The organism is Variovorax sp. GW821-FHT09D05 (assembly GCF_059416325.1).
This window is the reverse complement of the sequence record NZ_JBWKOZ010000001.1, coordinates 113,928-170,904: the sequence shown is the minus strand read 5'-3', so window position 1 is coordinate 170,904 and position 56,977 is coordinate 113,928. Positions and strand designations below refer to the sequence as shown.

45 protein-coding genes and 2 pseudogenes (2 of these 47 only partly in view) are annotated in these 56,977 nt (G+C 67.2%); 19 read left to right on the top strand and 28 right to left on the bottom strand.

Annotated features, from left to right (window positions below):
* The 7 genes from AC07O3_RS00735 to glgB form a co-directional block, all read right to left on the bottom strand.
* Positions 1–1,543, bottom strand: partial view of a malto-oligosyltrehalose synthase gene (locus AC07O3_RS00735; RefSeq protein ID WP_495338339.1) — the start only. Its footprint begins 3,617 nt before the window's first position; 1,543 of the gene's 5,160 nt are visible here — the first part of the coding sequence; the start codon lies at positions 1,541–1,543; the stop codon falls past the left edge of the window.
* Entirely contained in the window at positions 1,533–3,371 is a 1,839-nt protein-coding gene (gene treZ, locus AC07O3_RS00730; protein ID WP_495338338.1) for a malto-oligosyltrehalose trehalohydrolase, read from the bottom strand. The genes AC07O3_RS00735 and treZ overlap by 11 nt, the downstream gene beginning before the upstream one ends.
* A gap of 61 nt (positions 3,372–3,432) precedes the next feature.
* Entirely contained in the window at positions 3,433–5,595 is a 2,163-nt protein-coding gene (glgX, locus tag AC07O3_RS00725; RefSeq protein WP_093176597.1) for a glycogen debranching protein GlgX, read from the bottom strand.
* 20 nt (positions 5,596–5,615) lie between these two features.
* A complete protein-coding gene (locus tag AC07O3_RS00720; protein ID WP_495338337.1) occupies positions 5,616–6,365 on the bottom strand; it encodes a mechanosensitive ion channel family protein in 750 nt (249 codons plus the stop codon).
* A 36-nt stretch (positions 6,366–6,401) separates the two neighbouring features.
* The gene (treS, locus tag AC07O3_RS00715; RefSeq protein WP_495338336.1) at positions 6,402–9,734 is read right to left on the bottom strand and encodes a maltose alpha-D-glucosyltransferase; all 3,333 of its coding nucleotides are present in this window, start codon (positions 9,732–9,734) and stop codon (positions 6,402–6,404) included.
* 12 nt (positions 9,735–9,746) lie between these two features.
* Complete coding sequence (locus tag AC07O3_RS00710) at positions 9,747–11,813, bottom strand: alpha-1,4-glucan--maltose-1-phosphate maltosyltransferase (RefSeq protein ID WP_495338335.1); 2,067 nt, start codon at positions 11,811–11,813, stop codon at positions 9,747–9,749.
* A complete protein-coding gene (gene glgB / locus AC07O3_RS00705) occupies positions 11,813–13,702 on the bottom strand; it encodes a 1,4-alpha-glucan branching protein GlgB (protein ID WP_495338334.1) in 1,890 nt (629 codons plus the stop codon). The genes AC07O3_RS00710 and glgB overlap by 1 nt, the downstream gene beginning before the upstream one ends.
* 202 nt (positions 13,703–13,904) lie before the next feature.
* On the opposite strand from glgB, the gene AC07O3_RS00700 reads away from it, so the two are divergent.
* Positions 13,905–15,089 carry an amylo-alpha-1,6-glucosidase gene (locus tag AC07O3_RS00700; RefSeq protein WP_495338333.1) on the top strand — a complete coding sequence of 395 codons (1,185 nt, stop codon included), beginning with the start codon at positions 13,905–13,907 and terminating at the stop codon, positions 15,087–15,089.
* 18 nt (positions 15,090–15,107) lie between these two features.
* On the opposite strand, the gene AC07O3_RS00695 is transcribed toward AC07O3_RS00700, so the two are convergent.
* From AC07O3_RS00695 to AC07O3_RS00680, 4 genes and pseudogenes are all read right to left on the bottom strand, one after another.
* Positions 15,108–18,509, bottom strand: coding sequence for an efflux transporter outer membrane subunit (locus tag AC07O3_RS00695; protein ID WP_495338332.1), 3,402 nt, complete (start codon positions 18,507–18,509; stop codon positions 15,108–15,110).
* Positions 18,497–19,789, bottom strand: a complete 1,293-nt coding sequence (locus AC07O3_RS00690; RefSeq protein ID WP_495338331.1) for a hypothetical protein — start codon at positions 19,787–19,789, stop codon at positions 18,497–18,499. The genes AC07O3_RS00695 and AC07O3_RS00690 overlap by 13 nt, the downstream gene beginning before the upstream one ends.
* Before the next feature lie 76 nt (positions 19,790–19,865).
* Positions 19,866–21,164: an HlyD family secretion protein gene (locus AC07O3_RS00685; RefSeq protein WP_093176586.1), complete on the bottom strand. Its 1,299-nt coding sequence runs from the start codon at positions 21,162–21,164 to the stop codon at positions 19,866–19,868.
* Between the two features lie 540 nt (positions 21,165–21,704).
* Positions 21,705–22,367, bottom strand: a pseudogene (locus tag AC07O3_RS00680) (SDR family NAD(P)-dependent oxidoreductase); the annotation flags it as partial.
* Here AC07O3_RS00680 and AC07O3_RS00675 point away from each other — a divergent pair.
* A pseudogene (locus AC07O3_RS00675) lies at positions 22,356–22,673 on the top strand (helix-turn-helix transcriptional regulator); the annotation flags it as partial. The pseudogenes AC07O3_RS00680 and AC07O3_RS00675 overlap by 12 nt on opposite strands.
* Here the strand turns inward: AC07O3_RS00675 and AC07O3_RS00670 are convergent.
* On the bottom strand, positions 22,655–23,455 hold the full coding sequence (locus AC07O3_RS00670) for a helix-turn-helix transcriptional regulator (protein ID WP_495338330.1): 801 nt from the start codon (positions 23,453–23,455) through the stop codon (positions 22,655–22,657). The pseudogene AC07O3_RS00675 and the gene AC07O3_RS00670 overlap by 19 nt on opposite strands.
* On the bottom strand, positions 23,452–24,246 hold the full coding sequence (locus tag AC07O3_RS00665; protein ID WP_495338329.1) for an acetoacetate decarboxylase family protein: 795 nt from the start codon (positions 24,244–24,246) through the stop codon (positions 23,452–23,454). The genes AC07O3_RS00670 and AC07O3_RS00665 overlap by 4 nt, the downstream gene beginning before the upstream one ends.
* A gap of 205 nt (positions 24,247–24,451) precedes the next feature.
* Between AC07O3_RS00665 and AC07O3_RS00660 the strand changes: the two genes are divergently transcribed.
* Entirely contained in the window at positions 24,452–24,835 is a 384-nt protein-coding gene (locus AC07O3_RS00660) for a response regulator (RefSeq protein WP_093052451.1), read from the top strand.
* Positions 24,836–24,880: 45 nt separating this feature from the next.
* Positions 24,881–26,593: a hypothetical protein gene (locus tag AC07O3_RS00655; RefSeq protein ID WP_495338328.1), complete on the top strand. Its 1,713-nt coding sequence runs from the start codon at positions 24,881–24,883 to the stop codon at positions 26,591–26,593.
* A 15-nt stretch (positions 26,594–26,608) separates the two neighbouring features.
* Here AC07O3_RS00655 and AC07O3_RS00650 read toward each other — a convergent pair whose 3' ends face one another.
* Together AC07O3_RS00650 and AC07O3_RS00645 are read right to left on the bottom strand one after the other, a co-directional pair.
* Positions 26,609–27,919, bottom strand: a complete 1,311-nt coding sequence (locus tag AC07O3_RS00650) for an MFS transporter (RefSeq protein WP_440534130.1) — start codon at positions 27,917–27,919, stop codon at positions 26,609–26,611.
* Positions 27,916–28,671: an aldolase gene (locus AC07O3_RS00645; RefSeq protein WP_256330797.1), complete on the bottom strand. Its 756-nt coding sequence runs from the start codon at positions 28,669–28,671 to the stop codon at positions 27,916–27,918. The genes AC07O3_RS00650 and AC07O3_RS00645 overlap by 4 nt, the downstream gene beginning before the upstream one ends.
* Before the next feature lie 202 nt (positions 28,672–28,873).
* On the opposite strand from AC07O3_RS00645, the gene AC07O3_RS00640 reads away from it, so the two are divergent.
* The 4 genes from AC07O3_RS00640 to AC07O3_RS00625 all read left to right on the top strand — a co-directional run bounded on the left by AC07O3_RS00640 (position 28,874) and on the right by AC07O3_RS00625 (position 33,205).
* Complete coding sequence (locus tag AC07O3_RS00640; protein ID WP_093176575.1) at positions 28,874–29,872, top strand: AraC family transcriptional regulator; 999 nt, start codon at positions 28,874–28,876, stop codon at positions 29,870–29,872.
* A 63-nt stretch (positions 29,873–29,935) separates the two neighbouring features.
* Entirely contained in the window at positions 29,936–30,412 is a 477-nt protein-coding gene (locus AC07O3_RS00635; protein ID WP_093080409.1) for a MarR family winged helix-turn-helix transcriptional regulator, read from the top strand.
* Between the two features lie 288 nt (positions 30,413–30,700).
* Positions 30,701–31,528: an alpha/beta fold hydrolase gene (locus AC07O3_RS00630; protein ID WP_093052466.1), complete on the top strand. Its 828-nt coding sequence runs from the start codon at positions 30,701–30,703 to the stop codon at positions 31,526–31,528.
* 117 nt (positions 31,529–31,645) lie between these two features.
* Positions 31,646–33,205, top strand: a complete 1,560-nt coding sequence (locus AC07O3_RS00625) for a cation:proton antiporter (protein ID WP_495338327.1) — start codon at positions 31,646–31,648, stop codon at positions 33,203–33,205.
* A gap of 10 nt (positions 33,206–33,215) precedes the next feature.
* Here the strand turns inward: AC07O3_RS00625 and ilvB are convergent, their stop codons facing one another.
* Positions 33,216–34,997, bottom strand: coding sequence for a biosynthetic-type acetolactate synthase large subunit (gene ilvB, locus AC07O3_RS00620; protein ID WP_495338326.1), 1,782 nt, complete (start codon positions 34,995–34,997; stop codon positions 33,216–33,218).
* 65 nt (positions 34,998–35,062) lie between these two features.
* Between ilvB and AC07O3_RS00615 the strand changes: the two genes are divergently transcribed.
* Positions 35,063–35,557, top strand: a complete 495-nt coding sequence (locus AC07O3_RS00615; RefSeq protein WP_177142350.1) for an Lrp/AsnC family transcriptional regulator — start codon at positions 35,063–35,065, stop codon at positions 35,555–35,557.
* A 21-nt stretch (positions 35,558–35,578) separates the two neighbouring features.
* Here the strand turns inward: AC07O3_RS00615 and AC07O3_RS00610 are convergent, their stop codons facing one another.
* The gene (locus AC07O3_RS00610) at positions 35,579–36,577 is read right to left on the bottom strand and encodes an OmpA family protein (RefSeq protein ID WP_495338325.1); all 999 of its coding nucleotides are present in this window, start codon (positions 36,575–36,577) and stop codon (positions 35,579–35,581) included.
* 269 nt (positions 36,578–36,846) lie between these two features.
* Between AC07O3_RS00610 and AC07O3_RS00605 the strand changes: the two genes are divergently transcribed.
* Positions 36,847–38,826 (top strand): sensor histidine kinase, encoded by a 1,980-nt coding sequence (locus AC07O3_RS00605; protein WP_495338324.1) that lies wholly within the window; start codon positions 36,847–36,849, stop codon positions 38,824–38,826.
* A gap of 22 nt (positions 38,827–38,848) precedes the next feature.
* Here AC07O3_RS00605 and AC07O3_RS00600 read toward each other — a convergent pair whose 3' ends face one another.
* Positions 38,849–39,742, bottom strand: coding sequence for a LysR family transcriptional regulator (locus AC07O3_RS00600; protein WP_495338323.1), 894 nt, complete (start codon positions 39,740–39,742; stop codon positions 38,849–38,851).
* Positions 39,743–39,832: 90 nt separating this feature from the next.
* Here AC07O3_RS00600 and AC07O3_RS00595 point away from each other — a divergent pair, with 90 nt between their 5' ends.
* Positions 39,833–40,609, top strand: a complete 777-nt coding sequence (locus tag AC07O3_RS00595; RefSeq protein WP_495338322.1) for an NAD(P)H-dependent oxidoreductase — start codon at positions 39,833–39,835, stop codon at positions 40,607–40,609.
* On the opposite strand, the gene AC07O3_RS00590 is transcribed toward AC07O3_RS00595, so the two are convergent.
* The 4 genes from AC07O3_RS00590 to AC07O3_RS00575 all read right to left on the bottom strand — a co-directional run bounded on the left by AC07O3_RS00590 (position 40,606) and on the right by AC07O3_RS00575 (position 45,522).
* Positions 40,606–42,690 carry an alpha/beta hydrolase domain-containing protein gene (locus tag AC07O3_RS00590; protein WP_495338321.1) on the bottom strand — a complete coding sequence of 695 codons (2,085 nt, stop codon included), beginning with the start codon at positions 42,688–42,690 and terminating at the stop codon, positions 40,606–40,608. The genes AC07O3_RS00595 and AC07O3_RS00590 overlap by 4 nt on opposite strands.
* Positions 42,691–42,754: 64 nt before the next feature.
* Complete coding sequence (locus AC07O3_RS00585; protein ID WP_495338320.1) at positions 42,755–43,720, bottom strand: Bug family tripartite tricarboxylate transporter substrate binding protein; 966 nt, start codon at positions 43,718–43,720, stop codon at positions 42,755–42,757.
* Between the two features lie 48 nt (positions 43,721–43,768).
* Positions 43,769–44,134 carry an AtuA-related protein gene (locus AC07O3_RS00580; protein ID WP_495338319.1) on the bottom strand — a complete coding sequence of 122 codons (366 nt, stop codon included), beginning with the start codon at positions 44,132–44,134 and terminating at the stop codon, positions 43,769–43,771.
* Entirely contained in the window at positions 44,131–45,522 is a 1,392-nt protein-coding gene (locus AC07O3_RS00575; RefSeq protein WP_495338318.1) for an acyclic terpene utilization AtuA family protein, read from the bottom strand. Before AC07O3_RS00575 ends, AC07O3_RS00580 begins: the two co-directional genes overlap by 4 nt.
* An 88-nt stretch (positions 45,523–45,610) precedes the next feature.
* Here AC07O3_RS00575 and AC07O3_RS00570 point away from each other — a divergent pair, with 88 nt between their 5' ends.
* The 4 genes from AC07O3_RS00570 (at position 45,611) to AC07O3_RS00555 (ending at position 49,719) form a co-directional block, all read left to right on the top strand.
* On the top strand, positions 45,611–46,528 hold the full coding sequence (locus AC07O3_RS00570) for a LysR family transcriptional regulator (protein ID WP_495338317.1): 918 nt from the start codon (positions 45,611–45,613) through the stop codon (positions 46,526–46,528).
* Between the two features lie 141 nt (positions 46,529–46,669).
* Complete coding sequence (locus tag AC07O3_RS00565) at positions 46,670–47,647, top strand: Bug family tripartite tricarboxylate transporter substrate binding protein (protein ID WP_495338316.1); 978 nt, start codon at positions 46,670–46,672, stop codon at positions 47,645–47,647.
* Positions 47,648–47,664: 17 nt separating this feature from the next.
* The gene (locus AC07O3_RS00560) at positions 47,665–48,540 is read left to right on the top strand and encodes an amidohydrolase family protein (RefSeq protein WP_495338315.1); all 876 of its coding nucleotides are present in this window, start codon (positions 47,665–47,667) and stop codon (positions 48,538–48,540) included.
* 123 nt (positions 48,541–48,663) lie between these two features.
* Positions 48,664–49,719 carry a porin gene (locus tag AC07O3_RS00555; RefSeq protein WP_495338314.1) on the top strand — a complete coding sequence of 352 codons (1,056 nt, stop codon included), beginning with the start codon at positions 48,664–48,666 and terminating at the stop codon, positions 49,717–49,719.
* Here the strand turns inward: AC07O3_RS00555 and AC07O3_RS00550 are convergent.
* A complete protein-coding gene (locus AC07O3_RS00550) occupies positions 49,707–50,642 on the bottom strand; it encodes a LysR substrate-binding domain-containing protein (RefSeq protein WP_093052508.1) in 936 nt (311 codons plus the stop codon). The two genes, AC07O3_RS00555 and AC07O3_RS00550, sit on opposite strands and share 13 nt — an antisense overlap.
* A gap of 116 nt (positions 50,643–50,758) precedes the next feature.
* On the opposite strand from AC07O3_RS00550, the gene AC07O3_RS00545 reads away from it, so the two are divergent.
* Positions 50,759–51,907, top strand: a complete 1,149-nt coding sequence (locus AC07O3_RS00545; protein WP_495338313.1) for an aromatic ring-hydroxylating oxygenase subunit alpha — start codon at positions 50,759–50,761, stop codon at positions 51,905–51,907.
* A 4-nt stretch (positions 51,908–51,911) separates the two neighbouring features.
* Here AC07O3_RS00545 and AC07O3_RS00540 read toward each other — a convergent pair whose 3' ends face one another.
* Genes AC07O3_RS00540 through AC07O3_RS00530 form a run of 3 tightly spaced genes read right to left on the bottom strand, consistent with a single transcriptional unit; the run spans position 51,912 to position 54,032 of the window.
* On the bottom strand, positions 51,912–52,568 hold the full coding sequence (locus AC07O3_RS00540) for an FABP family protein (RefSeq protein ID WP_495338312.1): 657 nt from the start codon (positions 52,566–52,568) through the stop codon (positions 51,912–51,914).
* A gap of 53 nt (positions 52,569–52,621) precedes the next feature.
* On the bottom strand, positions 52,622–53,590 hold the full coding sequence (locus AC07O3_RS00535; protein ID WP_495338311.1) for a Bug family tripartite tricarboxylate transporter substrate binding protein: 969 nt from the start codon (positions 53,588–53,590) through the stop codon (positions 52,622–52,624).
* A gap of 40 nt (positions 53,591–53,630) precedes the next feature.
* Entirely contained in the window at positions 53,631–54,032 is a 402-nt protein-coding gene (locus tag AC07O3_RS00530; RefSeq protein WP_256328894.1) for a winged helix-turn-helix transcriptional regulator, read from the bottom strand.
* A gap of 91 nt (positions 54,033–54,123) precedes the next feature.
* Here AC07O3_RS00530 and AC07O3_RS00525 point away from each other — a divergent pair, with 91 nt between their 5' ends.
* Together AC07O3_RS00525 and AC07O3_RS00520 are read left to right on the top strand one after the other, a co-directional pair.
* Complete coding sequence (locus AC07O3_RS00525) at positions 54,124–54,441, top strand: DMT family transporter (protein WP_097199444.1); 318 nt, start codon at positions 54,124–54,126, stop codon at positions 54,439–54,441.
* A gap of 242 nt (positions 54,442–54,683) precedes the next feature.
* On the top strand, positions 54,684–55,073 hold the full coding sequence (locus AC07O3_RS00520) for a DUF427 domain-containing protein (protein WP_093052527.1): 390 nt from the start codon (positions 54,684–54,686) through the stop codon (positions 55,071–55,073).
* Positions 55,074–55,160: 87 nt separating this feature from the next.
* Here the strand turns inward: AC07O3_RS00520 and AC07O3_RS00515 are convergent, their stop codons facing one another.
* Positions 55,161–55,541, bottom strand: a complete 381-nt coding sequence (locus AC07O3_RS00515; protein ID WP_426392524.1) for a helicase SNF2 — start codon at positions 55,539–55,541, stop codon at positions 55,161–55,163.
* Positions 55,542–55,766: 225 nt separating this feature from the next.
* The gene (locus AC07O3_RS00510) at positions 55,767–56,240 is read right to left on the bottom strand and encodes a cupredoxin domain-containing protein (RefSeq protein WP_495338310.1); all 474 of its coding nucleotides are present in this window, start codon (positions 56,238–56,240) and stop codon (positions 55,767–55,769) included.
* Positions 56,241–56,399: 159 nt separating this feature from the next.
* On the opposite strand from AC07O3_RS00510, the gene AC07O3_RS00505 reads away from it, so the two are divergent.
* Positions 56,400–56,977, top strand: partial view of a hypothetical protein gene (locus AC07O3_RS00505; RefSeq protein ID WP_495338309.1) — the 5' portion only. It continues 301 nt past the right edge of the window; 578 of the gene's 879 nt are visible here — the first part of the coding sequence; the start codon lies at positions 56,400–56,402; the stop codon falls past the right edge of the window.

The window sequence follows — 56,977 nt, the reverse complement described above, 5'->3', positions numbered from 1 at the left end:
CCTCGCGCGCACCGCGGCCCTGCGGAATCCAGAACAGGCGCATGAGGCCCATCACGTGGTCGATGCGCAGCGCACCGGCGCCGCGCATGCCCGCGCGCAGCGTTTCGATGAAGAAGCGATAGCCATCGGTGCGCAGGCGGTCAGGGCGCAGCGGCGGCAGGCCCCAGCCTTGCCCGGCGGGGTTGAACTCGTCCGGGGGCGCGCCAACGCTGGCGCCTTCCGCAAACACCTGCTGCGCGCCCCAGGTGTCGGAGCCGGCGCGGTCGACCGACACCGCCAGGTCCACGTACAGGCCCACACCCATGCCGAGCGCATCGCAGCGCGCGGCCGCCCGTGCCAGTTGCCGGGTGGCCAGCCACTGGAGGTACTGGTGGAACTGCACGCGCTGCGCGTGCGCCACGGCGAATGCGGTCACCTCGGCGGAATCCGGATTCCTGTAGGCGACCGGCCATGCATGCCAGTCCCACGCGCCGCCTTCTGTTGCAAGAAAGTGCGCCTGCAGTGCTTCGAAAAGAGCGTGCTGCCGCAACGCTTCGCCGCGCTCCGCGACGAAGGCCAGAAACTCCCTGCCCGCCTCGTCGGGCGCACCCTCCGGAGGCAGGTGCCGCGCGCAGAAGTGGCCGAAGAGCATTTCGAGCACTTCGAACTTCGCCGCGGCCACTCCCGCGTAATCCACCAGCTGCGTTGCACGCAGCGCGGCGAGCCGCGCCTGGAAGTCGGGCGAATGCACCCGCTCGCGGGCCGGGTCGCAGTCTGCAAAGCCATCCACCGCTTCCACGTCGATGTAGAGCACGTTGAGCTGCTGGCGCGACGACGGGCTGTACGGGCTCGCATTCGACGGCGTGCTCGCGAACAGCGCGTGTAGTGGGTTCAGGCCGATGATGTCCGCGCCCTGCGCCGCCATGCGCACGGCGAGTGCTTCCAGATCGCTGAAGTCGCCGATGCCCCAGTTCCGTGGCGAGCGCAAGCTGTAGAGCTGCACTGCCGTGCCCCAGACGCGACCGCCATCGCGCACTGCGGGCGGCCGGTAGCAGCGGCCGGGCGTTGCAAGAACCAGCGTCTCGCCACGCAGGCCCTCGACGCGCAACCGGTGATAGCCGGCTTCGAGCGCCAGCGGCATCTGCAGAACGCGCTCGCACAGGCAAATGCCGTCGATGTCGATACGGCCGGTCTCGGGCAACGCCTCGGCATCGGCCTCGCCTTGCAGTTCACGCCCCTGCTCGTCACCGAGCTGCCAGCGCAGCCGCCGCACGGACGCCGGCAGCCGCAACGTCACCGACCACGCAGCGCTGCCGGCCTGCACGACTCGCACCGGCGGCAGCGCCTGCGCCCAGCGCGAGCGGTGTGCGGCCTCCAATGCGCGCCCCGCGTCGGCCGCGCCATCGAGCCGCACGCCGAACTCGGCCAGCAGCGCGATCAGGCTTTCAGCGGAAGCCTCGCGCCGCGCGCCGAAGGCATCGAAATAACCGGTGGCGATGCCGAAGTGCGCGCACAGCCGCTCGAGATCGCCCGTCACAGGGCCGTGGCCTGCTTCATCCGCCATGCAGCGCTTCCAGCGTCACGCGCACTGCGCCGCGCGCCAGGTGCAACGCGCCTTCGCGGTCGGTCGTCGCCCCGTCGCTGTAGACCACCTCGCCGGGCGGCGCCGTAGCGCCCTCCACAGGCTGCGCGCCGAAATGAGCGAGCAGATGCAAGCGCGCCGACGCCATGTCCCACTGCACCTGGAGCATGTCGTTCTCGCACCGGTAGACACCCGCGCCCGCCATGCCGGCGAGCCGCGGCACGATCAGGCGATGACGCAGGTCCAGCAGCTGCTGCACCTCGCTGAGCCTCGAAAAATGCGCGCGCGTCCCGCGCTCGCGCCAGCGCAGCTTCGAAGCCAGGAAGGTCGCCTCGTCATTCGGGTCCGGAATGCGCGCGCGAGCTGCTTCGTCCGCGAACATCGCGAACCCGCCGAACTCCGCGCGCCGCCCTTCGGACACCGCCGCTGCAAGCTCCGGCCCGAAGTCGCAAAAATACTGGAAAGGCGTGGAGGCCGCGAACTCGTCGCCCATGAACAGCATCGGCACGTGCGGCGACAGCAGCAGGCAGGCCAGCGCCGCGCGCACCAGCACCGGATCGCCGAGCGCGTGAATGCGCTCGCCGAAGGCGCGGTTGCCGACCTGGTCGTGCGTCTGCAGGAAGGACACGAACGCCTGCGGCGGCAAGCGCGTGCTCGGCTCGCCGCGCCGCTCGCCATGCCTGAAAGCCGACGGCTGCCCCTGGTAGATGAAGCCCTCGGCCAGCGCGCAAGCGAAGCGGCACACCGGGTCGTCGGCATAGTCGGCGTAGTAGCCATCGCGCTCGCCGGTGGCCAGCACGTGCACCGCGTGGTGCAGGTCGTCGTTCCACTGCGCCGTGCCGGCCACGGGCATGCCGCGGCCGTCGCGCATCAGCATCGAGGCCTGGTTGGCGTCGTTCTCCAGCACCAGGTGAACATGGCGCTCGCGGGCTGGCCCGGCATCGAGCGCCTCGCGGATCTCGTTCACGATGTGCGGCCGCGTCTCGTCGTGAATGGCATGAATCGCATCCATGCGCAGGCCGTCGAAGCGGAACTCCTCCACCCAGTAGAGCGCGTTGTGAATGAAAAAGTCGCGCACCGTGCGCGAGCCGGGCCCGTCGAAGTTGATCGCAGCGCCCCACGGCGTCTGGTGTCCGGGGTTGAAGAACTCGGGGCAGTACGCATGCAGGTAGTTGCCTTCCGGCCCGAAGTGGTTGTAGACCACGTCGATCAGCACCATCAGCCCCAGCGAATGCGCCGTGTCGACCAGCGCCTTGAGTTCGTCGGGCGCGCCGTACGAGGCGTCGGGCGCAAACGGCAGCACGCCGTCGTAGCCCCAGTTGCGCTGCCCCGGAAAGTCTGCGAGCGGCATGAGTTCGATGGCGGTGATGCCGAGCTCGGCAAGTTCGCCCAGCCGTTCGCGCGCGGCGCTGAAGCTCCCCTCTTCGGTGAAGGTGCCGACGTGCAGCTCGTAGACCACCGCCTCTTCCCACGGGCGGCCGCGCCATGCGCCGTCGGTCCACTCGAAGCGCTGCGGGTCGATGACCACGCTCGGGCCGTGCACGTCCTCGGGGTTGAAGCGCGACGCCGGGTCGGGCACGCGCGTGCCGTCGGGCAGCCGGTAGCGGTAGCTGTCGCCATGCCCCACCCCGGGCACGGCCAGGCGATGCCAGCCCTTGCCGTCGCGCGTCATCGGCTGCGACGAGGTTTCGCCAGCCACCGCGTGGTGTTCGAGCATGACGATTTCCGCCGACGGAGCCCAGAGCGCGAAGTCCGCGCCATCGGCATGCACCGTGGCGCCGAACGGCATGCGATGTGTATGAGCGCTCATTGGCGAACCTCCGTGCTTCGCACTGCGGTGCGAGCTTGCTTGGGGCGGCCCGGCGCTGCGCTCATGGCCGCACATCCGGCCGGCTCAGCACAACGAGCGAGCGGCATTGCAGGGGATAGCTGGGCTGCGCCCATGCCGGGGCGAGCGCGGCTGCGTCCTCGGTGGCGAGCGGCGGTGTGCTGCTGGCCGTATCGACCAGCAAACGCCACGCGCCGTGCGGCATCGGCGGCAGCGTGAAGGCGATCTCGTCGTGGTGCGCATTGAGCAGCACGAGAAAGTCGTCGTCGTGCTGCACCTCGCCGCGCGGCCCGCGGTCGGCAATGCCGCCACCGGGGATGTACATCGCAATGCAGCGTGCGTTGGCGTCGTTCCAGTCTTCCGGCCGCATCTCCTGCCCGTCGGGCTTGAGCCAGTGAACGTCGGTCACGGTCTCGCCTTCTGCGGGCCTGCCGGCGAAGAAGGTGCGGCGCCGGAACGAAGGATGCGCACGGCGCAGCGCCACCATGCGCTCGACGAAAGTCGCGAGCGCCAGCCGCTCGGGCGTGGAGGTCCAGTCGATCCAGCCGAGCTCGTTGTCCTGGCAGTAGACGTTGTTGTTGCCCTGCTGCGTGTGGCCGCGCTCGTCGCCCGCAAGCAGCATCGGAACGCCCTGCGACAGCAGCAGCGTGGCCAGCAGGTTGCGCTTCTGGCGTTCGCGCAGCGCCACCACTTCGGGGTCGTCGGTGGGGCCCTCGACACCGCAGTTCCATGAGACGTTGTGGCTGTTGCCGTCGCGGTTGTCCTCGCCGTTGGCTTCGTTGTGCTTGTCGTTGTAGGAGACCAGGTCGTGCAGCGTGAAGCCGTCGTGCGCGGTGATGAAGTTGATGCTGGCGCTGGGCCGCTTGCCCGACCAGCCGTACAGGTCCTCGGAACCGGTGACGCGCTTGGCCACTTCGCCAATGAGCCCGCCGTCGCCTTTCCAGAAGCCGCGCAGGCCGTCGCGGTACTGGTCGTTCCACTCGGCCCAGCCCAGCGGAAAGTTGCCGACCTGATAGCCGCCGTGGCCCAGGTCCCAGGGCTCGGCGATGAGCTTCACGCGGTTGAGCGTCGGGTCCTGGCGGATCGCATCGAAGAAGCCGCCGAGGTTCTCGACCTTGCCGGCCTCGCGTGCCAGCGCTGAGGCCAGGTCGAAGCGGAAGCCGTCGACATGCATCTCCTCGGCCCAGTAGCGCAGCGAGTCCATCACCAGCTGCAGCGCGTGCGGATGCTCCAGGTTCACGGTGTTGCCGCAGCCCGTGAAGTCGTCGTAGTAGCGGCGGTTCTCGGCGTTGGCGATGTAGTACGAGGCGTTGTCCACGCCGCGCATCGACAGCGTGGGCCCGAGCTGGTTGCCTTCGCAGGTGTGGTTGTAGACCACGTCGAGGATCACCTCGATGCCCGCCGAGTGCAGCGTCTTCACCATGGTCTTGAACTCCTTCACCTTGCCCGAGGCGCTGTAGCGCATCTCGGGAGCAAAGTAGGCCAGCGTGTTGTAGCCCCAGTAGTTCTGCAGGCCCTTCTCGGCCAGGTGCCGGTCGTTGAGGAAGCTGTGCACGGGCAGCAGCTCGACCGTGGTCACGCCCAGGCGCTTGAGGTAGTCGACCACCGGCGCGCAGCCGAGTGCGGCATAGGTGCCGCGCAGCCCGGGTGGAACGTCGGGGTGCGTCATGGTGAAGCCGCGCACGTGCATCTCGTAGATCACCATGTCCTGCCACGGCACCGAGGGACGGCGGTCGTCGCCCCAGGTGAAGGCGGTTTCGAGCACGCGGCCCTTGGGCATCAGCGGTGCGCTGTCGCGTCGGTCGAAGGAGAGGTCTTCGCGCTTGCTGCCCACGGTGTAGCCGTAGAGCGCATCGCCCCAGCGCAGGTCGCCCACCAGGTCCTTGGCGTACGGGTCGACAAGCAGCTTGTGGGCGTTGAAGCGATGCCCCTCCTCGGGCTTGTAGGGCCCATGCACGCGGTAGCCGTAGGCCTGCCCGGGGCGCGCCTCGGGCAGGTAGCAGTGCCATACGCCGTCCGTGCGCTCGCGCATCAGGATGCGCTGCAGCTCCTGGCGGCCGCGCTCGTCGAACAGGCACAGCTCGACCTTGTCCGAGTGCTGCGAGAACAAGGCGAAGTTGACGCCCTCCCCGTCCCAGGTCGCACCACGGGGATAGGGCCGGCCGGGCCACACGGCGCTGATCGTCGGATTGGTTTTTCGTGTCATTCGGGTGCGTTCAGCGGGGTTCAGCGGGGTGGACGGTCGTTGTCGAAACGCGTGGGACTGCTGCTGCCGACGGTGGTCACGCTCGGCGGTGCCTTGGTGTCCTTGATCTGCCGCGGCCACCAGCGCTCGATCTGGGCCTTTGCCCAATCCTTGCCGGCCAGCCCGAATGCCAGGGCCAACGCAAAAACCACGCCCGCCAGAATCACGAGGAAGCTCTCGCGCACGATGTCGCCGCCCACCTTGATCTGGTCGAGCGCGATGAGAATCACGAAGGCCATCACCGCGTACTGCGCAACCTTGCCGAAGAGCACCGCGTCCTGCATCTTCACGCCGCGGAAGTAGCTGCCCACCGCTTCGCCCACGAAGCGCGCGAAGTAGGAGCCGAAGGCCAGCACCAGCAGCGCCACGAACACGTTCGGCACGAACCAGACGATGCGGCCCAGCAGATCGGCGATGTAGCTCAGCCCCATGCCGTTGAAGGCAATGAGCAGCGAAGCCAGGATCACCAGCCAGTACGTCAGGATGCCGAACAGGCTGCTGGTGTCCCCCGCCAGCCCGCCCTGGCGCAGGAAGTTGTCGAGCCCGGCGCGTTCGGTGAGCACGTTGAAGTTGATGGCGCGCAGCGCCTTCGTCACCGCGAAGCGGGCCGCCTTGGCGACCAGCCAACCGACGAATACCACCACCAGCCCGATCAGCAGGCGCGGAATGAAGGCGCCGACCTGGTAGAGGATGGCGCGCAGCGGCTCCAGGTGAATGCCGAAATTTTCCATGGTGTGTCTTCCGGTGAAGGGGTGGCGTCGGTGGTGTCAGGCGCGGGCCGGCTGGATCAGCGCGAGCACGCCGTGCAGCGGAACCTGCGCCCATTCGATGCGGTTGCCGAGTTCGTAGCGCAGCTCGTAGAGGGCCTTGTCGAGCTCGAACAGCGAGAGCAGTTCGGCATCGAGCGGCGCGCCGTCGGGCGGCGCCAATGTGGCGCCGTAGCCGGACAGGAAGGCGGCGCGCGTCGCCCGCTCCCAGGCGATGGCCGGCGCGGCCAGCCGCTCGGCTTCGTCAGTGCTCTGGGCCACGCGGCGCAGCGCCGACCAGCGGGCGTAGTTGAACGAACGCAGCATGCTCGCCACGTCGCGCAGGGGCGAGCTCTTGGCGCGGCGCTCCTCGAAGCTGCGGGCAGGCTCGCCCTCGAAGTCGATGATGACGAAGTCGTTGTCCTTCACCAGCACCTGGCCCAGGTGGTAGTCGCCGTGGTAGCGGCTCTTGATGCCGCCGCCTTCCACCGGATGGCGCGCCTGGATACCGGCGTGCAGCGCATCGGCCGCTTCCAGCAGGTTGCGCGCATCGGCCTGCGCGGTGGACGGCAGCAGGTCGAGCCGTTCGCGCAACAGCGCGAGCGTGGTCGTGGCGTCGTTCGCCGCGTGCGTCTTGAAGCTGGCGAAGTCGGCTGCGGCCAGCGGCTCGGGGTCGAAGGCGGCCGAGCCGGTGCGCATCGCGAGCGCGCGGTGCAGCTCGGCAGTGCGCCGCCCCAGCGTGGCCATGAGTGCGAGGAAACCGCCGTGCACCGCGGACACGTCGGGCATGTCACCGTCGGTGGTGGCCACATCGCGCAGGAAGCGTTCGAGGTAGCCGAGCGTGTAGTCCCAGCCGTCACCCTGATTGGCCATGTAGCTCTGCACCATCGCGAGCGTCATCGTGCGCCCGTCGTTGGTCATGTACTCGAGCGCGCCGAGCACCGGCACGCAGTGCGGGTAGCGCGCCACCTCGGTCAGGAAGCGGCCCATCTCCAGCTCGGGGTTGATGCCTTCGCGCACGTGGCGGTAGCCCTTGAGGAACAGGGTCTCGTCCAGCGTGACCACGGTGTTGCTGCTCACGCCGCTCGGGCGGCCGACGGGCAGCGCGTCTATGTCGATGTCGGCGGCGATCTCCGCGAAGGCGGCCGTCGGCCTGAAGACCAGCTTGCCGTTCAGCGTCGGCAGCTCGGTGCCGCTTGAAATGGCACGCACCAGCGCGCGACAGAAGGCCTCGTCGTAGAAGGCATCGCCCATCAGGCCCACCTGCGCCTGCTGCCGCACCTTGGCGAGCGCGGCCTGCGCCACGCCGGCCATGCGCTCCTCATCACGCTCTTCCCAGGCCAGCGCAAGCGGCATGAAGTAGGTGGCGCCCCCGGCCGGGCCTTCGAGGTCGAGCAGCGACAGCATCCAGCTCAGGCCATTCACGTCCCACACGGCGTGGTCGAACAGCCGTGCGCGTTGGATGGCTGTGCCCTTGGAGGCGTACCAGCGCTGGATCTCGATGTGGCGCGGCAGCGTCTCCAGCTCGAACTGGTTGCGCATGCGCTCTGACATGCCGATGCGCCACGGCATCACGCGGTCGCGGAAGAAGCTGGTCCAGCCGTCGAAGAGCACCAGTGTGGGCCACTCCTGCAGCGCCACGCCCTGCTCGTGCCAGCTCGGCGCATCGGCCTCTGCCGTGAGCTTGAACCAGTAGAAGCCGTACGAGGCCAGCGTGAGCAGGTATGGCAGCTCGCCGATGGGCGGGAACGGCGCGCGGCCCAGCATCTCGATTGGCACGAAGCCCTTGAACTCCGACAGGTCGAGTTCCACCGGCTGCGCGGCGCGCGACAGGTTGAACACCGTGAGGATCACGTCGCCGTCGTACTCGCTCAGGTAGGCCAGGATCTTTCGGTTGCCCGGCTTCAGGAAGCGCCGCCTGCCGCGCCCGAAGGCATGGCTGGTCTTGCGTACGGCGAGCATGCGCTTGGTCCAGTTCAGCAGCGAGCTGCTGTCGCGCGCCTGCGTCTCGACGTTGAGCGCCTCGTAGCCGAACATCGGGTCCATGATCGGCTGCAGGTACAGGCGCTGCGGGTCGGCGCGCGAGAAGCCGGCGTTGCGGTCGGGGCTCCATTGCATGGGCGTGCGCACGCCGTTGCGGTCGCCCACGAACACGTTGTCGCCCATGCCGATCTCGTCGCCGTAGTAGATGATGGGCGAGCCCGGCATCGACAGCAGCATGCCGTTCATGAGCTTCACACGGTCGAGGTCGTTCTCCATCAGCGGCGCCAGGCGCCGACGAATGCCCAGGTTGATGCGCGCGCGCATGTCGGCCGCGTACATGGTGTACATGTAGTCGCGCTCCTTGCTGGTCACCATCTCGAGCGTGAGCTCGTCGTGGTTGCGCAGGAAGATGGCCCACTGGCAGCCCTCGGGAATGTCGGGCGTCTGCGCCATGATCTCGACGATGGGGTGCCGGTCTTCCTGCGCGATGGCCATGTACATGCGCGGCATCAACGGGAAGTGGTAGGCCATGTGGCACTCGTCGCCATCGCCGAAATACTCGCGCACGTCCTCCGGCCACATGTTGGCTTCGGCCAGCAGAAAGCGGTTCTTGTACTCGGCGTCGATGGCCGCGCGCAGCTGCTTGATCACCGCGTGGGTCTCGGGCAGGTTCTCGTTGCTGGTGCCGTCGCGCTCAACCAGGTAGGGAATGGCGTCGAGCCGGAAGCCGTCCACGCCCATGTCGAGCCAGAAGCGCATGGTCTTCAGGATCGCCTCCATCAGCTTCGGGTTGTCGAAGTTCAGGTCGGGCTGGTGGCTGAAGAAACGGTGCCAGAAGTACTGCTTGGCCACCGGGTCCCAGGTCCAGTTCGAGGTCTCGGTGTCGGTGAAGATGATCCGCGTGCCCTGGTAGAGCTGGTCGGTGTCGCTCCACACATAGAAGTCACGCTCGGGCGAACCGGGCGGCGCAAGACGCGCGGCCTTGAACCACGGGTGCTCGTTCGATGTGTGGTTGATGACCAGTTCGGTGATCACGCGCAGGCCCCGCTTGTGCGCCTCGGCCAGCATCTCGCGGAAGTCGTCGAGCGTGCCGTACTGCGGGTGCACATCTTCGTAGCCGGAGATGTCGTAGCCGTCGTCGCGCAGCGGCGAGGGATAGAACGGCATCAGCCAGATGGTGTTGACGCCCAGCTCCTTCACGTAGTCGAGCTTGGCGGTAACGCCCTTGAAGTCGCCCATGCCGTCGTTGTTGGAGTCGAAGAAGGCCTTGACGTTGAGCTGGTAGATCACCGCGTCGCGATACCACAGCGGATCGTCGCTGGTGTCGATCTCGACGGTCTCTAGTGCGATGTGGGAGACGGGTGCGTTCATGGGCAGGCGACCTCACAGGAAGTAATCGAAGTCGCGCTCGTCGCCGTGGCGGCGACGGACCACGAAGATGTGCGCGGGCACGCTGTGGGGATCGAGCCGCACGTAGTGCCAGTCGCCCTGCCAGGTGAAGCGCTGGCCGCTGAGCAGGTCGTGCATCTGGAAGCTGCGCCCGGTCGGCACGCCCACGCTGCCAGGTTCCAGCCCGAGCCAGCCCGACTGCATGTTGTGCGAATCGAGGTTGACCACGGTGACGATCACGTTGTCGCCGTCGGGCGATTCCTTGGCATAGGCCAGCAGCTGGTCGTTGTCGATGTGCAGGAAGCGCAGGCCCCTGTCCCGGTGAAGCGCCGGGTTCTCGCGGCGGATGTGGTTCACCCGCGCGATGAAGGGGGCGAGGCTTGCGGGGTCGTCGTGGTTCCAGTGGCGCAGCTGGTATTTCTCGGAATCAAGGTATTCCTCGCTGCCGGGTCCGCGCGGCAGGTGCTCGAGCAGTTCGTAGGCCGGCCCGTACATGCCGTAGTTGGCTGCAAGCGTGGCGGCCAGCACCAGCCGCGACATGAACATGGCGGGCTCGCCGGCCTGCAGCTGCTCGTGCAGGATGTCGGGCGTGTTGGGCCACGCGTTGGGGCGGAAATAGTCGACGCCGGGGCCGCTCGAGAGCTCGGTGAAGTACTCCTGCAACTCCTCCTTCGTGTTGCGCCAGGTGAAGTAGGTGTACGACTGCGAGAAGCCCAGCTTCGCGAGCCGGTGCATCACTTTCGGCCGCGTGAAGGCCTCGGCCAGGAAGATCACGTCGGGGTGCACGCGCTTCACCTCGCCGATGGCCCACTCCCAGAACGGAAAGGCCTTGGTGTGGGGGTTGTCCACGCGGAAGATGCGCACGCCCTCGCCGATCCAGTGGTCGAACACGCTCTTGAGTTCGGCCCAGAGGCCGCGCCAGTCTTCACACTCGAAGTTGAAGGGATAGATGTCCTGGTATTTCTTGGGCGGGTTCTCGGCGTACTGCACGCTGCCGTCGGGGCGCCAGCGGAACCAGTCGGGGTGCGCCTTCACGTAGGGGTGGTCGGGCGCGCACTGGAAGGCGATGTCCAGCGCGATCTCCAGGCCGTGCTCCGCCGCGCGTGCGAGCAGGTGCCTGAAGTCTTCTTCGGTACCAAGCTCCGGAAGGATCGACTTGTGCCCGCCTTCGGCCGCACCGATGGCCCACGGGCTTCCCACGTCGCCGGGGCCGGCTTCGAGCGCGTTGTTGGGGCCCTTGCGCTGCTCGCGGCCGACGGGGTGGATCGGCGGAAAGTACAGCACGTCGAAGCCCATGGCGGCGATGGCCGGCAGGCGCGCTTCCACGTCCCCGAAGGTGCCGTGTACGCCGGGCGCGGGGCCGGTCGAGCGCGGGAACAGCTCGTACCAGGTACTGAAGCGCGCGCGCTCGCGGTCGGCCACCAGCGGCAGCTCGACCGGGTGGCGCACCTGATGCCGGCGGTCTGGATGGCGACGCGCCAGCTCGGCGTACTCGTCGTCGAGCGCCAGCGCCTTCAGCGAGACGACGTCGTACGCGGGGCTGGCCGCCACGGCATCGAGCTCGGTGGCCCATCGGTTCAACGCGGTGCGGTCGGCGCCTTCGGCGCGCGCGGCGGCGGCAGCGATTTCCAGCGCACCGACCTGCGCGGCAATGCGCACGTCATCGGGGTCGACGCGCCGCGTCATCTCGCTGCGCCACGACTCGAACGGGTCCACCCAGGCGACTGCGGTGTAGACGTAGCGCCCGATCGATGGCGGTGAAAACGTGGCCTCCCACACGTCGTTGCCGAGCGGCTTCATCGGCACTTCGCGGAATGCGGCCTGGGCCTGGGCTTGGTCGTGCGCGCGCCAGCACAGCTGCACGCGCAGCACGTCGTGCCCGTCGGTGAAGCAATGAGCGCGAACCCGCACCCGCTCGCCGGCCACGCATTTCACCGGGAAGCGGCCGTTGTCCACGCACGGCAGCACGGCATCGATGACCGCGCGGACCGCGCCGTCGTCGAAGCCGATGTCGGTCCCCGCCGCCGCGGGGGGGGGCTTGGTCGAGAAAATGTTCTTCATCAGGGACGGTGCTCCAGGATCAGCGTGGACAGCGGCGGCAAGGTGATGCACACCGATTGCCTGCGGCCATGGGAACGCACGGGCGCCGCTTCGACGCCCCCGAAATTGCCCCAGCCCGCCCCGCCGAACTCCGCCGCGTCGGTGTTGATCAGCTCGCGCCAGTGGCCGCCCAGCGGCACGCCGAGCAGGTAGTTGGTGCGCGGCACCGGGGTCATGTTGCTCACCGCCAGCAAGGGCGGACTGCCGTCGCCCGCCTTGCGCAGGAAGGCGAACACGCTGGTGTCGGTGTCGTCGGCCGCGACCCACTCGAACCCCGAGGACGAGAAGTCGACCTGGTGGAGCGCGGGCGCACCGCGGTAGACGCGATTGAGCTGGGCCACGAGGCGCTGCAGGCCGCGGTGCCCTTCCTGTTCGCAGACCCACCATTCGAGCTCGCCGTCGTGCGTCCACTCGCGCCGCTGGCCGAACTCGCCACCCATGAAGAGCAGCTTCTTGCCCGGATGCGCCCACATGAAACCGTACAACGCGCGCAGGTTGGCGAACTGCTGCCAGGCGTCGCCGGGCATCTTGTTGAGCAGCGAGCCCTTGCCGTGCACCACCTCGTCGTGCGAGAGCGGCAGCACGAAGTTCTCGTGGAAGGCGTACATCAACGCAAAGGTCAGCTTGTGATGGTGGTACTTGCGGTGGACCGGGTCCTGCTTCATGTAGGCCAGCACGTCGTGCATCCAGCCCATGTTCCATTTCTCGCCGAAGCCCAGGCCGTCCATGTCGGTGGGCCGTGACACGCGCGGCCACGCGGTCGATTCCTCGGCCAACGTGATCGTGTCGGGGTACTCGCGGTACACGGCACGGTTCAGCGTCTGGAGGAAGTCGATGGCCTCCAGGTTCTCGCGGCCGCCGTGGCGGTTCGGAATCCACTCGCCGTGCTCTCGCGCGTAGTCGAGGTACAGCATCGACGCAACAGCGTCCACGCGCAGCCCGTCGAGGTGGTACAGGTTCAGCCAGAACAGCCCCGACGACACCAGGAAGCTGCGCACCTCGGGCCGGCCGTAGTTGAAGATGCTGGAGTTCCACTCCGGATGAAAGCCCTGGCGCGGATCGGCGTGTTCGTAGAGATGCGTGCCGTCGAAGTACCCGAGCCCGTGCTCGTCGGTCGGAAAGTGCGAAGGCACCCAGTCGAGCAGCACGCCAATGCCCTGCTGGTGCAGGTGGTCGACGAGGTACATGAAGTCCTGCGGCGACCCGAAGCGCGCGGTGGGCGCGAAGTAGCCGGTGGTCTGGTAGCCCCACGAACCGTAGAAGGGATGCTCGGTCACGGGCATGAGCTCCACGTGCGTGAAGCCCATCTCGTTCACGTAGGCGGCAAGCTGGTGCGCCATCTCGCGGTAGTCGAGAAACAGGCCATCGCGGCGCCGCCACGAGCCCAGGTGCACCTCGTAGACCGACATGGGGGCGTCCAGCGCATTGCGCGGCCCGCGCGTGGCCATCCACTCGGCGTCACCCCATTCGTAAGAAAGTTCGCAGATGCGCGATGCAGTGGCGGGCGGCGGCTCCGCGCTGAAGGCGACAGGGTCGGCCTTGTCGACCGTGTAGCTGCCATGGCGGGAACGGATGCGGTACTTGTACGCCTGGCCGATCGCGGCATGGGAAACCTGCCCTTGCCATATGCCCGTGCCGTCGGGACTCGGTGCCAGCGGGTCGGCGTCGCCGGACCAGTAGTTCCAGTCGCCGACCACCGAGACGGACTCCGCGTTCGGCGCCCACACCGCGAACCGGGCGCCGCCCTCTTCCAGAGGGTGGCAACCCAGCAGGTCGTACAGGCGGGAGTGGGTTCCCTCGCGGAAAAGATAAGCGTCTCGCTCGCTCTGGAGTGAATGGTTCGACTGCACCGGCGCTCCTGTTGAAGGCCTGCGGAACTGTTGTTCGAAGACCGACTTCGGTTCTCGCATGGCCTGCGTCAATTTGCAGGCGTGCGGCATGCCGCGGTTACGGTCTGCGCCGCCTCGCCGTGTCGGAGAGTTGCCCGAGTCGCCCGCCGGTGCGCACGCCGGCGGGTGATAAAAAGACAGCCCCAGGCCACGATGTGTGTTCATGACCGACCTTGATGCCCCCGCGCTCGCATTGCTCGACACCTGCTCGCAGGCTTCTCTCGCGCTTCTGGAACGAAACCTGACGCCGCACGGCATCCTCGCGGCGCTTCGGACCGAGGCCGCCGAGGCGCGGCGCTACACGCGAATCTTCGGACGCGACGCTGCGATATGCGTGATCGCGATGTGCGGCAGCGGCGTGCCCGCGCTGGAACAAGGTGCGGTGGCCAGCCTCGACGCGCTCGCGGCGCAACAGGCGGCCAACGGGCAGATTCCCAAATACGTCGACCCCGAAGGGCGCGATGCCGACTTCTGGTACCTGGGCTGCATCGACGCCACCCTATGGTGGCTGATTGCCGTGGACCACGTGCGCCGCTATGGGCAGGTCGGCCCGTCGCACTGGGCCCGCGAGGTGAGCCGCGCGGTCGACTGGCTGCTGGCGCAGGAGCACCAGCACTTCCGGCTGCTGCAGCAGAACGAAGCCAGCGACTGGGCCGACATCATGCCGCGCTCGGGCTACGTGCTGTACAGCAATGCGCTCTGGTATGAGGTCAAGCGCCGCTATGCGCTCGATCATGCCGAGGCGACGCAGCACCATTTCAACCACCTGTTCAATCCGTTCCAGCGCGACCTGCCCGAATACCACCGGGCCCGGCTGCTGCAGCACTATGCGCGCCGCGGCCGGCGCGACCCCGGCCTGTACCTCAGCTTCGTCAACCTGGCCGTGGTCGGCGACGAAGGGGACGTGTTCGGCAACGTGCTGGCCATACAGAGCGGGCTGGCCGATCCGGCCATGGCACATCGCATCGTCGACACCATCACGCAGGCGCATGCCGGCGAGCCCTACCCCGTGCGCGTGGTGCTGCATCCGCTGTCGCGCCAGCACCCGCTGTGGCGGGCCTACATGGGGCGCCATCAGCAGAACATCGTGCACCAGTACCACAACGGCGGCATCTGGCCCTTCGTGGGCGGCTTCTGGGTGATGGCGCTCGCCAGGCTGGGCTTGCATGAACAGGCCTGGTCCGAGCTCGTTCGGCTGGCGCAGGTCAACGCGCTCGACGACTGGCGTTTCACCGAGTGGTTCCACGGCCGGACGCTGGCGCCCATGGGCATGGCCGGGCAGAGCTGGAATGCCGCGACCTTCCTGCTCGCCCGGCGAGCCTTGCTGGGAGGCGAGGCGGCTTACTGACGCCCCCGCCAGGCCGGCCTAGGCGCTGCCCCATCCGCCTCCAAGGGCCTTGTACAGATTGACCGTGTTCACGGCCGCCTTGAGCTGCAGTTCGATCAGCTGCTGCTGCTCGGCATAGAGTTCGCGCTGCGCGTCCTGGCTGGAGAAGTAGTCCTCCATGCCGCTGCGAAAGCGCGTGCGCGAAATGCTGGCCACCTTCTCGAGCGCCTGCACGCGTGCCTGCTGTGCCTCGAGTTGCGGAAGCAGATGGTCGTCGGCAATCAGGGCGTTGGCGGTTTCGCGAAAAGCCACTTGCGCCGCGGATTCGTAAGAGGCCATTGCTGCCGCGAGCCGCGCTTCGTTGCCCTTGACGTTGGCCGACCGGCTCCCCCAGTCGAACAGGGGCAACGACACGCCCAGCACACCGGCCCAGCTGCTGTTGCTGCCATTCAGCAGCGTCGACAGCTCCCGGCTGACGCCGCCCGTGAGGGCCGTCAGCGAGATGGTCGGCAGCATGGCGGCCTTGGCCGCGCCCACGCCCGAATTGGCGGCTTCGACGCGCGCATAGGCCGCCAGCAGGTCGGGCCGACGCTGCAGCAGGCTGGAGGGCAACCCTGGCGCGACCTGCGCGGTGGAACGCTGCGGCCAGGGCCGGGCGGCGCCCGTGTCCGGCGGCACGGGTTGGCCCACCAGCACGTTCAGCCCCTGCAGATCCTGGGCGACGCGCATGCGGAACTCTTCCTGCCGCACGCGGGCGTTCTGCAACAGCGATTGCGCGCGATAGACGTCCAGCTGCGCAGCACCGCCGACCGCCTTGGCGCGTCCGATCATGTCGGCATTGGCGTTCAGCGCGGCCTCGTTGGTGTCGGCCAGGCTCAGCAAGGCGCGGTCTGCGCGCAACGTGAGGTAGGCATTCGACACCTCGCCCACCAGGTTCATGCGCGCTGCCGCGTAGTCCTTGTCGCCGGCCTCGGCCAGGGAGCCGCTTTGCTGCGCGCTGCTCTGCTGGCGGCCGAAGAAATCGAGCTCGTACGAGGTCACGCCGGCCTGGATGTCGAAGCTGTTGGAAACGCTCCCGTCGGACGGCAGGTTGCCGACCGGGCTGAGCGAGCCCTGCGGCGTGGTCTGCGCGCGTTGGGCATGGGCCGACAGTCCCAGTGGCGGGAACAGCGAGGCGCGGCTTCCGGCATACACAGCCCGCGCTTCGCGTGCCTTCGCGGCATAGACGCGCAGGTCGCGGTTGCGATCCAGCGCGGTTGCTATCAGCCCTCGCAGCTCGTCGTCCTGCACGAAGCCGCGCCAGTCCACTGGATCCGCGGCGGGCCGCGTCGCGCCGGCCGGCCATTGCGAAGGCATCGACAGGTCGGGCTGCTTGAGCGGCGGCGTGAAATTGCATCCGCTCACCACCAGCAGGATGCACACCGCCAGCACCAGCAGGAACAGCCGCAGGCTCAGGCGCACGAACCCTGCTCCGGGCGACCGGAAGCCCGCGCTCGCGAGCAGCGCCGACGCGGCCCGCCATGGCCGCACCTGAACGGCAACGTGGCTCGGAGGCACATTGAACACGTGGCTCACCAGGTGCTCGCGCTGCGCCTCGGTGCCGGCAAACCGCAGTTCGGCGCCGGCACGGCTGCGGCCGGCAAGTCGGGCCGGTAGCCAGCCGACGGGGTCGATGTAGACCTCCAGCAGCTGCCCGATGTGCAGGCGCTTGAACAATCCACCACCCTCCATCAGTGCGCCGTCCGAAGCGATGTTGACGAAGCGCGAATCGCCCTCTCCCGCCGCGGTGCGGATACGGGTGCGAGCGCGCCAGGGGAAGCGCTCCTCCTGCTCCGGCCGGGGCAGGTCGATGCAGGCGATGAGCGCACCCAGGCAGAGGATCAGCGCAATGCCGGTCCACACGAGATTGAGCTCGTCGCCGGGCGTGAGCGCCGCACCGCGCATCACGGCCGATGCGCCCCCGCCCTGCAGCGCAACCAGCAGCCCGCCGAACACGGCGACCAGCTTCCAGTGCACGACGGTCCTGGTGCGATCGAGCCCCTTGGCCGTCACCTTGAATGGGCGACCGAAGGGCCGCAGCATCGCGCTGGCCAGCGTGCCGGTGACGGCCATCGCCGCCACGAGCTGGCTCACCTCGCTGAACACGGGCAGACAGCGCCGCTGGCTGATCCAGTAGCTGTAGGCCCAGAACATCATGAGCGGCGGCAGCCCGTAGGCGGCGAAGGCCTGCGGCGTGGCGTGAAAGACCGAGACGCCGGCATACCAGTACAACACCGGCGCCAGCACAATCAACGCCATGAAAGGCTTGCCGAGCCAATGCAGCACCCCGTGCAGAAAGTGCAGCCGCGCCGAGAGGCTGTAGCCGCTGCCGCGCAACGGCCCTTCGGGCAGCAACGCGAGCTGCACCGTGCCCAGGCACCAGCGGCTGCGCTGGTTGATGTAGTCGACGATGCTCTCGGCCGACAACCCGTTCGACAGCCGCTCGCCCAGCCAGCGCGTGACGTGGCCGTGCCGCAGCAGCAGGTAGGTGGTGTGGATGTCTTCGCACACGCTGCCAACCGGAAAGCCGCCCGCGGCGGTGATCAGGTCGCGCCGCACGATGAAAGACGTGCCCACGCAGAAGGCGGAATCCGCCGCGTCCTTCGCCGGCTGCAGCACGTCGAAGAACACGCGCTGCTCGTCGACCCAGCTGTCGGTGGCGCGCAAGTTGTGCTGGATGGGGTCGGCGTTGTAGTAGAACTGCGGCGTCTGCACCAGCCCGACACGGCGGTCCCCGAACAGCCCGAGCATGCGGTAGACGATCTCGCGCTGCGGCGCGAAGTCTGCGTCGAGCACAAGGATGTAGGGCGCATTGGTCACGTCCGCCGACAGGCGCAGCCCGTTGTTCAGGTTGCCGGCCTTCGCGTGGCTGTTGTCGGGCCGCCGCGCATAGTGCACGCCGCGGCGCTCGCAATAGTCGCGCAGCCAGTCGCGCCGGGTGTCGTCGAGCACCCAGACCTTCAGCCGCGGGTAGTCGATGGCCTGGGCGGCAATGATGGTCTTCTCCAGCACGGCCAGCTCTTCGTTGTAGGTGCAGATGAAGACGTCCACCGCCGGCACCTGCCCGCCGCGAGCACGCAGCAGGGCCTCTCCCCGGTCGGCCAATGACTGGTTGTCGCGACGCTTCACCAGCATGTGGATGGACATCAGCGTGTAGACGATGGCGGTCATCTCGAAGCAAAGGAACACCCAGGCGAACAGTGTTTCGAAACCGAGGTCCGAAGGCGGCATGGTGGCGACCACGCGCCAGGCTGCGTACCGCAGCAGCAGCAGCGCGGTCAGCGCGCCGAACAGCGCGCGATGGGTGATGCGATCGACCCTGGCCCAGGTCATCAGGAGCAACGCGAGCCCCGCGACGAGTGCGTTGAGCTGGAATTCCGGTGTGGCGATCAGGCTGGACATGATGGAATGACTCCCGGTGCGGCGGTCTTGCCGGTGAAGGGGTTGAAACCCGTGGCAGCCAGGGCGATCCACGCAGTGGCCCCCAGGTGCGGCCAGCGGTAGTAATAGAAGTCCGCGCCGGCCGAGTCGGGGCCGATGGCCAGGCCGGTGGAAATGCGCGAACTCGGCGTTGCGTAGTACAGGCCGTTGCCGGCGCGTTGCGATGCGAGCAATTGCCACAGCGCCTCGGGCGCCGCGCCTGTGCGCGCCACCAGCGTGGCGGCGGCCTGCGCGCTGCCTTCGGTCCAGATGCCGTCGGGATTGCGAGAGAAGCCGTAGCCCGCCTCGAAGCGATGGTGCTTCTCCACCCATTCGAGCCCGCGGGCCCAGGCACAGGAACCCTCGGGCGCTGCCAGCAGCGGCCACAGTTGCGCATCCAGGCCCGAGCTCTCGGTGGAGATGGTCGCGCCGTCTTCCTTGGTGCCGATGTTGAAACGCTGCTCCGACGGATTCCACATGCGTCCCACGAAGTCGAGCGCTGTGCGCGCCTGTCGTTGCTCCGGCCCGCCCTGCTGGCCGGCGGCACGCGCAGCCCAGGCGGCTGCCATGGCGATGTCGATGTTGTGCTCGGTGGACTTCCAGGTCTGGGCGCGCTGCGCGTTGTCCCAACCGTAGCGCCCGCCGTTGTAGCCATCCACGCCGTTCGTGGCGCGCGTGTTCTGCTCGGTCCAGGCCAGCAGCTTGCGTGCGGTCGCCAGATAGGCCGGCGACGGCTCGGCCTGGAACAGGTTCAGCATGAGCAACGCGGCCCAGGCCACGTTGCCGGTGGCGGTGCTCACCTGGTAAGCGTCGGCAATCCACTGCTTGCGGCCCGCGTCCCAGCGGCCGGGCAGCGCGGGCTTTTCTTCGGTGACAGGCCCGGCACGATAGGCGTTGCGCACGCGCCCGTCGGTGAAGTTCTGGTCGTGCGCAACGGCGCGCACCACGGCATCGCCGATGCGCCTGGCGGCGGCACGGTCGCCGCAGGCCAGCAGCGCGATGCCGGCCAATGCGTTGTCGTAGGTGAAGGCGGCGCCCGCCAGCGCGGGCTCGAACGGCGGCTCGCCCTGTCCGGCATCCGTCGGCCTGTAGCTGTTGAGGAACAACGGCCCCGACGCGACGCCCGCCTGGTCGTGCGCGACCGCGCGCCGCAACCCGTCGCAGCTGTCACGTGCGAGCGCCTGCTGCGTGGCGCCGGGCTGGGCCGCCGAAGTTGCCGCTGCCGCGCAGGCCAGCGCCATCGATGCGACGGTGCACCGCATGCACCGCATCCATGCGCGGGAAAAAACAGAGATCGGCATGTCGTTCTCTTGAAGAAGAAGCGCAACGTGCCCGTGCTCAGGTCTTGAGGCTGGCCGAAACCACCTTGCCCGGCACGCAGAGACTCTGCCTGCGGGATTCGGCCTGTTGCACCCCGCTGTCCTCGATGCGTGCCACGGCATAGATGGAGCCCTGCTCGGCATAGGGGAAGGGCACGCTGTACGTGCTCTGCAGCGCCTCGGAAGCCTCGGGCAGCAATTGCTCGACACGTGCAGGCAACGCGGTGCTGTTCTCGCCGATCTTCACGTCGAGCATGGAGCCGATGCTCAACCGCTTGGCCAGCCGCGCGGGAAACACCGCGACGACGCCGATCCGGCTGCAATCGGTGACGCGCACCAGCGAGGCACCGGCCGTGACGTACGCGCCCTCGGGCGCCAGCACGGTGTGCACCAGGCCGGGCTGGGTGGCCGTTACCTGGTACGCGGCGAGCTTCTCGACGCGGCGGCGCTCATCGTCTTCAAGCTGTGTGATCTGCTTGAGCTGCTTGAAGATGGCGGTGCCGTCCTGCTGGGCGCGGTCGATGCTGTTGCGCAATGCTTCGCGCCGGCTCGAGAGCGTCTGGAACAGGTTGCTGCCCCCGGTGCCCACGAAGGCGCCCTGCCCCGCGCTCACCACGGTCTGCGCCTGCCCGGCAAAGGCCTGCTCGGCCACCGCCGCGTTGGCGCGCGCTGTGCTCAGCTGGGCCTCGGCCGCGTTCATCACCTGCTCGCTGATGGCGCCCTCTTTCAGCAATGCCTCGTTGGTGCGGACCTTGTTCTCCTGCTCGGCCACCACGCTATGCGCCACGTCGCGCTGCCGCTGGGCAATTTGCCATGCGTCCCATGTCTGGGCCAGGGAAGCCTGGCGGTGAACCTGGGCCTCTTGCCCGACGGATCTCATCTCCTGGCTGTCGGCCTTGAACTGATTGCCCAGCTGCGACAGCTGGCTTTGCAAGGCAAGACGCTGCGTTGTCAGCGTGGTGAGGATCTCCTGGCTGACCGTGGGATTGCGCACCGTGGCCACCAGGGAGCCCGGCACCACCGCGTCGCGCGTATGCACCGCCATCTGCGTCACCACGCCGTTGATCGGCGAGGTGACCAGTCCCACGGGCGCCTCCAGGACGGCCCGCGTCGCCTGCGCGGACAGCAGCGGCTGGATCAAGGTCGCGATCATGAGCCACAGCACGAAAGCCAGCAGCGCGTAGGCCGCCAGCTTGGGAACGAATGAACCCTTCTGCCGACTTCGACCGGGCCGCGATCGGGCGCGGCGGTCGATGGTGCCGGCAATGCGCGCCGGGCGACGAAAGAGCAGATACGAAATCGGTTTGGACGCACGCATAGCCACCTCTTGAAACGTCGACGGCGCGCACCGGCAACCGTGCCGGCACATCGCCCATTGATGAAAGGGACTTGACCGAAGAACCCTGTCGAACCACGAGCCAGGAGGCCCGTTTTTTTGATGCTGCAGTGCAATAAAAGTACGTCGAAACCGCAATCCGTTCTGCTTCCGTGAGAAACAAGATGTGCGAACTTCCCATTCAGTTCGGCCGCTGAATCGGGGCAGATTCCTACATTGGTTCTAGAGTGAAGGAGATTGACAACGCAGGGCCGATCCGGCTGAACGGCGCATCGCGTTGTTCAGGTTCTCAGGAGATTCGAGGGCGGCGCCTTTTCGATCGCCCGGCTTGCGCCGATGCCCACAGGCAGGTCTCAAGATGTGTTCGACAGGCTCACGAACAACAGCTGGTAACGATGCTGCTGTTTTCGGGCGCGTTTATCGGTCGAGACAGTTGCTTGCCTGCCGATTGAAATCGCTGCCGGTGTTGGTTTTTTGCTGGCACTCGCGGGCGGGTTGCGCTGCCAACGCGAGCGTCCGATGTCAGGTCAACGCCTCGGCCAGCGCCACGGCGTCCGCGCCAGCGGGAATCCGGATCGGGCACGACGGGTCATTCGCCGCGCGCCATACAGCTTGCGCCACATCCAGCGCGTGCGTGACCGGCCCTGGCGATTGCCCCATTGCCGTGAATACGCCCTGCGCAAACTCGGCGTACGCCTGCGGAATTCCCGCCTGCATCCGGGGCTGTGCGTTCTTGCTGAAGGGAGTCTCGGGAGACCGCCCGGGCAGGACCAGGTTCACCCGCACATTGAACTGCCGGAGTTCAAGCGCGAGCGACTCGCTGAATGCGTTGACCGCCGCCTTGCTCGCGGTGTACACGGAAAGCATCGGGAGCGGCTTCAGCGTGGTGCTCGACGATACATTCACGATGACACCTGCCCTGCGTTGCCTGAACTGAGGCAGCACCGCCTGGGTCACCATCAGCGTGCCCATCGTGTTCGTCTCGAAGATTTCGCGGGCAAGCTCCATCGAGCTGTCTTCGAGAACGCCCAGCAATCCGATGCCTGCGTTGTTGACCAGCACGTCGATTGGCCCCGCGGCCTCCACGGCCTGGCGAATGCTTTCAGGGTCGGTGACGTCGAGCGCGAGCACGCGCAGGCGATCGGAACGGGGCAAAACGTCTTCGCGTGGCGTGCGCATCCGCGCCTCGCGGTTGCAATCCGGCAGATGCACGAAAGCCCGACCCGGCCCTGGACAGTTGCGCAGCTGGCGAAAGAGGCGGCCCTCTCGCGCTCGACGTTCTTCGAGCGCTTCAGCCGCACAGTGGGTGTCGCGCCGATGGAATACCTCCTTGCCTGGCGAATGGCCATGGCAAAGAACCTGCTGCGGCGCAAGGAAGCTGGCATTGCCGAAGTTGCGCAGCGCGTGGGGTACAGCTCCGCAAGCACATTCAACGTCGCGTTCACCCGGTATGTCGGGATGCCGCCGGGGCGCTATGTGCGTGCCATGTAGTTGCCCGGCGTCACGCCGAAGCAGCGGCGGAACCAGCGCGAGAAATGAGCCTGGTCCGTGAAGCCGCATTGCGCCGCCACGTCGGCCGCCGCGCCCCCCTCGCGCAGCAGCGCCTTGGCCCTGCCGATGCGCGCGAGCCGCGCATAGTGCGCCGGCGTCACGCCGACGGCCACGCGGAACAGGCGATGAAAGTGCTCGCGCGACATGCCCAGCCGCCGGGCCAGCGCGCCCGGATCGATGCGGCAGGCATCCTCGGTCGCCAGCGCGTCGCAGACGGCCTCCACGCGCGCGTCGCCCGCATGCCGTTCGACCGCCACCAGTTCGCCGCTGGTCTGCGCTCCAAGAACCTGCTCCAGAAGCCGGCCGACCTGCGCACCGTCTTCCGCCAGCGCTGCAACAGCCAGTGCATCGACCATGGCCGCGTCTTGCCAGACGCTCCGGCGCAGCACACCCCGCTGGCCCTGCGGCCATCCGAAGCGCGCGCCAACCCAGACGTGCGGCACATACAGCATCACCATGCGAAAGCCCTGCGCGCTCACGCCGGCGGTGTGAAGCATGAAGGGCGCCATCAGCACCAGGTCGCCCGCCTGCGCCACCTGCCGCTCGCCGGCGCAGGTGAATTCGCAGCGGCCTTCGAGGATTGCGCCAACGCTCCACTCCGCATGCCAATGCAACTCGAAGCGCGCCTTGGGGTCGGCCGCGAACATCGCCTCGACCTGCGCGCCGTCTTCCATCGGCAGGCCGATCACATGCGAGGCGGGTGAGCTTGTGCGCGGGTTCATCCCTCCAAGGGTAGCGCCCCCCGCACCGTGATGCCCATCCAGCCGGCGCTGGCGGTCGTGGCGTCCACAGGGCCGAGCAGCGCCAGCTCTTCGACCGGGTGATCGTGGAACCGCAGCGTGGCACTGCCACCGGCCCAGCCCGACTCGACGCGGTCGATGATGTCGGCGCGCAGATAGCGCGGCACCACCACGCTGCCCGGCTGCGTCAGGTCGGGCCAGCCGATGGCGCCGATGGTCGGTGCAGCCAGAAAACCCAGGCGCCCGGCCTTCTCGCCCGACAGCGTGACCGAAGCGTCGACGAGCCGCCGCTCCTTCACGCTGAGGCTCGCGCCCAATTGGCTGCCAGCCGACAACGGCGCAGCCGCCGGATGGATCAGCGGCATGCTGCGCGTGAGCCAGGTCTGGCCGATCTTCTTGGGCCAGCCCTGGAGCCAGCCGCGCAGCAGCGAGATGTCCTGGTCCACGTAGATCAGCGGGCAATAGAAGCACAAGCGCGCATCGCCAACGCCCGGCTTTGCCGCGATTTCGAGCACAACGATGGTCTCGCGGTACTGCGCGTACACGGGGTCGAGCAGCTCGCGGCCATCGTCACCACAGGCCTGCCAGTCGGCGAAGTGGACGCAGCCCTTGCCGGTGGCCGTGCCGAGCTCGGCCGGCACCAGCGCCGCACCAAGCGCGGCATCGAATTCGAAGGCTACGTTGACGAGCCAGCCGGCATAGTGCCAGGGCGGTGCCTGCACAAGCGCGCTGCGGCCGGAGGATGTGAAAGGAGGCGTAAAAGATTGCGGCATCGGATGTGGACAAGTTCAAGACCGCCGCACGATATGGCCGCATGCGCCGCCGCGTCTTGTACGCCAGTGATCCCGCTACGACAGATGACGGTGTTGTCCGACTCGCCCCACCCCGTCGGCAGACACAATGACCGCCTCGGCCGAGACAAGCCGAACGAACACAACGAGAAGCTCCCGGCTCCGCACGATGACCCCGATGACCCCGATGACCCGTATCTATCTGATTGAAGACAACCCCCTGATCGCCACCACGCTGACCGACGGGCTGCAAGAATTTTCCGAATGCAATGTGATCGGCACCGCCACCACCTCCGGCGCCGCCATCGACTGGCTCAAGAAAAACCCCGAAGGCTGGGACGCGGCCGTCATCGACATCTTCCTGGCCGAAGGCAACGGGCTCACCGTGGCGCAGTACCTGCAGGAGCACAAGTCACCAGCGCAGCGCACGGTGGTTCTCATGAACTACGCAACCTCCGAGGTGCGCGAAGGCGCGCTGTCCGCGGGCGTGGATGCGGTGTTCGACAAATCGCTGCAGCTCGAAGCCTTCTACGACTTCTGCAAGACGCTGAATATCTCGCCGCGCCGTTGAGCGGCGGTCGCAAGCGGAGCGGCCCATCGCGGCACAATCGCCCGCGTGCCGACCTTCAAACACAGCCTGACTGCCGGCCTCGCGCTGGCGTTCGCCCTTGGTACCGCGGCCGAGCCGGTGCTACTCGTCACGTCGCCCGCCGCCTTGCAGGTGGCGGAAAAGTCCGGCGCAGGTTTTGCGCATTGGACCGGCGAGGCGCCGGGTAGCGACGGCATCGCCACCAACCAGGCCCTGATACGCTCGCCCGCCTGGCGCTCCATCGCCGAGCCGATCAGCGCGAGCCTCTCCAGCCTCCAGCGGCGCGACAGGCAGGCAGGCGTCGGTATCTCGAAATATCCGCACCGACTGTTCGATGCACGCTGGCTTGCGAGCCCCGATGCCTTCTTCGAACTGGTGGGCGTCGCCAACCGCATGGACCGGCGGCCCTTCCAGAGCAACGCATGCGGCGAGACGCGGCTGGTGTACCGCCTGGCCTATCGCACGGCCGCGATGCAGTCGCGCCTGCCGATGACGGTCAACGTCGAGCTGCGCGGCGATGCGCCCGATGCCGATGGCAGTTGCGCGAGCGCCGCGAAGCGCTGGCAGCCGCCGCAAGCGTCGATGACCGACGAGGCAACGGGCCGCTGGCTGGTGTCGGCCGATGGTCCGCTGGCGCCGCAGCGCCTGGCGCTCGCGCGCGTCGCGCAGGTCACGACCAACCTGCAGAGCGTTCGCTGGCCCTCGGCGGTGCGGCCCGATCTGGGCGGCCATGCCGAATACATGCTGCGCGCCTTTCGCTGGAATGCAGGCGCGAAGCGCTTCGACGTTGCGCCGCTGGAAAACACACCCGACATCGCAAAGCTCAAGGCCAGCGCCCCGCTGCGCAAGGAGCTGCAGCAATGGCTGCAGCAGCCCGCCAACCTGCGCGCGCTGGACGAAGCTACCTTGCAGATTCCCGAGAAATTCCTCGCGACCGAAGCCGTCTCGGTCGCGCCGCGTGGGCTCGAACGGCTGGCGAACCGGCCCTTCGAGCAGCTCTTCGCGCCAGGCGAATGGCAGGCCGTTCAGGGCAGCCGAACGCTGCAATCACCGCAGGCAGTGCTGCGCCGCCTCGACGACCTGAGTTGCGCAGGCTGCCACCAGAGCCGCGCAGTCGCGGGCTTTCACCTGCTCGGAGTAGACCGGCGCGGTGCATCGCGGACCTTCACTACGGGCAACGCGCTGGCGGTGCCGTACTCGCCGCATGTGCAAGACGAACTGGCACGTCGCGGCACCTATGTGCGGGCCGCGCTGTCGACGCCGCGGCCCGATCCGTTCCGCCCCCTGGCCGAACCCGACGATGCGAACGCCGTGGCCAAGAAGCCGACGGTCGGCGCGCGCTGCGAGCCCACCCGCATCACCGCATCCGCCAACCCATGGCTGGACCGCGCTGAAAAACTGCCGCGCATCTCCTGCGAAGGCATGCTCTCCGTGTGCGAGAAAACCTCGGTCGGCTTTCCGGGCGGCATGTGCTCGGGCCCCTGCGATCCGGGCGACAAGAACGGCACCTGCGGCGGCATCGCGATCCTCAGCGACTTCAACAGCTGCCTCGCCGCGAAGAAGCCCTTCGGCGAATGCCTGGCGAAGCACACGCGGCCCGGCAACCTGCGCAGCTGCTCGGCGCAGCAGCCCTGCCGCGACGACTACATCTGCGCGCAGGCCGAGGGCCAGCCCGAAGGGCGCGGTGCGTGCATACCGCCCTACTTCCTGTTCCAGATGCGGGTGGACGGGCACTCCTGACGACGGTCACTTCGCTCATTCGTTCGCGGTCGGGCGCATCAGCCAGGCAGAGACGGCGGCCACCACACCGAGCACCGCGACATAGATGCCCACCGGCACGATGCTCGAATACTTCGCCACCAGCGTGGCCGCGATGATCGGCGCAAGCCCGCCGCCGATGGCCGCCGCAAACTGGATGCCGATCGAGATGCCCGAGTAGCGCAGCTCGGCCGGAAATTGCGCCGCATACAGGTTCGACTGCGGCGCGAACATCAGCGGGTAGTTGATCGACAGCGCCACCACCATGGCCACGGTGTACGCCGTGAGCGATCCGCTGCCGATGGCCTGGAACAGCGGCACTGCCATGATCGCCAGCAGCAGCCCGCCGAACACATAGAGCCGCCGCGCGCCGACCTTGTCGGCAAGCCAGCCGCTGGCCGGAATGGTGAAGACCATCACGGTCGAGCCGGCGATCAGCGCGTGCAGCGCATCGGAGCGCGAGAAACCCAGGCGGCTGGTCGCATACGAGATCGAGAACACAAGAATGGTGTAGATCAGCGTCACCTCGGCCAGCTTGCCGCCGATGGTCAGCAGCAAGGGCTTCAGGTGCGCGACCACGACCTCGCGCGCTGGCAGCGCCGCCGTCTTCTGGTGCACCTTGACCTGCATGAACTCGGGCGACTCCTGCACCTTCATGCGGATGAACACGCCCAGCACGATCAGCACCGCGCTCGCAAGAAACGGCAGCCGCCAGCCCCAGCTCAGGAAGCTGGCCTCGGGCAACTGAGTGACCAGCGCGAAGGCGCCTGACGACAGCAGCACGCCGATGGGTGCGCCCATCTGCGGCATGCTGCCGACCAGCGATTTCCATTTGGGCGGCGCATGCTCCACGGCCATCAGCATCGCGCCGCCGAGCTCGCCGCCGAACGACAGGCCCTGCCCGATGCGCAGCAGCACCAGCAGCACCGCGGCCCACAGGCCGATCGATTCGTAGGTCGGCAAAAGGCCTATCAGCACGGTGCAGATACCCATCAGCAGCAGGCTCAGCGTGAGCATCGACTTGCGGCCCAGCCGGTCGCCGTAGTGCCCGAAGATGATGCCGCCCAGCGGCCGGGCGAGCATGCCGCTGGCGAAGGTGCCGAAGGCCGCCAGCGTGCCGACTGTGGGGTCGAAGTTGGGAAAGAAGAGCTTGTTGAACACCAGCGCCGCGGCCGTGCCGTAGGCAAGGAAGTCGAAGGCCTCGATGGCCGTGCCGACCATGGTGGCGGCGCCGATCTTCCACACGCTCTGCTGCTTTCGCTCCGCAGTAGCCACTTTTGCTTGCAATGGCGAGGCGATGCTGTTCATGGCTGCTCCTGCGTGATCTGTCGCGCGAACATCGCGAAACTGGCGTTGACGATGCTGCGCTGCAGAAGGAAGTCGTGCGACTCCTTCGCCAGCACAGGATCCACCAGCTTGAGCCGCCCGTAGGCCGACTGCGCGATCAGCTGGTTGCGCGCCGCGCGCTCGATGAGCACCGACATGTAGAGAGACTCCTCGATGGTCGCCGTGGCGGCAAGGAAGCCGTGGTTGGCCAGCAGCACGCAGCGCTTCTTGCCCAGGGCCGCGGAGATGATCTCGCCTTCGACGTCGGCAATCGGCAGGCCGGGCCACTCGGGCAGGAACGCGCAGTCGTCGAAGAAAGGCGTGGCGTCCATGTGTGCGATCTGCAGCGGCTCGCCCGTCATCGACAGCGCCGAGACGTACGGCGGGTGCGTGTGGATCACGCAGTTCACGTCCGGCCTGCGCCTGTAGACCCACAGGTGGAAGCGCACCGCGGGGTTGGGCACACCGCGGCCTTCGAGCACGCGCAGCGAATCGTCGATGCGCATGACCGACTGCGGGCGGATCTCGGCGAAGGCATGCGCGAGAGGTGTCGTCAGGAAGGTGCCGTCGGGCTGGCGCACGGTGACCTGTCCGGCCAGGGTTTCGGAGTGCCCTTCCTTGGCGAGGATGCGGCAGCTGAGCGCGAGCTTCTCGGCCTCTGTCCAGTTGCCGTAGCTGAGGCCGTCGAGAGACGGCGCGGGGGTGTCGTGGGTTCCGGGGCTCGTATCGTTCACGCTTGGCTCCTTTGCATCGGCGGGGTGCGGTCAATGTAAGAAGCGGTGTGCGGTTTGCTCTTGCGCGTGGGCGCACGCGGGTTGATCCAGCGTGCCAACTAGTGGAAAGTCTTAAGTCCTGCCCAACGGATGGCCGCCTAGACTGCATCCGACTGCACCTGCTTGGCACGAAGCGTGCGGGCCAACGGCAGGAGCCCCACCCATGCACCACGACACAGCAGCCTCCGACCTGAGCTTCGCGCCCTGCTTCCGCCCGTTCTATCCGGGCGACGTGCAGGGCTACTCGAACGCGCTCGATTCGCTGGTCTACCCCGGCGAACTGAGCGTGCAGGACAGCAACCCGCGCATGAGCCTCGAAGCCTGCCGCCTCGTGGGTGGCGGGCTGGCCATCAGCTTCGCCTCGACGCCGCTCGCGGTTCGCCATGACACGGCGCTGGCCTCCACCGGAGGTATGGGCGGCACGGGCGACGTGCTCGCGATGATTGCCGTCGAAGGCGAAGGCACCATCGACCAGGGCGGCCGGCGCATGCCCTTCCGCAAGGGCGACATCACCTTCCGCACCACGCGGCTTCCCTCCACCTGCACACTGACCTCGCCCGGCAAGCTGGTGATGCTGCGCCTGCCCTCCGACCGGTTCTTCGGCATCTATGCCGACCTGCACGACCGCTTCGTGCCCTCGATCGCGCAGGCGGATTCGCGCCTGGCCGAGGCTGCCCGCGCGCACATGGGGCACGTGTTTCCCGGTACGGCACAGGCTGCGCCGGCACTGGCGTATTTTTCGGAGCAGTCGCTCGTCTCGCTGCTGGCGGCGACCTATTGCGAATCGATGGGCGAATCGGTCGCCGAAGACGCGGCCGACGGCAAGCGCCGCGAGCGCGACCGCTGGCAGCGGCTGGTAGCGTTCATCGAGGCGCACCTCGGCGATGCGGAGCTGTCGGTCGATGCGGTCTCGAAGGAGCTGGGCATTTCGAAGCGGCTCACGCACCGCCTGTTCGAGATGCAGCGCACGCAGTACGGCACGTACCTCAAGGTGCGCCGCCTGGAGCGCGCGAAGGACGAACTGCAGAACCGGCGACTCGACCACCTGAGCGTTTCGGAGATCGCCTATCGCAACGGCTTTGGCGATGCGAGCCATTTCAGCCGCTGCTTCAGGAGCCAGTTCGGAACCCCGCCCGGGGCCTACCGCAGATCGCCGGACTGAAGGGTTCGCGCGGCCGGAGAAATATTGCTTGCCATTAGATCGCACACGATCTAATATTCGCCCATGCCTGCCAAGCGCTCCACCGCCCAACCCGTCGATGCCCCTGCGAGCAATTCACTGGTATTGGACGAACAGCTCTGCTTCGCCGTCTACTCGACGATGTTGAGCCTCAACAAGGTGTACCGCGGCCTGCTGCGCGACTTGGATCTCACCTACCTGCAATACCTTGTCATGCTGGTGCTGTGGGAAAAGGACGAGATCAACGTCTCCGAAATCTGCACCCGCCTGTCGCTCGAGACCACCACCCTCACCCCGCTGCTCAAGCGGCTCGAAGCCCGCGGACTGATCCAGCGCGTGCGTTCGCCCAGGGACGAGCGCCAGGTCATCGTGTCGCTCACGGCCGGTGGCCGCGCGCTGCGCGCCAAGGCGCAGGGGCTGCCGGGTTGCGTCGCGCAAGCCATGGAGTTGTCTCCCGACCAGATCGGCGCGCTGCGCACCCAGTTGCTGGGTCTGCGCGCCAGCCTCGACAGGAACGCGTGATGCGCAGCCGCTTCGCCGTTCCTGTTTTTTCAGACCAATTACATCGCATGCGATATTAATTCATACGATACAAAACTCATCTCAACCACGTCACTCAAGGAGCGCACCATGTCCGCAAACAGCAAGAACCCCACCGCCACCCCGACCCGCCGCAGCCTGCTGGTCGGTGGCGCTTCCGTCGCAGCCGGAGCCCTCGTGGGGACCGGCTTTTCCCAGGCGGCGTCCGCCGCCTCCACTTCTGCGCCGAACCAAGGCGCCATCCATCGTTCTTTGAAAGGAACACGCACCATGAGCAACACCATCGTCACCAAGGACGGCACGCAGCTGTATTTCAAGGACTGGGGTTCCGGCCAGCCCGTCGTGTTCAGCCACGGCTGGCCACTGAACTCCGACAGCTGGGAATCGCAGATGCTGTTCCTCGCATCGCAGGGCTATCGCACCGTGGCGCATGACCGCCGCGGCCATGGCCGCTCCAGCCAGCCCTGGAACGGCAACGACATGGACACCTACGCCGACGACCTCGCCACCGTCATCGAGACACTGGACCTGAAGAACGTGATCCTGGTCGGCTTCTCGACCGGCGGCGGCGAAGTGGCGCGCTACATCGGCCGCCACGGCACCAAGCGAGTGGCCAAGGCCGCGCTGATCTCGGCCGTGCCGCCGCTGATGCTGAAGACCGCCGCCAACCCCGGCGGCCTGCCGATCGAAGTGTTCGACGGCCTGCGCGCCGCGCAACTAGCGAACCGCTCGCAGTTCTACAAGGACGTGCCCTCGGGCCCCTTCTTCGGCTTCAACCGCCCCGGCGCCAAGGTGTCGCAGGGCCTCATCGACTCGTGGTGGGTGCAAGGCATGGCGGGCGGCCACAAGAACACCTACGACTCGATCAAGGCGTTCTCGGAAACCGACTTCACCGAAGACCTGAAGAAGTTCGACGTGCCCACGCTCATCGTTCACGGCGACGACGACCAGATCGTGCCGATCGGCGCTGCCGGCCTGGCCTCGGCCAAGCTGGTGAAGAACAACAAGCTGATCGTCTACCCCGGCGCACCGCACGGCCTGACCGATACGCACAAGGACAAGTTCAACGCCGACCTGCTGGCGTTCGTGAAGTCCTGATAGTCCCTACAGCCTGATGAAAAGGGGCCCGCAACCGGGCCCCTTTTCTTTTCATCGGGCGTAAATGAATCCACCTCTTAGTATTCGGGGAAAACAACACCCAGACCGAGGGCCTCGATGGACATCTTCGAAAACGTGCTGGTCATGCTGATCGCCGCCTGCCTGCTGTTGCAGCTCTCGCGGCGCCTCGCACTGCCCTATCCGTCGATGCTGGCGCTGGCCGGCGTGTGCCTGGGCGCGATGCCCTGGGTGCCGCACATCAGCCTCGACCCGCATCTGGCGCTGGCGCTCTTCATCGCGCCTGCCCTCCTCGATTCAGCCTTCGACATCTCTCCACGCGAACTGCGGCGCAACTGGATGCCGCTGATCTCGCTGGTGCTGGTGGCGGTGCTGCTGACCACGGCGGTGGTCGCATGGGCCGGCTGGGCTTTCGCGGGCCTGCCGCTGGCGGCCGCGATCACGCTCGGCGCCATCGTCGCGCCGCCCGACGCTGTGGCCGCGGCTGCGGTGATGCAGCAGTTCCGCATTCCGCGGCGCACGCTTTCGATCATCAACGGCGAGAGCCTGCTCAACGACGCAGTGGCGCTGCTGGTATTCGGCGTGGCGGTGTCGGCAGCCGGCGCCGCGCACGTGCCCATGACGAGTTCGCTGCCGATGCTGCTGGTCGCGGTACCGGGCGGTGCGCTGGTCGGCTTCGCGTTCGCCAAGCTCAACATCCACTTCGGCTCGCCGCTCTTCGCGGGCACGCGCTCGGCCATCATCTTCCAGTTCGTGATGACCTTCGGCGCGTGGATCGTGGCCGAGCGGCTGCACCTGTCGCCGATCATCTCGGTGGTTGCCTTCGGCATGACGCTGGGCCAGTTCGCGCCAAAGCACCATGCGCCGCGCGACCGCGTGCACTCCTATGCGGTGTGGGGCGCGGTGGTGTTCACGCTCAACGTGCTGGCCTTCTTCCTGATGGGGCTGCAGGCGCGCAGCATCCTCGAAAGGCTGTCGGGGCCGCAGCTGGTGCGTGCCCTGCAGTTCGCCGGCCTCGTGCTGGTGCTGGTCATCGCGGTGCGGGTGGTCTGGGTGCAGATCTACGGGGCCGCGATGCGCACGTACAAGCTGCGCCTGATCGCCCAGGGGCACGACATTCCGGTGCCGTCCAGGCGCATCGGGTTGCTGGTCGGCTGGTCGGGCATGCGCGGGCTGGTGACGATGGCCACGGCCTTCGCGCTGCCGGCGGATTTTCCGGGACGCGACCTCATCGTGCTCAGCGCGTTCGCAGTTGTGCTGGGCACACTGGTGATCCAGGGCTTCACCATCGGGCCGCTGATCAGGGCATTGAAGATCGAGCCCGACGCGTCGCTCGACAAGGAGGTGTCGCTCGCGCGCACCGCGATGATGGATGCGGCGCTGTCGGCCCTCGAAGCCGAAGAAAGCCGCGAGGCCGACGCCGTGCGCGACGAATACCGCGCGGCGCGCGTGCTGGCGCAAGACGAGCGCCAGCCGCAGGCGAAGACGGCGCACGACCGGCTACGCGCCGTGGCGATTCGCGCGCAGCGGCAGGCGCTCGAAGCACTGCGCCACAGCGGGCAGATCGAGGACGACGCCTACCACCAGCTGGAAGAAGAGATGGACTGGGCCGAGCTCAACGCCATTCCCGCGAACGACGTGCGCCTGCAGAGCGTCTAGAACCCTGCGCTCAGGATTCCTCGTACCACCTGTCCTTCGCCAGCATCACCCGGTGGTGCCCGTGCCCCGAGGGCATCATCGGAAAGCAGTTCTCCTGCGCCGCCACCTGCACGTCGAGAAAGAACGGCCCCTGGCTCGCCAGGCATTCGGCCAGCGCGTCTTCCAGCTCGGCCGGGTCCGACACCCGCCGCGCGCCCCAGCCGAAGGCCTTGGCCAGCGCCACGAAATCGGGCAATGCCTCGTTCCAGCTGTGGCTCAGGCGGTTGCCGTGATTGAGCTCCTGCCATTGCCGCACCATGCCCATGTAGCCGTTGTTGCACAGCACCAGCTTCACCGGCACGCGGTGCTGCACGGCAGTGGAGAGCTCCTGGATGTTCATCAGCACCGAGGCATCGCCGCTCACGCACACGGTCAGCGCTTCGGGGTGGCCGATCTGCGCTCCGATGGCGGCGGGCAGGCCGTAGCCCATGGTCCCTGCCCCGCCCGAGGTGAGCCAGTGGCGCGGGCTGTCGAAGCGCAGGTACTGCGCGGCCCACATCTGGTGCTGGCCCACGTCGGTCGACACGATGGCATTGCGACCGCCGATGGCGCTCTGCAGCGACGACATCAGCTGCTGCGGCAGGATCGAGTCCTCGCGCGCTTCGAAGGCCAGGCAGTCTTCCGCGCGCCAGCGCTCGATGCGCGCCCACCACGGTGCGAGGCGCTCGGGCGCGAAGCCCTCCGCTGGCAGCAGCGCCAGCAGGCCTTCGAGGATCACCTCGCAGTCGCCCACCATCGGCACGTCCACGCGCACCACCTTGTTGATGCTGCCAGGGTCGATGTCGATGTGGATCTTGCGTGCATGCGGACAGAACTCATCGAGCTTGCCGGTCACGCGGTCGTCGAAGCGCGCGCCGACGCACACCACGAGGTCGGCCTCGTGCATTGCGAGGTTGGCTTCGAGCATGCCGTGCATGCCCAGCATGCCAATGAACTTCGGGTCGGACGCGGGGAACGCGCCCAGCCCCATCAGCGTGAGCGTGCACGGTGCGTGCAGAAGGTTCACGAGCTTCGCAAAGGCCTCGCACGCGGCGGGCCCCGAATTGACCAGCCCGCCGCCGCCGTAGATGACGGGCCGGCGCGCGGTCGAGAGCAGGTCGGCCGCGCGCTGCATCATGGCCTTGGGCGGCAGCGCCATGCGGCTCGTGCGCAAGGCGCGCAGCGGCGATGGCTCGGGGGCCTGGCCCAGGCGGTCGAGCTGGATGTCCTTCGGCACGTCGAGCAGCACTGGCCCGGGGCGGCCGGTGGTGACGATCTCCAGCGCACGGCGCACCAGCGAGGGCACGTCGTCGGCCGAGCGCACCTGCCGGTTCCACTTGGTCACCGAACGCGACATGCCCAGCGCATCGCTCTCCTGGAACGCCTGCGTACCGATGACGGCCGTTGCCACCTGCCCGCTGATGCAAAGCACCGGCACCGAATCGCTCATGGCATCAAGCAGCCCGGTGATCGTGTTGCCCACGCCCGGCCCCGAAGTGACCAGCACCACGCCCACGCGGCCGGTGCTGCGCGCATAGCCTTCGGCCGCATGCACGGCCGCCTGCTCGTGGCGCACCAGCACGTGGCGCAGCCGCGGCTCGCCGTGCAGCGCGTCGTACAGCGGCAGCGCCGCGCCGCCGGGGTAGCCGAAGATGGTGTCCACGCCGCACTCGACCAGCGTGTCGAGCAGGGCTTCGGCGCCGTTGCGAATGCGCGCTGGCGTTTCCGGGTGAAGAGAGAGGGAGGGCGTGAGGGGTAGGTCGAGCAGTCGCATGCCGTCAATTCTTCCGGTTCGGGAGCAAAATATGCTTCTTTCTTTTGGCTCTTTAAGCTCGATTAATGAAAACCAATCGGCAAACACCCGGCGACAACGAAGGATCTTTTGACAAGACCGACCTGGCGATCCTGCGCGTGCTGCTGCTCGACTCGCGCAAGACCCTGCAGGAGATCGGCAACGAGGTCGGCCTGTCGCCCACCAGTTGCTGGACGCGCATCAAGAAGCTCGAAGCCTCTGGCGTCATCAAGCGCTACACGGTCGACGTGGACCCAGCCAAGCTCGGCTATCACGACTCGGTGATCGTGCAGGTCACGCTCGAAAGCCACACCGACGAGACCCTGTACGACTTCGGCCGCGTGCTCGCGACCATTCCCGAGATACAGGAGGCCTATCTGGTGTCGGGCGACTACGACTACTACATCCGCATCGCCGTGCGCGACACGCGCGACTACGAGCGGCTGCTGCGCGAAAAGCTCTACAAGATCCCGGGCATCCGGCACAGCAAGTCGCACTTCGTGCTGCGCGTGCTGAAGGAAACCAGCGTGCCGGTCATCTGAGGGCGGTGCGAGCAAGCTCCTTCATAAGCGGATCAGTTCCACCCGCCGGTTCTTCGCCCGCCCCGCCTCGTTGTCGTTGGGCGCCACCGGCTCTGACGCGCCCGCACCGCGCGTGGTGAAGCGGCGCGGGTCCACCCCAGCCTTCACCAGCACCGCGATCACCGCCAGCGCGCGGCGCTTCGACAGGTCATCGTTGTGCTTCGCCTCGCCCTGCGCATCGGTGTGCCCCACCACCGACAGCTTCAACGGCGGGTTGCTGCGCATCAGCTTGGTCATCTCGTCGAGCGTGGGCTGCGACTCGGGGCGGATGATGTCCTTGTCGAGGTCGAACAGGATGCCGTAGAGATTGACGCGCCCCGTCTCCGCCAGGCTCTTCTGCATGGCCGTCGCGTCGACGAACACGATCTTGTTGTCTTCCATCGCCTTGCTCTCGACCACGCGCACGAAGGCGTGGTTGCCGACATCGGCGTTGTGTTCGGCCAGCGCGATGCTGGCGTAGACGGTGCCCGTGGGCCCGGTCTTCTTCGCCAGCAGGTAGCGGCCGCTCACCGAAAAATAGTTGCGCGCGTAGTCGCCGCGGCTGCCCAGGCGCGGCCACTCGGGGTCGTCGAAGGCCAGCGCAAAGTCGTAGGGCGTGTTGGTGTCCACGCTGCCTGGCCGCGGCTTGTAGCAGGAGGCATTGGCCGTGCCGCAGGTAAAGAGCACCTCGAAGCCCTTGGCCTTCAGGCTGGACTCGTAGTTGCGCTGCACTTCGAGGAGCGAACGGTCCTTCGGCAGCTTGTAGAGGTAGAGCGTCACCTTGCCCTCGACCTTGAGCAGGTCGGGCTTGCCGCCGGCCCAGTTCTGGAACGGCTCCTTGATGAGGCCGACCTCGTCGTAGGCGGCGGCCTTGTAGCCGTTGAGCACCGCGCCCTCGTAGCGGCCAACCAGCGGGTGGTCCTTGGCGGGCTCGGCGGCACCCGTGGCGAGCGAAAGCAATGCCATGCCGGCGAGGCTGGCCAGGAACGCGAGCGTTTTCATCGGTGCATCGGGCAGAGTGCGGCAAGAGCGGCGACGCGCTCCATGCTAGGGCGCGAGGCCGCCGCTGTGCATTCGACGGACGGCCTATGCCATTCAAGAATTTGCGGCAAGTTGCCTGGTTTGGCCGGAAAGGCTGGGCGAGGACATAATTGCGCCCGCCCGCGTGAGCGGGAGTCTGGGCTCGTCAAAAGATGGCTACAGCACGGTGCCGGCAATCGTCCGGCGCATCCACAGCACGCGAAAAGTGATTTCCGAGGCAGAAGCGATCTATGAGGCTAGGCAGCAAAGGCTGTTGGCGAATCAGCCGGTGGATCGCAAGGCTTTGGCTGGCCCTGCCGCTGGCCTTCCTGTCTTTTGCGTACGCCGATGAACTCCCGGCGGATGCGGTCCCGCAGCACGACGGCCCTGTCCACATCACGCAGGCCGAGTTGCTCTCGGTTTCCGGCACGGGCTATTCCGCACCTCCGCGGCATATCGTGGAAGCCGCGCTGCCAACCGATGGCTGGAAGACGGTCAGCCTCCCCCACACGGCCCGGCGCGAACTGGTGCCCAATGCGTCGAGCGGCGAGCGAACCGTCACCGACTGGTACCGCATCGAACTGTCCGGGCTGACGCCGAAGACGCAGCAGCAGCTTCTCTACCTCCCGCGCTGGAAAACCCTGGGCAACATCGCGGTGTACGGCGACGGCGTGCTGCTCTACCAGTCGCATGGCAGCCCCATCCACAACGGCTACAACCATCCGCTCCTGCTGCCGTTGAACGCGACCGCCAATACGCCCGCCCCGGCATCTGTGCTGATTCGCGTCGACCGCCTGCGCAACAGCGGCAGCGGCTTTTCGACCTTGTGGGTGGGCGACGAGGAATCGCTGAGCTGGCGCTACCAGATCCGCCAGTTGCTCCAGGTGCAGTTGCCCTTCATGGGCAGCGCCGCGTTCCTGGCGGTTGGCGCATTCGCGTTCGCGGTGTGGCTGTTCAAGAGGCGCGAATCGCTCTACCTGCTGTTCTTTGCCATCTCGGCGCTCGCCTTCCTGCGCACGCTTCACTACTACGCGGGCGGCAGCTTCATCCCGATTTCGGACGACTGGTTCGAATGGATGACAGTGGCCAGCCTGCTCTGGCTGATCGCCCTCATCCACCTGTTCTTGCAGCGCCTGCACCAGCAGCCATCACCCTGGTTGACCCGTGTATCGGTGACCCTGGCGCTGGCCTGCAATATCGCAACGCTGCCCCATGTGTCGACGGATATCGTCAGTCTCTACCTGTTCACGCCCCTGCTCAACCTGATGGTGCTGCCCGTCGCGGTGACGATCTTTGCGGTGAACCTGCGCAAGGCGCTGCGCGCGCAACTGCCCGAGGGACGCCTGGTGGCGGGCTGGACTGTCTTCGCCGTCGCATTCACTTCCTATGACGGGCTTCTGCAGAACAACCTGGTCAGCCCGGAGGCCGTGTACACCTCTCCCTACGCCATCATCAGCCTGTTCTTCGTCTTCTCGTACATCATGTTCCAGCGCTACACAGGCGCGTTCGCCGAAGTGGCCCGGCTGAACAAGGGCCTGGCCCAGCGCCTGCAGGCGCGCGAAGCCGAGCTGGAGCAAAGCTACCAGCGGCTGCGCGTGATCGAGAACCAGCACATGCTCAATGCCGAGCGCCGCCGCCTCATGCAGGACATGCACGACGGGCTGGGCTCTTCGCTGATCAGCGCCATCCGCTCGGTGGAGCGAGGCGCCATGAGCGAAGCCGAGATTTCCCGCGTGCTCAAGGGCTGCATGGAAGACCTGAGGCTGGTGATCGACTCCATGGAAAACGTGGAAGCCGACCTGCTGCTCCTGCTGGCAACCATGCGCTTTCGCCTGGCTCCGCGCATCGAGAGCGCCGGCATCACGCTGCAATGGGAAGTGCAACCCGTGCCCTCGCTGCCCTGGCTGGACCCGGACGGCGCGCTGCACATCCTGCGCATCGTGCAGGAATGCGTGGCCAACGTGCTGCGCCACACGCGGGCCACCGTCATCTGCGTGAGCACCGCGACGGTCGATGAAGGCGTGAACGTGGTGATCGAAGACAACGGCGAAGGCTTCGACGTGGAAGAGGCCCTGCGCCGAAGCGGACGAGGGCTGCGCAACCAGCAGCGGCGCGCGCAGGTGATCGGTGGCACGGTGAGCTGGCAGTCCGGCAGCACGGGGACGCGCTTCACGCTGTGGCTGCCGCTGCACCGCAAGGCGGAAACCGACAAGGCCATCAGCGCTTTCTGAGCCCGCCCCTTCCGAGCCCGGCTCAGAGGCTCGCAACGATCTGCTCGCGCAGCCACTTGTGCGCCGGGTCGCGGTGCCGGCACTCGTGCCAGAGCATCGCCATCTCGTAGCCGGGCACTTCGAGCGGCGCCTCCACCATCCGCAGCCCGGCCGCGCCGCGCGCCAGCCGCTCGGGCAGCATCGCGACCATGTCGGTGCTGGCCAGCACCGACATCATGAAGAGGAAGTGCGGCACCGACAGCGCCACGCGCCGCGTCAAACCCTTTTCGGCCAGCGCCTCGTCCGTTGGCCCGGCGAAGCCTCCGCCGGCGAGCGACACCACCACATGCTCCAGCGCGCAGAACTGCGCGAGCGTCGGCCGGCGCTTCAGGCGCGGATGCCCTGCCCGCCCGGCCAGCACGTAGCGTTCGTGGAAGAGCACGCGCGCGTGCAGGCCACGCGGCGCGCCCACGCTGGTGTGAAAGAACAGGTCGATCTCACCGCTCTCCAGCTGCCGCGCCATGCGCGAAGGCACGGCCTCCACCACGGCCAGCCGCGTGTGCGGCGCCGCGGCACGCAGCCCGGCCAGCGCCGGCAGCAGGATGGCCGACTCGGCATAGTCGGCCGCGGCAACGCGCCAGGTGGTGGTCGCCTCGGCCGGATCGAAAGGCCGAGTTGGCGCCACCGCACGGCCCAGCGATTCAAGCGCCTCGCGCAGAGGCTCGCGCAGTTCATCGGCGCGCGCGGTGGGCCGCATGCCGCGCTGCGCGGGCACCAGCAGCGGGTCGTCGAACGCTTCGCGCAGCTTGGCGAGCTGCACGCTCACCGAGGGCTGCGACAGGTTCAACCGCTCGGCCGCACGCGTGACATTGCGCTCGGCCAGCAGCGTGTCGAGCGTGACCAGCAAGTTGAGGTCTAGGCGGCTGAAATTGTTCATGGCAATTCCTGGAATTCAGACTATTCATTTCCAATATATCGCCACGAAGCCTAACCTGAGGGGCATCTTCATTCGAACCCTTGTGAAACCGTGAACATCCTTCTGGTACTTGCCCACCCCGAAGCCGCCTCGCTCAATGGCGCGCTCCATCGCTTCATGCTCGAACGCCTGGCGGCTGCGGGCCATTCAGTGCAGGTGTCCGACCTGTACGCCATGCGCTGGAAGCCCGCGCTCGACGCCGACGACTTCCCCGCGCGCGACACCGCCGCGCGCTTCGACCCCGTGCTCGATTCGCTTCATGCGTTCGAGGCCGGCACGCAAACCGCAGACATCGCCGCCGAGCAGCAAAAACTGCTGTGGGCCGACGCGGTCGTCCTGCAATTTCCGCTGTGGTGGTACTCGATGCCCGCCATCCTCAAGGGCTGGGTCGAGCGTATCTACGCCTATGGCTTTGCCTATGGCCTCGGCGAGCATTCGGACACGCACTGGGGCGACCGCTTCGGCGAAGGCGTGATGGCCGGCAAGCGCGCGATGCTGGTGGTAACGACCGGCGGCTGGGCATCGCACTACGCGCCGCGCGGCATCAACGGGCCGATGGACGACCTGCTGTTTCCCATCCACCACGGCATCCTCTACTACCCCGGATTCGACGTGCTGCCGCCGTACGTGGTGCATCGCACGCACAAGGTCGACGAGGCTGCCTACGCGCGCATCACCGAGGAACTGGGCCAGAGGCTCGACACGCTGTTCACCACAGACCCGATCCCGTTCCGCCGGCAGAACGCCGGCGACTACGAGATTCCCGCGCTCACCCTGCGCGAAGACATCGCGCCGGGCGAGACGGGCTTTGGGGTGCACTCGGCTTAAGGAAGCACCGGGTTGGCAATCGCGCTGGCAATCGCTGCGTCGGCATCCACACGCAGCATGAAGCGCTTCGCCACCAGGTCGTTGGCGGCCGTGGTCACTGCCGCGATGTAGCCCGCCTGATCCACATAGCGCTCCTGCAGCGACGGGCGCGGATCACTTCCGCGCAGCGCCGCCGTCTTGGCAAACGCAAAGTACGACCCGAACAGGCCCGCCTGGTCGATCCTGCCCGGCTGGTTGGTGTAGTTCCAACCAGTGTTCGTGCCCAGCGGCACGGCGACGTCCAGGCTGCGGATGCCCGCGATGTCGTTGCCGTCCGCATCCACCTGCGGCACCAGGATCGCGTAGTCGCGGCCCAGGTAGGCCGGCGGCACCTGCGTGGCGATGCCGCTCTCGTCCTGCGGCCTGTAGTTGGGGCCCCAGTCCAGCAGCGAATAGGTGTTGACCAGCCCCGTGTAGCTCACGCCCGGAATCGCCGGGAACTTGACCTGCTGCGGCCGCACCAGCGTGGTGTCTGCCAGCTTCGGCACCTGGCTGTCGGGCGGTGTCGTGCCCTTGACGACCCAGTCTTCCAGGTTCTGGTACAGCGCGCGCACGACCGGAATCACGCCGGCATTGCCGTTGGTCGCATACAGCGCCCCTGCGCTTGCACCCGGCAGCGACGAGAGGCCCAGCAGATGGTGCGTGCTCGCGTAGTAGTAGATGCGCGCGTTGCCGGGCTGCACGAGGTCGGTCGTGCCCCAGGCATCGGTCAGCAGCGGCGAGCCCTGCAGGGTCCAGAACTCGGTGCCGCTGAAGCCGATGAAGAGCTTGGGACAGGTGCCGCTCGCCTCGCAGCGCGACAGGATGCCGCCGCGCCGCTGCGCCACGTCGTCCACGTAGTCCTTCGAGAGGCCGCGCGTGCCGGCCTGGCCGAAGGCCGTGTGGTCGGCGCGCACGCCACCGCCGCCGCCAGGAATGGAGAAGCGCATGTTGATGTTGGTCTGCCGCGCCGCGATCTGCGCGAACACGCCGTCGAACACCTTCTGGCCCGCACGGTCCTCGTTGAAGCCCAAGTGCACGAAGGTCTTCATGAAGTTGCCGCACTGCGAGACGCCCGAGGCAATGGTGTTCTTGATGGCAGCAGCCACCGGGTTGGCCGTGCCCGCCGCATCGCTCGCGTCGCGGTGGAAGAAGGTGATCATGTCGCGCAGCGCCGCGAGGCCCAGGCCCATGACCTTCGGGTCTTTCGCGATGTAGACCAGTTCGTACAAGTAGGCCGGGTCCCATTTGTCCTTGAGGCAGACGTTCGTCTCGTCGGGCGTGCCGGGGAACGGCGTGGCGGCGCTGCACTTCGCAAACTTCCACTCGCTCGCGGGAATGAGCTGGCGCGCGTCGCCTTCGTTGATGCGGCGAGTGAGCACATAGCCGGGCTTCGTGTTGTCGAGGCTCGCGGTGGCATAGGCCTGCATCGCCGCATTGAACGGGCCGCCTGGCAAGGGCAGCGAATCGTTGTTCGCTGCGGTAGGCAGCAACTCGGCGCGGTAGGTGCCGGTGATGCTGCTGCCATCGGCGTTCTTCGCGACCGGCACCTTCAGCGTGAGCTTGCCGGGCCCGGCCGGCACGTCGCCCTGCCAGGCGGCCGTCAGGAACACGTAGCCGCGCGAGGCGAAGTACGGATCGAGGCTCACGATGTTGCCGCGGTTCGGCGCGTCGTAGCGCAGCACGCCGCTGGCCTTGGTCATGTCCTTCGGCTTGAAGAGCACGAAGTCGGAGGTGTATTCGACCTTGCCGTTGGCATTGAGCGGTGCGAGCGAGAGGTCCTGGATGATCGCGTTGCGAGCGTCCTTCGGATCGACCTCGCCGGTGAAGGTGCCGGTGATCTTCTCGTAGGCGCCCACGCTGCCGAAGGTACCTGGCACGTCTTCGGTCGCGGTGATGGCGAGCTTGTACTTGGGCGCGGTGGCAGTCACGGGCGGTGTGGTGGGTGTCGTGGTGGTGGGCGGTGGCAGCAGCACGCCACCTCCTCCGCCGCTTCCACCGCATGCGCTCAGAAAAAGGGCGGCCGAAGCCACCGTGGCAGCCCAAAGGCTCCAGCGTTTCATGGTTTGTCTCCTTCGTTGTGTGTCTTGTCGCGTTGCGGCGCCGGTACCCGCTACGGCGCGCGGGCTACTCGGCCTCGATGCCGGCCGACTTCACGATGCGGCCCCACTTCTGGGACTCGTTGGCCTGGAACTTCGCAAGCTCTTCGGGCGAGGTCGTGAACACCTCGGTGCCGGTCGGCTCGTAGAACGCGGTCTTCGCAGCCTCGCTCTTCGCGGCCTTCACCAGCAGTTCGTTGAGCCGCTTGACCACTGCGGGCGGCGTCTTCGCGGGCGCATAGGCCGCGAACCAGTAGCCCATTTCGTAGCCCTTCACGCCGGCCTCGGAAATGGTGGGCACGTCGGGTGCGAGCGGCGAGCGTGCCGAGCTGGAGATGCCCAGCGCGCGCAGCTTGCCGGCCTTGACCTGCGGCAGGCCGGTGGCCGTGTCGGTGATCATCATGTTGATCTGGCTGCCCAGCAGGTCGGTCACGGCGAGCGTGTTGCTCTTGTAGGGCACGTGCAGCAGCTTGATGTCGGCCATCTGCTGCAGCAGCTCGCCCGCCATGCGGCTGGACGAACTGCCGCTGCCGAAGCTGTACTTGCCCGGCTCCTTCTTCGCGAGCGCGATGAACTCGGCCACGTTCTTCGCAGGGAACGAGGGATTCACCACCATGATCTGCCCGCCCTTGCCGAGCGCCGCGACGGGCGCGAAGTCTTTCACCGGGTCGTAGGGCAGCTTCTTGAACAGGTGCTCATTGGCCGCGTGCGTGGTGTTGGTGGTGATGAGCACCGTGTAGCCGTCGGCGGGCGCCTTGGCCACGTTCTGCGAGGCGATGAAGCCGCTTGCGCCGGCCTTGTTGTCGATGATGACGGCCTGCTTCGTCTCAGCCGCGATCTGGTTGCCGAGCGCGCGTGCGATCTGGTCGGTGGCGGTGCCGGCCGCGAAGGGCACGACGAAGGTGATGGCCTTCTCGGGAAAGGCCTCCGCATGGCTCAGCAGTGGCATCAGGGCCAGTGCGGCGGTCAGCGCGGTGAGGGGAAATCGTTTCATTGTTTTGTCTCCGGATGGAATGGCTAGGGGAAAAGAAAAGAGCTCCGGCTATGGTCCGGCCAGCAAGGGCACAAGCGCACGAGGCACGCGGACAGGCATGTCGAGCAGCAGGAAGGACAACGCCTTGCCATGTGCGTCTAGGTTCAGCGCATCGTTGACGCCGCCGTCCAGCACCGCGTCGAGCACGAAGTTCATCGCGTGCAGCTTCGGCAACAAGAAACGCTGCACCTGCGACGGCGCACGGTGGTGGAACTGCGCAGCGACGCGCTCGGGCGTGAGCTGCTCGACCAGCAAGGGATAGAGCTCGGCGTGCCAGGCGATGACGCTGATGTTAGAGCGATCGCCCTTGTCGCCGGTGCGGCCGTGCGCGGCGCGGTACAGCGGCACTTCGACGGTGTCGGTAGTGGTGTTCATGCCAGGGCCTCCTCGCCGAGCAGTTCGAAGCGCACCGGCACCGCCTCGCGCGGCAGCAGGCACGACAGCGTGTTGAGCCGCGGCGTGAGCGCGGTGCGCACGCCGCCGCCGCCTGCCGGGCCGCAGGTGTAGAGCGCCATGACCTCGCGCGCCAGTCGCTCGGCCTGCGCGCGATCGGCATGCGTGGCCGCGACGCGCAGGCGCACGTCGCGCAGGCCGGCGTCGGGTGTATCCGCCAGCGCACGGCCCGCGTCGTCGCCCAGGATGCTCAGCGCGCCGATCAGGTCCACGCGCAACGCGAGTCCGGCCAGGCGCTTGCGCAGCACGTCCGCCGCGAGCCGCGCACGGGCCTCGGCGCGCGGCCCCGCATAGGAGATTTCGCCCTCGGCCAGCCAGCCGCCTTCATGGCAGACGTTGACCTTGTAGCGGCCCGGCCGCGCATGACCGCGCACGCCGGAGAGCGCAACGCGATCCACGCCGGGCAGCGCGTGCACTTCAGCGTCGGCAATATCGGCGACCACGTCGGGCGTCAGGTAGGCCGCAGGGTCGTGCACTTCGTAGAGCAGCTGCTCCTTCACCGTGGCCTCGCTCACGAGGCCGCCGGTGCCGTCGGCCTTGCCGATGGTGCAGCGGCCGTCGGCGTCTATCTCTGCGATAGGGAAGCCCACCGCTTCCAGCCCCGGTACGTTCTTGTAGCCAGGGTCGGCGAAGTAGCCGCCGCACACCTGCGCACCGCATTCGAGCAGATGCCCCGCCATGGTCGCTCGGCCCAGCCGGTCCCAGTCGTCGGCGCGCCAGCCGAAGTGCGACATGGCCGGCCCTACGGTGAGCGACGGGTCGGCCACGCGCCCGCACACCACGATCTGCGCGCCCGCGTCGAGCGCGGCGGCAATCGGCTCGGCGCCGATGTAGGCATTGGCGCTGACCATGCGCAGCCCTTCCATCTGCGCGCCGAGCGCTTCGTTCAGCAGCGCGCGGTGTTCGGGCCCCGACAGGTCGTCGCCCTCCACCACCGCGATGCACGGCGCGCTCGCACCCAGTTCGCGCGCCATGCGGGCGATATGCCGGGCGGCGGCGCGCGGGTTGGCGGCGCCGAAGTTGCTCACGATGCGGATGCCATGCGCCAGGCAACGCGCGAGCACGGGCCGCAGCATGTCGTCGAGCAGCGGTTCGTAGCCTGCGTCGGGGTTGTCGCGGCGGCGCAGTTGGGCCAGCGCGAGCGTGCGCTCGGCCAGCGTCTCGAAGATGAGGAAGGCGCGCTGCCCCTTGGGGCCGCTTGCCAGCCGCGCGATCAGCGTGTCGACCACCGGCCCGGCGGCATCGGTGCGGTCGCCCGAGAAGCCGGCGGCGCAACCTATCAGCAGCGTGGGCGGATCAATGGAGTTCATTGCCGTGCACTGTAGGCAGCGGCCGGTCATCCGTAAAATCGAAAATACGGATCGATTGATCCGCTTTTCAAATAACAAGGGAGACATTATGAGAAAGACGCCCGACCTCTCCACGCGGCAGCTGCGCGCCTTTCTCGCGCTGGCAGAGCACCGCAACTTCACGCGCGCGGCGCAGAGCAGCCATCTCTCGCAGCCCGCGTTCAGCGCACTGATCCGCACGCTCGAAGACGCAATCGGCACCCGCCTTTTCGACCGCGACACTCGCAGCGTGCAGCTCACGCCCGAGGGCCGGCTGTTCGAGGGCTCCGCGCGCCGGCTGCTCGACGACATGGGCAGCGCCATGGGCGACCTCGCCGATCATGTGGAGCGCCGCAAGGGCCGCGTGCGCGTGGCCGCCCTGCCCTCACTCGCGGCCGGCTGGCTGCCCACGGTGTTCGCAGAATTCATGCAAGCCTGGCCGGGCATCCGCATCGACCTGGACGATGCGTTGTCCGACGCCTGCATCGCGCTGGTGCGCAACGGCCAGGCCGACTTCGCGCTCGCCGCCTCGGGCGCCGGAGGCACGGCAGACAGCGACCTGCGTGCGCGCAAGCTCTGCACCGACCGCTTCCACCTCGTGTGCCGCGCCGACCACCCGCTGGCGCGCGAGCCGCGCCTCACGGTGAAGAAGATCGCGCCCCACCCCTTCATCCAGATGGCGCGCAACAGCAGCGTGCGGCAGGCGCTCGACGCGGCGCTGCATCCGCAAAGGCTGAATGCGGTGTTCGAGGTGGAGCACCTGGCCACCGTGATGGGGCTGGTCGAGGCTGGGCTGGGCATCAGCGTGGTGCCTGCGCTCACGCTGTTCCACTTCCAGCGTGAGACGCTGGTAACGCGGCCGCTGCCCCTGCCTTCCCTCACGCGAACGCTCTACATGGTGCAGCGGCGCGAAGGCAGCCTGTCGGTGGCTGCGCAGACGCTGCACGACCTGATCGTCGCGCGGCTGGGGTCGCTGCGGCTGCATTGACGCTGAGCGCCACGCGAGCGCCCAGCCATGCCGAAAAACTATATCTCCCAGTGCGAACGCGATCTTGCCGGAGGCTGACCCACGGGCAATAGTGCGGGTCAGCGGCGCGCAAGGCCGCACACAAGTTCAACAAGGAGACACATGAGACATTCCCGTCGCGGCTTCGTCGGCCTGATGCTGACCCTGGCCGCCGGTTTGCGCGCATCGCCCGCGCTGGCCGCCCCCCTGTCTTCGCGTCCGATCCGCCTGGTCGTGCCCTTCGGTGCCGGCGGCGTCGCGGACCTGGTCGCGCGCAGCGTGGCCCAGAAGATGTCCGAATCGATGGGCCAGAGCATCGTGGTCGACAACAAGCCCGGCGCGGGTGGCGTGGTGGCTTCCGACACGGTAGCCAAGGCGCCGCCGGACGGCCACACGATGCTGCTGATGTCCAACGGCAATGCCGTGAGCGTGGGCCTGTTCAAGTCGCTGCCCTACGACACGACGAAAGATTTCGCGCCGATCTCCACGCTCGGCTACTTCGACATGGCGGTACTCGCCGCGAGCAACAGCAAGTTCAAGACATTCGCCGACCTGGTGGCTCACGCCAAGGCCCATCCGGGCCAGCTCAACATCGGCACCATCAACGTTGGCAGCACGCAGAACCTGGCTGGCGAGCTGCTGAAGAGTTCACTCGGCATCGATGCGCAGGTCGTGCCCTTCAACGGCACGCCGGCCGTGGTCACGGCGCTGCGTGGCGGGCAGGTCGACGTGGCGGTGGAAATCCTCTCGCCCGTTCTCTCGCAGATCGAAGGCAAGGCCATGCGCGCGCTGGCGGTCATGGGCGACAAGCGCTCGCCCAGCTTGCCGGACGTGCCGACCGTTGCGGAAAGCGGGACGCCAGGCTTCCAGGTCGCATCGTGGAACGCGCTGGCCGCGCCCGCCAAGACACCGCCCGACGTGATCGCCCGCCTGAACCAGGAGGCCCGTGCGGCGCTGGCTTCGCCCGAAGTCAAGAAACGCCTGCAGAACCTCGGCGTGGAGCCGCGCGGCAGCACACCGCAGGAACAGGCGCGGCTGCTCGACAGCGAGATCCAACGTTGGTCGGCCGTGATCCAGCGCGCCGGCATTCCCAAGCAGTAAGCAGTGAACCCGCCTTGATGAAAACCATCGCCCCACCCCATCCAAACCCGAGCCGCCCCACGTTCCGACTGCCAGCCGGCGCCTGCGACACGCATTGCCATGTGTTCGGCCCCGGCGACGTGTTTCCGTATTCGGACAACCGCCGCTACACGCCGCCCGATGCGCCCGCCGCAAAGCTGCGCGCCCTGCACGAACTGCTGGGCATCGAACGCGTGGTGCTGGTGCAGGCCAGCGTGCATGGCCATGACAACCGCGCCATGCTCGACGCCATTGCGCAATCGCCCGACACCTATCGCGGCGTGGCCATGGTGGGTGCGGGCATCACCGATGCCGAACTCGCCGCGCTGCACAAGGCCGGCGTGCGCTCGGTGCGCTTCAACTTCGTGCAGCACCTGGGCGGCGCACCCGACCTGCCCACGGTGCTGCGCATGGCCGAGCGCATCCGGCCGCTGGGCTGGCATCTGGTGCTGCATCTGGACGCGGATGACCTTGTCACCTACCGCGCATTCCTCGACACGCTGCCGGTGCCCTTCGTCATCGACCACATGGGCCGCACGATGGTCGAGCACGGCCTCGGCCAGAAGGCCTGCGAGATGATGCTGGAGCTGATGCGCGACGAGCGCGCGTGGGTCAAGGTGAGCGGCGCCGAGCGCATCTCGCAGACCCTCTCGACCCAGGGCCAGCCCTATGCGGATGCCGTGCCCTTCGCGCGCCGGCTGATAGAAGCCGCGCCCGACCGCGTGCTGTGGGGCACCGACTGGCCGCACCCCAACGTGCGCGAAATGCCCGACGACGGCAAGCTGGTCGACCTGCTGCCGCTGTTCAGCGACGACCCGGCGCAGCTTCGCAAGCTGCTGGTCGACAACCCGAGTCGCCTGTACTGGTACGACTGAGCGCCGCCGCCGCGCTTCGTACACGCCACTGACACCGCCCCCACGCCACGGCACAACCGTGGCGTGCGGACGCGCGCGCCTGCGCCCTTGCAGGCTACGAATCACAACGAGGAGACAGACGACATGAGAAGACTTTCCCGCCTTCAGGCCCTTTCGCTGCGCGCCCTGCCGGTGCTGGCTCTGTGCACCGCCACGCATTCCCCGTGGGCACAGACTGCCGCAGACCCTGGGGCCAGCGTGCAGATCTACGGCCTGCTCGATGCCTTCGTCGGATCGATGCAGCGCAGCGACGAGCCCGGCCGCACCAAGGTGCTCGGCAGCGGCGGCATGACGACGGCGTACTGGGGCGTACGAGGCAGCGAGAGCCTCGGCGATGGGCTGCAGGCGCAGTTCGCACTGGAAAGTTTCTTCCAGACCGACTCCGGCACCTTCGGGCGCAACACCACCGACCCGTACTTCTCGCGGAACGCGTGGGTGGGCCTGGCCGGCGGCTTCGGCCAGCTGTCGCTCGGCCGGCAGACCAATCCGATGTTCGTGGCCAGCGGTGCCTTCAATCCGTTCGGCGTGTCGCTGCAGTTCTCGCCCGTCATGCTCCACACATGGCAGCCCACGTACAACCGCGCCGTGCTCGGTGACAGCGTGTGGAGCAATGCCATCCAGTACACCTCGCCTACCGTCGCCGGGCTGCGCGCCAGCCTGCTCTACGGCATGGGCGAAGTGCAGGACCGCGAAGGCATCCGCAACCTGAACCTGACCCTCAACTACGCGGCCGGGCCCTTTGCCGCCGTGGTGTCTGTGCAGCAGGCCAAGACGGGCCCCGGCTTCACCACGACCATCGGCCGGCAGGACGCCGCGCTGATCGGCGCCTCCTACGACTTCAAGGCCGTGCAGCTGTACGGCCAGTTGCAGCGCACCCGCACGCCCGACATCCGCACTACCGCCAATACCGCGCAGCTGGGCGCGGCGGTTCCGGTGGGTGCAGGGCGTTTCCTCGCCTCGGTGGCGCGCACCGAGCGCAAGGTGACGGGCGCCGCCGAAACGCATCGCACCACCTGGACGGCCGGCTACGACCACTTTCTGTCAAAGCGGACCGACCTGTACGCGGTCTACATGCAAGACCGGCTGACCGGCTTTCGAAACAGCGGCAGTGTGGGTGTGGGCATGCGTCACCGTTTCTGAGCTGCATCGGCCACTGCATTGGCGCCGAGGTGCTGCTGCACGAGTTCGCGCAGCAGTTCCCCCATGGCCCGCTGCGTGCGCGTGACCGGCCTCTGCGAACTGGTCGCCAGCGCCAGCCGGCTGCGCAGACCGGGCTTGACGATGGGCCGGATCGCATAGCGCTGCGACCGTCCCGCGAGGGTGACCGCATTGCGCGACAGCACGGCATGGCCGGCGCCATCGGCCACCAGCGCGAGGATGGCCGGAACGCCGTCGATCTCCAGCGCGATCTGCGGCCGCCGGCCGATGGCGGCAAGCTCCGCCTCGACCAGCATGCGGATCGCATTGGGCCGGGTCGGGATCACCAGTTGCTGCTCGGCCAGCTGATGCAAGGCCAGTGGCGCGCCACGCCGCGCCGGCCCAGTGCCCTTGGTCGCGCTGACCAGGAACAGGTCTTCCTCCAGCACCGTCTCGCTGTCCACGTCGGGCGAAGGCTGCGGGTTGTAGAGCAGCGCAATGTCGAGCCGGCCGGTGAGTAGCGATTCCTGCATCGCCGTCGAGAGGTTCTCGGTGATCGACAGCGCCGCATCGGGCAGCCGCTCACGCACGGCTCGCACCAGCGGCACCGTCAGCACACCGGCCACGCTGGGCGGCAGGCCGACGGCGACCCGACCGGCCAGCGCATCCCGCATGAGGCTCATGTCTTCCCTTGCCCGCTCGACCTGGTGGAGGATGCCGCGGCCATGCTCCAGCAGGCGCTTGCCGGCATCGGTGGTCACCACGCCGCGGCCGTTGCGCACCAGCAGGTTCTGCCGCAGCTCCACTTCCAGTTGGCGCACCTGGCGGCTCAATGCGGGCTGCGCGATGTCGATGACGTCCGACGCGCGGGTGAAGCTGCCGAGTTCGGCCACGCGGATGAAGTACTCCAGTTGTTTCAGATCCATGCCCTGAGGCTATCGACATAACCGGTTATGAGCTATGCGTGTTTGTTCTATCCGGGCAGAGAAACACGACCAGTTGAAACAAGCCGCCGCACGACTCGCTCGCCACAATCGCGCGCATGCAGCATGAAGAACAGATTGCACTGATCCGACGCGCGCTCGCGCTGATCGAGACCGGCGGCAGCGAGCGCGGTGAGCCGGGCGTCAGTCCGGTGATGCGCTATCTCGATCCTGAACGCCATGAGCGGGAGGTCGAACGCATCTTCAGGCGCTATCCGCTGGCGCTGTGCCCTTCGGCGTCTCTCCCGAATGCCGGCGATTCGTTCGCCATCGACGTGGCCGGCATGCCGCTGGTGTTTGTGCGCGGGCAAGAAGGAGAACTCAACGGCTTCGTCAATGCCTGCCGCCACCGCGGCGCGCGGTTGAAGCCGCCCGGCGCATCGAATCAACGCGCCCTGATCTGCCCGTACCACAGCTGGACCTACGGGCTCGATGGCACGCTGCGCGGGCGCCCGTCGGCGGAAGACTTTCCGCATGCGCCAGCATCGGATTGCAGCCTGGCGCGCGTGCCGGTTGCCGAAGCGCTGGGCTTCGTCTGGGCAATCCCCCGTGTAGTGGCGAACGGCGAAAGCGCCAGGATCGACATCGACAACTGGCTGGGCCGCTTCGGCGCCGACCTGCGCTCATGGGGCTACGACAGCTGGGTGCCGTTTCACCAGCACGCCTTCGACAACGCGGCCAACTGGAAGATCCCTTTCGAGGCGAACCTGGAGACGTATCACTTCCAGTACGCGCACCGCAACAGCATCGCCGCGCTGTTCTACGACAACCTGCTGATGGCCGACCACGACCGGCAGCACCAGCGCCTGTTCCTGCCCAAGCGCAGCATCGAAGGCCTGCGCGGCACGCCCACGCAGGCATGGCAGGTGGGGCCGCACTCGAACATCATTTACTACTTCTTCCCGGCGACTTTCATCCTGCACGAGGGCGACCACGCCAACGCGTTCACCGTGCTGCCCGAATCGCCGGGCAGCTCGCGCGTGATCGCGAGCACGCTCGTTCCCGAACTGCCGAAGACCGAGAAGTCGGTGAACTACTGGCGCAAGAACGTCGAATCGTTCTGGGGCGCGCTCGACGAAGACTTCGCGCTCGGCGTTTCTGCGCAATCGACGCTCGCGAGCGGTGCACAGACATCGCTGTACTTCGGCGCGACCGAGTGGTGCTCGGCCAAGTTCCACGCGGACGTGGAAGCGGCACTCGCGAAGTAGCGCCTCAGGCTGCGGCGTTTGCCGCCACCGCAGCCTGTGCAGTCGGGTTCGGCGTGGGCTCGCCGATCTTGCGCAGCGTGTTGCGGTCGGTGTGGCTGAAGGGCTCGGGCTTTCCGAGCACGCTCAGCACCGTTTCAAGCTCGTACGACCAGCTGCCGTCGTCGTGGATGGTCACTTCGATGCTGTAGCGCAGCGTCTTGAACGCATGCTCCAGGAACGGATTGGCCACGATGCCGTTGGTCTCGCCGCCGCGCACCGCTTCGAGCCTGAAGCTGCGGTCTTCGGCCTTCGCGTGCCCCGTGGCCATGGCCGTGAGCCCGCGCGGGATCGACAGCGTCTGGATCAGCGCGCCCGTGGCGGGCTCCCACAGCCAGTAGCCGACCTGGTCATGAAAGGTTTCCACGTCGTCGGGCTTGACGATGCGCAGGTGGTAGCGCAGCCCGTAGAAGATCTGCGGCCCGTTGGTCTGCGCGTCGATGGGCTGGAACTCCGCATGCTCGATGTAGGCCTCGGCCTCGGGGCCGTCTTCCTTCGGGCTCACGTCGTGGCCGGCCTTGCCGATCCAGATGCCGGCCAGGCCCGTGAGCGGGCCGAGGTTGGCGAGCGTGTGCGGGTCGGGCTCGGGTTCCGTGTAGATATCGCGGGGAAACTGCTGTTCCATGTTCTTTCTCTTCCTGGGGTCTTCTGGCGTGGGTTGTCGGGAGTGTGGGAGTGTTATTGGTCGAGGCGGATGCCAACCTTGGCAATGATCGCACCCCATTTGCGGCCTTCGCTGTCGATGAAGGCCTTGAATTCTTCCGGCGAGCCGCCACCCGCCACCAGCCCCTGGTTGGCCAGCAGTTCGCGCACCGCCGGCTCCTGCAGCACGGCGTTGACGTCGGCATTGATGCGGCGCACCACCTCGGGTGGCGTGCCGCTGGCGGTGAACAAGCCGTTCCAGGCCAGCGACTCGAAACCCGGGTAGCCCGACTCGGCCACGGTGGGCAGGTCTTTCATGAGTTCAGAGCGCTTGGCGCTGGTCACGGCAATGAGCTTCACGCGCTGACCCTGGATCAGCGGCAGCAGCGCGGGCGCCACCGTGAACAGCGCCTGCGTGTCGCCGGCCGCCAGAGACAGCCCCGCGGGCGGCGAGCCCGAGTACGGCACGTGCACCGCCTCGATATGCGCCGCGCTGCGAAACAACTCCATCGTGAGATGCGACGAACTGCCCGCTCCCACCGATGCATAGCTGAACTTGCTGCCGCGCTTCTTCGCCCATTCGACGAACTCGGGCAGCGTGTTCGCGGGGTTGCCCGCCTGCACCGCCAGCACGTTGGGCTGCGAGGTCGTGAGCACGATTGGCACAAGGTCGCGCGCGGGCGCATAGGGCATGCGTGCGTACATGTAGGGGCCGAAGGCAATCGGGCCGTTGAAGCCGATGCCGAGCGTGTAGCCGTCGTGCGGCGCCTTGGCCACCGTGTCCATGCCGATCAGGCCGCCCGCGCCTGCCTTGGTCTCGACCACCACGGGCTGCTTCCACATCACGCGCAGGCGGTCGGCCAGCGTGCGCACGATCAGGTCGAGCGAGCTGCCGGCCGGTGCGGGCACGATCAAGCGCACGGGCTTGGCGGGCCAGTCCTGGGCCCAGGCGCCGGCGGCCAATAGGCCAGCGAGCAACAGCGTGGCGAGTTTGTTCTTCTTCACTTCGGTCCTTCGATGGATCGCTCGAGGTCGGGCGAAGGTATCACTGACGGTGCCGCGCCGCGTCGATCTGTGCATGGTTCGCCTCGGCCCAGCGGTCCACGGCGATCAGCGTCTTGCTCAATGACAGGCCGAGTGGGCTGAGCCTGTACTCGACGTGCGGCGGCACTGTCTGGTGGTCTTCGCGCAGCACCAGTCCGTTCAACTCCAGGTCGCGCAGGGTCTGCGTGAGCATCTTCTGCGAGATGCCGCCCACCTTGCGCAGCAGCTCGTTGTTGCGCTGCGGCTTGCCACGCAACAACGGAATGACCAGCAGCGCCCACTTGTTGGCAATGAGCTCCAGCACGCGGCGCGAGGGGCAGTCGGCGTTCCACACGTCGGCGGGTGCTGTCTCGGCTTCTTCCACAGGCGCGGACTTCTTCGATGGCGTCTTTGAATTTCCCATGGTTACCAAAAGGTGCGTACTTGTTGATCGGTGCCCGGCCCGGAATTATCCGGTTCAGCTCTACCCGCAACAGCATCGAAGGAGTTTTTTCATGGGTTGGATATTTCTACTGGCGGCAGGTCTCGTCGAGATCGCGATGGCCGCCGCACTCAAGCAATCGGAAGACTGGACGCGGCTCGTGCCGTCGGTCGTCGGCGTATCGACCGCGCTGCTCAGCATCTACCTGCTGGCCAGGGCGCTGCGCTACCTGCCGCTGGGCCCGGCCTACGCAATCTGGACCGGCATCGGCTCGGTGGGCGTGGTGCTGATGGGCGTTTTGTTCTTCGGCGAGGCCCTTTCCGCACCGCGAATGGCATGCATCGCGCTGGTAATCGGCGGTACCGTGGGCCTTCGATTCATCGAAGGCTGATGCGTGAAGCACACACATTCGTGACCACACGCAACCTGCGCACCAAAGATATGGAACTTCAGTATTCCTTACATGCTGAATCACAATCCGAAAGGCTCCCAGAGCCATTCAAATGAATTCGCGGTCTTTAACCATGTCGCGAATGGGCCGATTTTCTGGCTACTTCTAATCGCCACGGCATCGCGGCAAGATGCGCATCCGCCGATTCTTGCGTCACCCCGATTGCCCGAAGGAGCTTTCTCATGTTCGCTACCGCAGAACGCACCATCAAGACCCCCGGCCCCGACCATCCGATCACCATTGCACCCAACCCGCTTCGCGTGGTGGTGTCGGTCGATGGCTGCGTCGTCGCCGATACGCGCGAAGCGCTGACGCTGCGCGAGGCGCACTTCGGAACCGTGCACTACATACCCCGCAAGGACGTGAAGATGTCGCTGCTCGAGCGCACGTCTCATGCAACCTACTGCCCGTACAAGGGCGAGTGCAACTACTACAGCATTCCGGCCGGCGGCGAGCGCTCGGTGAATGCGGTGTGGACCTACGAGTCGCCGTACGAGCATGTCTCGCAGATCAAGGACTACGTGGCGTTCTATCCGGACCGCGTGGGGCCGATCGAAGAGCGCGTCTACTAGCTCGCCCCCTGGACAAACAAACAAACAAAAAGCCGGGCCCCGCTTTCGCAGGGCCCGGCTTTTATCTATGCGCGTTGCCGTTGTCGATTACAGCGGCAGAGCGTCACCACGAGCAGCAGCGCGGGCTGCGGCACGCACGGTGGAACGATCGACACCGCTTGCCAGCACCGGAGCGACACGCGAGGTCACGCCTTCGGCATACGGGTTCTCGCTGTGGGCGGCAGCCACCGCTTCAGCACGGACCGCAGCGCGGCTGGTCGTCGAGGCGATCAGTTGCACGGGGCCCGAGTTGGCGCCATCGGCGTAGGGGTTGCCGCTGCGTGCGGCCACCACGGCCTGGCTGGCAACGTCGGCGCGGCTGGTGGCCGAGGTCAGTTGATGCACACCGTCATAGCTTTCGGCATGAGCGGCACCGGCAGCAGCCAGCAGTGCGATGGAGATGGCGGAGAGGAGCTTCGAGGCGGTCATTTGGATTTCCTTCAATTCAGTTCTTTGCATACGGGATGGTTTCGAACCGGTCTTGGGTGGGTCACCGTCCCTTCGGGGGGCGGCCACCTCGCTCGGGGCCTGTTCATCCAGATTCGCTTGTGGGCTGGTCTGTGAAATGAATTTTGAGCCGATGAGTAGGTAAAAACCCGCAGCAAAAGGAACCGCGGCGTTCATGCGGCGGAAACAATCGCGCCGCGCCCAAGCCTATTTGCCCTCGGCACTGGCCACGTTCACCACGCCCTTCATCCCCGCGTCGTAGTGCCCCGCCTGCAGGCATCCGAAGTCGACCTTGCCCGCCTTGGTGAACTGCCAGACGACCTCGCCGGTCTTGCCTGGCGCGAGCGTCACCATGTTCGGCTCGGCGTGCTCCATCTCCGGGTTCTTCATCATGGCGGCGTAGTGCGCCTTCAGGTCCTGCTGGGTGCCGAGCACCAGTTCATGCTTCAGCTTGCCGGAGTTCCTGACCACGAAGCGCACGGTCTCGCCCTGCTTGACGCTGATGTCGGCTGGCGTGAAGCGCATGCCGTCGGTCATGTCGACCTGGACCGTGCGAGTCGCCTTGGTGGCCACGCCGGGTTTGCCGATAGCGTTGTCGTGCGTGCCCGATGCGGCGGCGCCTGTGACAGATGCGGCGAGCAACGTGGCGAAAGCGGTGGTGGTGAGGAATGCGCGTTTCATGAATGGTGTTCCTTGGGATGATGAATGGCGAGTGATGAGAACTGCACGCGCTGGATTCTGGAAAGCCCATCCGGCCATCGCCTGACGCGCGGATTACAAGAAAGCAATCTGCGCCCACGCCCGTAAGATGGCGCCCGCCCCTTGCCCGGAGCGAAGAAGATGTCCCACCCCGTCTACCTGTCCAGCTCGACCCTGCCCCGCATGCCCGAAGGCAGCCGCAACGAATGGCGCGGCTTCTTCGGCCATGGCGGGGAGATCGAGGCCAATGCCTTCTTTCCGTTGTTCTGGCGGGCGCTTTTCAGCGAGAGCGACATCCACCATGCGCGCTTCATCGACGCGTACGACATCGATGATGAAGACAGCGCCATCGAGCGCGAGGAATGCCTGGAAGAGTTCGGCGCCGACGCCGCCTACCCGTACCTCATCACCGACAAAACCTCCGCGCTGCAGCGGCTCGCATCGCGGCGCGAAGCCGTGATCGCGGCCATCGGCGAGCGCTACCGACCTCTCTACGAAGGCTTCGAAGCCTGGACCGCACGCGGCTTCGAGAGTCACATCCTGCTGCGGACCCAGGGGCTGCCTGATGCCGCCGATGCAGAGCCGTGGCTGCGCGCCGAGCTGGCCTCCATCGACCGCTTGAACGACAAGAAGGTGCTCGATGGGCTCATGTCGGATCTCTCGCGCCGCGATGCGGACGCGGTCTGGCAACTTGCGGGCATCGGCGCATCGCCGGACGA

Excerpts from the sequence above, each read along its gene's own strand:
- AC07O3_RS00665 (WP_495338329.1), bottom strand. The coding sequence starts at position 24,246 with ATGCCGCAATCTTTTACGCCTCCTTTCACATCCTCCGGCCGCAGCGCG.
- AC07O3_RS00560 (WP_495338315.1), top strand. The coding sequence starts at position 47,665 with ATGAAAACCATCGCCCCACCCCATCCAAACCCGAGCCGCCCCACGTTC.
- AC07O3_RS00670 (WP_495338330.1), bottom strand. The coding sequence starts at position 23,455 with ATGAACCCGCGCACAAGCTCACCCGCCTCGCATGTGATCGGCCTGCCG.
- AC07O3_RS00515 (WP_426392524.1), bottom strand. The coding sequence starts at position 55,541 with ATGACCGCCTCGAAGCTCCTCTCCGCCATCTCCATCGCACTGCTGGCT.
- glgX (WP_093176597.1), bottom strand. The coding sequence starts at position 5,595 with ATGACACGAAAAACCAATCCGACGATCAGCGCCGTGTGGCCCGGCCGG.
- AC07O3_RS00640 (WP_093176575.1), top strand. The coding sequence starts at position 28,874 with ATGCACCACGACACAGCAGCCTCCGACCTGAGCTTCGCGCCCTGCTTC.
- AC07O3_RS00625 (WP_495338327.1), top strand. The coding sequence starts at position 31,646 with ATGGACATCTTCGAAAACGTGCTGGTCATGCTGATCGCCGCCTGCCTG.
- AC07O3_RS00700 (WP_495338333.1), top strand. The coding sequence starts at position 13,905 with ATGACCGACCTTGATGCCCCCGCGCTCGCATTGCTCGACACCTGCTCG.
- AC07O3_RS00545 (WP_495338313.1), top strand. The coding sequence starts at position 50,759 with ATGCAGCATGAAGAACAGATTGCACTGATCCGACGCGCGCTCGCGCTG.
- AC07O3_RS00660 (WP_093052451.1), top strand. The coding sequence starts at position 24,452 with ATGACCCGTATCTATCTGATTGAAGACAACCCCCTGATCGCCACCACG.
- AC07O3_RS00650 (WP_440534130.1), bottom strand. The coding sequence starts at position 27,919 with ATGAACAGCATCGCCTCGCCATTGCAAGCAAAAGTGGCTACTGCGGAG.
- treZ (WP_495338338.1), bottom strand. The coding sequence starts at position 3,371 with ATGAGCGCTCATACACATCGCATGCCGTTCGGCGCCACGGTGCATGCC.
- AC07O3_RS00525 (WP_097199444.1), top strand. The coding sequence starts at position 54,124 with ATGGGTTGGATATTTCTACTGGCGGCAGGTCTCGTCGAGATCGCGATG.
- AC07O3_RS00690 (WP_495338331.1), bottom strand. The coding sequence starts at position 19,789 with ATGCGGTGCACCGTCGCATCGATGGCGCTGGCCTGCGCGGCAGCGGCA.
- AC07O3_RS00565 (WP_495338316.1), top strand. The coding sequence starts at position 46,670 with ATGAGACATTCCCGTCGCGGCTTCGTCGGCCTGATGCTGACCCTGGCC.
- AC07O3_RS00605 (WP_495338324.1), top strand. The coding sequence starts at position 36,847 with ATGAGGCTAGGCAGCAAAGGCTGTTGGCGAATCAGCCGGTGGATCGCA.
- AC07O3_RS00550 (WP_093052508.1), bottom strand. The coding sequence starts at position 50,642 with ATGGATCTGAAACAACTGGAGTACTTCATCCGCGTGGCCGAACTCGGC.
- AC07O3_RS00600 (WP_495338323.1), bottom strand. The coding sequence starts at position 39,742 with ATGAACAATTTCAGCCGCCTAGACCTCAACTTGCTGGTCACGCTCGAC.
- AC07O3_RS00570 (WP_495338317.1), top strand. The coding sequence starts at position 45,611 with ATGAGAAAGACGCCCGACCTCTCCACGCGGCAGCTGCGCGCCTTTCTC.
- AC07O3_RS00630 (WP_093052466.1), top strand. The coding sequence starts at position 30,701 with ATGAGCAACACCATCGTCACCAAGGACGGCACGCAGCTGTATTTCAAG.
- AC07O3_RS00580 (WP_495338319.1), bottom strand. The coding sequence starts at position 44,134 with ATGAACACCACTACCGACACCGTCGAAGTGCCGCTGTACCGCGCCGCG.
- AC07O3_RS00585 (WP_495338320.1), bottom strand. The coding sequence starts at position 43,720 with ATGAAACGATTTCCCCTCACCGCGCTGACCGCCGCACTGGCCCTGATG.
- AC07O3_RS00590 (WP_495338321.1), bottom strand. The coding sequence starts at position 42,690 with ATGAAACGCTGGAGCCTTTGGGCTGCCACGGTGGCTTCGGCCGCCCTT.
- AC07O3_RS00615 (WP_177142350.1), top strand. The coding sequence starts at position 35,063 with ATGAAAACCAATCGGCAAACACCCGGCGACAACGAAGGATCTTTTGAC.
- AC07O3_RS00685 (WP_093176586.1), bottom strand. The coding sequence starts at position 21,164 with ATGCGTGCGTCCAAACCGATTTCGTATCTGCTCTTTCGTCGCCCGGCG.
- AC07O3_RS00610 (WP_495338325.1), bottom strand. The coding sequence starts at position 36,577 with ATGAAAACGCTCGCGTTCCTGGCCAGCCTCGCCGGCATGGCATTGCTT.
- AC07O3_RS00540 (WP_495338312.1), bottom strand. The coding sequence starts at position 52,568 with ATGGAACAGCAGTTTCCCCGCGATATCTACACGGAACCCGAGCCCGAC.
- AC07O3_RS00520 (WP_093052527.1), top strand. The coding sequence starts at position 54,684 with ATGTTCGCTACCGCAGAACGCACCATCAAGACCCCCGGCCCCGACCAT.
- treS (WP_495338336.1), bottom strand. The coding sequence starts at position 9,734 with ATGAACGCACCCGTCTCCCACATCGCACTAGAGACCGTCGAGATCGAC.
- ilvB (WP_495338326.1), bottom strand. The coding sequence starts at position 34,997 with ATGCGACTGCTCGACCTACCCCTCACGCCCTCCCTCTCTCTTCACCCG.
- AC07O3_RS00575 (WP_495338318.1), bottom strand. The coding sequence starts at position 45,522 with ATGAACTCCATTGATCCGCCCACGCTGCTGATAGGTTGCGCCGCCGGC.
- AC07O3_RS00530 (WP_256328894.1), bottom strand. The coding sequence starts at position 54,032 with ATGGGAAATTCAAAGACGCCATCGAAGAAGTCCGCGCCTGTGGAAGAA.
- AC07O3_RS00720 (WP_495338337.1), bottom strand. The coding sequence starts at position 6,365 with ATGGAAAATTTCGGCATTCACCTGGAGCCGCTGCGCGCCATCCTCTAC.
- AC07O3_RS00510 (WP_495338310.1), bottom strand. The coding sequence starts at position 56,240 with ATGAAACGCGCATTCCTCACCACCACCGCTTTCGCCACGTTGCTCGCC.
- AC07O3_RS00635 (WP_093080409.1), top strand. The coding sequence starts at position 29,936 with ATGCCTGCCAAGCGCTCCACCGCCCAACCCGTCGATGCCCCTGCGAGC.
- AC07O3_RS00695 (WP_495338332.1), bottom strand. The coding sequence starts at position 18,509 with ATGTCCAGCCTGATCGCCACACCGGAATTCCAGCTCAACGCACTCGTC.
- AC07O3_RS00710 (WP_495338335.1), bottom strand. The coding sequence starts at position 11,813 with ATGAAGAACATTTTCTCGACCAAGCCCCCCCCCGCGGCGGCGGGGACC.
- AC07O3_RS00555 (WP_495338314.1), top strand. The coding sequence starts at position 48,664 with ATGAGAAGACTTTCCCGCCTTCAGGCCCTTTCGCTGCGCGCCCTGCCG.